This window comes from Streptomyces sp. NPDC101152 (assembly GCF_044768275.1).
GTDB lineage: Bacteria > Actinomycetota > Actinomycetes > Streptomycetales > Streptomycetaceae > Streptomyces.
The window spans coordinates 1-55,196 of record NZ_JBIWPO010000048.1 but is presented as its reverse complement, the minus strand read 5'-3'; the positions used below and the strand labels follow the sequence as shown (position 1 = coordinate 55,196).

The window sequence follows — 55,196 nt, the reverse complement described above, 5'->3', positions numbered from 1 at the left end:
ATCAACGGGGCATTCCGTCCGGCACGCCGAGAGGACGCCCCGGACGCCGCTCCTTACCGGGCAGACGTCGCCTGCCGCGGCACCAGATCGCCTCGGTCCGCCTCAGGTCGACTCGCGGACCACCAGCCGGCACGGCACCGTGTGCACCCCCGGCACCCGACGCGCGTCGATGGCCTCCAGAAGCTTCAGTGCGGCGATCCGGCCGATCTCGGCGAGGTCCATGTCGATGGTGGTGAGCGGCGGGCGGCAGGCCAGCGCCATGGTGTCCCAGTTGTCGTAGCCGACGACGGCGATCCGCCCCGGCACGTCGATGCCGCGCTCGCGCAGCGCGTCCGCCACCCCCCGGGCGATCTGGTCGTTGCCGCAGAAGAAGGCGTCGGTGCCGGGCTCCGTGCGCAGGACCGCGTCGGCCGCGCGGCGCCCCCACGCCTCGCTCCACTCGCCGAAGTGGACGCGGCCGCCGGCCAGCTCGAGGGAGGAGCGTTCGAGCAGGTCCACGGCATGGCGGGCGCGATGCCGGGCCGCGGCGTGGTGCTCGGGGCCGGTGACGTGCGCGATCCGGGTGCGGCCGGTGGCGATGAGGTGCTCGACGGCGAGGTGGGCGCCGCCCCGGTCGTCGGAGGCGACCGAGGTGTCTGCGGGGTCGGTGGACGGGGAGAGCGCGTAGACGATCGGGATGCCGTCGACACCCTGGAGGGGCGGGCGCGGGTCCGTGCGGCGGCCGGTGACGATGATGCCGTCCACCCGCCGGTCCATGAGGTTGCGCAGATGGTGCTGCTCACGGATGGTGTCGCCGCGGGTGTCGCACAGCAGCACGGAGATCTTCCCGGCACCCAGCGCGTCCTCGGCGCCCAGCAGGACGGGGGTGCTGAAGCGGCCGATGCCGTCCGTGGTCATCAGGCCGACGGTCCAGCTGCGCCCGGTGTGCAGGCTCTGCGCGTGCTGGTTGGGCCGGAAGCCGAGTTCCTCCACGGCGTCCAGCACCCGCTGCCGGGTCTCCGGACGCATCCGGCCGCTGCCGCTGAGCGCCTTGGACGCCGTTCCCACGCTGACGCCGGCGAGCGCGGCGACATCGGCGAGCCTGGCCCGGCCCGCGGAGGGGGATCGTGGAGCGGCTTCGGTCACGAGCAATCCTTTTCCCAGTTGGTTCCACGGATGATCTCCGGCGGACTGAGCCCCATCATCGTAGTGGGGCGCGTCGAGTGCCAGTCCTTGAGCAACAAGAGAAATCCTACGCAGCACTCTTGACCGCGAAACCTCCCCTCCCCTCTACTTCTCGACTAGGAAAACGGTTGCTCAAACCGTTGCCCCCATCGTCGTCACGCTCCCTCGCCATCCCTCCCGGAGAGCCATGCCCCGCACCCCCTCCGCCCAGCCCTCCCCCACCGGCCCGGTCCGCCTCGGCCCCGACGCCCGCGCCGCCCTGCGCCCCGCCCGGGCCGAGGTGGCCGACGGCTTCTGGTATGCCCGCCGCGAGGTCAACGCCCGCACCTCCCTCCCCCAGGGCCCGGACCTGCTGGAGTCCGCGGGCAACCTGCACAACCTGCGGCTGGCGGCGGGGACGGCCGAGGGCGAGTTCCAGGGCGCCTACCCCTTCGTGGACACGGACGTCTACAAGTGGCTGGAGGCCGCCGCCTGGCAACTGGCCGGGCAGCCGGCGGCGGAGCTGGAGTCGGACGTCGACCGGATCGTGGCCCTGGTGGCCGCCGCCCAGCAGTCCGACGGCTATCTCAACACCTGGTTCCAGTTGGTGAAGAACGGCGAGCGCTACCAGGACCTGCGCTGGGGCCACGAGTTGTACTGCGCCGGGCACCTCATCCAGGCGGCCGTCGCCCACCACCGGGCCACCGGCCGCACCGAACTCCTCGACGTGGCCCGCAGGTTCGCCGACCACGTCGACTCGGTCTTCGGTCCGCCCGGCAGCGGCAAGGAGATCGACGGCATCGACGGCCACCCCGAGGTGGAGACCGCCCTGGTCGAGCTGTACCGGGAGACCGGCGAACGCCGCTACCTCGAGCTCGCCGGCTACTTCGTCGATCGGCACGGCCACGGCCTGCTCGGCGGCGAGGCCTACTGCCAGGACCGGGTGCCGGTGCGGGAGGCGACCAACGTCGAGGGCCACGCCGTACGGCAGTTGTACCTGCTGGCGGCGGTCGCCGACCTGGCCACCGAGACCGGGGAGGCCGAACTCCGGTCCGCCGCCGAGCGGTTGTGGCAGGCCATGACGACCACCAAGACCCACCTCACCGGCGGGCTCGGCGCCCACCACGACTGGGAGGACTTCGGCGACCCGTACGAACTGCCCAACGAGCGCGCCTACTGCGAGACCTGCGCCGCCATCGCATCCGTCCATTGGAGCTGGCGCATGGCCCTGCTCACCGGCGAGGCCCGCTACAGCGACCTGATCGAACGCACCCTGTTCAACGGGTTCCTGGCCGGCGTCTCCCTCGACGGCGAGCGCTGGCTGTACGTCAACCCGCTGCAGGTCCGCGACGGCCACACCGACCCCGGGGGTGACCAGTCGGCGCGCCGCACCCGCTGGTTCCGCTGCGCCTGCTGCCCGCCGAACGTGATGCGGCTGCTGGCCGGCCTCGAGCACTACCTCGCCACGGGCGACGACGACGGCCTGCAGATCCACCAGTACGCCACCGGCCGCTACACCACCGGCCCGATCGCCGTAAGCGCCGAGACCGACTACCCCTGGCACGGCAGCATCGCCCTGACCGTCGAGGACACCCCGACCGACCGCCCCTGGACGCTCTCCCTGCGCATCCCGCAGTGGTGCCGCGACGTCCGGGTGCGCTGCGGCGAGGAGACGTACGACTCCGCAGCGGTCGACGGCTGGCTCAGGCTGGAGCGGACCTGGGCGCCGGGCGACCGGGTCGTGCTGGAGCTGGGCATGGAACCCCGGCTCACCGCGGCCGACCCGCGCGTGGACGCCGTACGCGGCTGCGTGGCCATCGAACGCGGGCCGCTCGTGTACTGCCTGGAGCAGGTCGACCACCCCGGCGGCGGCCTGGACGACATCGTCATCGACACCACACGCCCGCTCGCCGTGAAGCACCGCCCCGACCTGCTGGGCGGCGTCACGACGGTCGTGGCGGCCGGCCGGCGCCGGCACCTCCCGGACGCGGGCTGGTGGCCGTACACCGCCGCCGACGAACCCGAGCGGCCCGGCGGCGACCCCGTCGAGCTCACCGCTGTTCCCTACTACGCCTGGGCCAACCGCCAGGACGGCGCCATGCGCGTCTGGCTGCCCACCTCCTGAGCCCCTCCTTCACGACAACGAGGTCAACCGTGACATCCACCCGCCGCACCCTCCTGGCCGCCATAGCCGCCGTCGGCACGCTCGCCTCCCTCACCGCCTGCGGAGGAGGAAGCTCCGGTTCGTCCAACTCCTCCTCCGGCTCGACCGGCGGGACGTACGCCTTCTGGGACCCCTACCCGCAGTTCGACGCCTCCTCGGCCTGGGCCAAGCTCGTCACCTCGTGCGGCACCAAGGCCGGGGTGAAGCTGAAGCGGACCGCCTACGACACCACGGACCTGGGCAACAAGGCGCTGCTCGCCGCCCAGCAGGGCAACGCTCCCGACGTCATGCTCGTCGACAACCCCGTCGTCTCCACGCTGGTCGAGGCGGGGATCCTCAACAAGACGAGCGACCTGGGCCTGGACACGGCGTCGATCCAGAAGAACATCATCGGTGCGGGCACCCTCGGCGGGGCCTCGTACGGGGTACCGATCGGCGCCAACACCCTCGCCCTCTACTACAACAAGAAGATCCTTTCCGCGGCGGGCGTCGACCCGGCGTCCGTCAAGGACTGGAACTCCCTGACGGCCGCACTGAAGAAGGTCAAGGGGGCAGGCAAGAAGGGCATCACCTTCTCCGCGATCAACACGGAAGAGGGCAGCTTCCAGTTCCTGCCCTGGTTCTGGGGCGCGGGCGGCGACCTGACAAAGCTGAACTCCGACAAGGGAGTTGCCGCCCTGACACTGTGGAAGCAGTGGGTGGACGCCGGCTACGCGCCCAAGGACGTGCTGCAGAACACCCAGACCACCAGCTGGCAGGAGTTCGCCACCGGTGACTACGCGTTCAGCGAGAACGGCACCTGGCAGCTCGGCAACGCGGCCAAGGCCGGCTTCGACTACGGCATCATCAACATCCCCGGCCAGAACGGCGGTTCGGCGCCGGTGCCGACGGGTGGCGAGTTCGTCACCGTGCCCGTACAGAAGGACACCGGGCGCTACGCCGTCAGCAAGAAGATCGTCGCGTGTCTGACCAGCAACACGAACCTGCTGCCCACCGACACGACCCTGCAGTACGTCGCCCCCACGGCGAGTGTCCAGGCCGAGCAGGTGAAGCAGAACCCGAAGCTCAGGCCGTGGGTGGACGCGGTGGCGGCCGCTCGTGGCCGTACCAGCGGGGGGCTCGGCACCAAGTACCCGACCATCTCTCAGCCGATGTGGACCGCTGTCCAGGCCGCGCTGTCGGGCAGCAAGAGCCCGCAGGACGCGCTGAACACGGCGCAGTCGAGCGCACAGAAGGGCTAGGACCCGCATGACCATCGCCCGGGTCGACCGTCCGCGGCGGGCCCCGGCCGCCGCGGCGGGGGCGAGCGACGCCGACATGCTGTCCCTGCGCCGCCGGCAGCGGCGCAGGAGCCGCCTGACGGCGCTGGCCTTCGTCCTCCCCCTCCTCGTCTACCTCGCCGCCTTCTACGTCTATCCGCTCTACCGCAACCTCGACCTGAGCCTGCGGGACTACACCGTCCGGTCCTTCGTGGCCGGGGACGCGCCGTTCTCCGGGTGGGCCAACTTCCGGAAGGTGCTGGACGATCCGACGTTCGGTCCGGCGATGCGGCACACGATGGTCTTCACCTTCGTGTCCATCGCCTTCCAGTACGTCATCGGACTCGCCCTCGCGGTCTTCTTCAACCGGCACTTCCGGCTCGCGCCCACCCTGCGCGCGCTGTTCCTCATCCCGTGGCTGCTGCCGCTGATCGTGTCGGCGTCGACCTGGTCCTGGATGTTCAACAGCGAGTCGGGGGTGGTCAACTACTTCCTGCACTTCTTCGGCGTCTCCCCGGTCGGCTGGCTCACCTCGCCCGACTGGGCGCTGGCCTCGGTGATCGTCGCGAACATCTGGATCGGCATCCCGTTCAACCTGGTCATCATCTACAGCGGGCTGCAGAACATCCCCGGCGAGCTGTACGAGGCGGCGTCGCTGGACGGGGCGAGCACGTGGCAGCAGTTCCGCCGGATCACCTTCCCGTTGCTGCGTCCGGTGTCCGCGATCACCCTGCTGCTCGGTCTCGTCTACACCCTCAAGGTGTTCGACCTGATCTGGATCATGACGAAGGGCGGCCCGGGCGACGCCTCGTCGACCCTGGCGACCTGGTCGTACCAGCTCGGCTTCGGCACGCTGCTGCCGAAGTTCGGCCCCGGGGCAGCGGTCGGCAACATCCTCATCCTCATCGCGCTCGTCTTCGGATTGCTCCACATCCGTGTCCAGAGGAGGCAGGAAGCGTGAAGTCCCTGTCGAAGGGCCGCCGTTACACTGTGATCGGCGTCGTCCTCACCGCGCTGATGCTGTTCCCGGTGTACTGGATGCTGAACGTGTCCCTCACCCCGCAGCAGGACATGCGCAAGGACCCGCCCGACCTGTTCCCGCTGCACCCCACCTTCGAGGGCTACCGGGCCGTGCTGGACGACCAGTTGCCCTACCTCGGCACCAGCCTGCTCATCGGCCTCGGCACGGTCGCGCTCACGCTGCTGCTTGCGGCCCCGGCCGGCTACTCGCTGGCGAAACTCCGCCCGCGCGGGGGCGGGGCGCTCGGCCTCGGTCTGCTGGTCGCGCAGATGATCCCCGGGATCGTCATGGCGATGGGCTTCTACGGCATCTTCCTGGACCTCGGTCTGCTGAACTCCTGGTGGGGCCTCATCATCGCGGACTCCACGATCGCCGTCCCGTTCGGCGTCATGATCTTCACGGCGTTCATGTCGGGCATCCCCGGTGAGCTGATCGCCGCGTCCCGCATCGACGGCGCCGGGACCTTCCGCACCTTCTGGTCGGTCGTGCTGCCGGTGAGCCGCAACGCCCTGGTCACCGTCTCGCTGTTCAGCTTCCTGTGGGCCTGGTCCGACTTCGTCTTCGCCAACACCCTTGACGGCGGCGGCGATCTGCGGCCGATCACCCTCGGCATCTACAAGTACATCGGCAACAACAACCAGGAGTGGAACGCGATCATGGCCACCGCCGTGGTCGCCTCCGTCCCCGCAGCGGTTCTGCTGGTCCTCGCCCAGCGCTATGTCGCCGCGGGCGTCACCGCGGGAGCCGTGAAGGACTGAGCCGAGTCGAGATCCGGCACCCCCATCCCCCTTTTCCTCCGTGAGGAGAACTCTGTCATGAGCCGCACAAGACCGCCCGCCCCCGTCCGGCTGACGGCCGTCCTGGGCGCCGCCGCCCTCACCGCGGCCGCGCTCGCCGCCTCCGTCGGCACCGCCCAGGCGGCGCCCTCAGCCTCCACCACGCTGGTCGTGAGCGCCGACCAGACCCTGCGTCCGGTCACCCATGTGGCGACCGGCAGCCTCTACGGGCTCGCCGACGCGAACACTCCCGCCGACAGCCTGGTCACCCCGCTCAAGCCGAACACCTTCGTCCAGATGGCCCCGGGCGGCTCCCAACTGCCCAACGGGGAGCCCAAGCCGGCCGGCGACGCGCTGGTCGTGGCGCCCAAGGCGGCCCGGGCCGGCGCCAAGGTCGTCGTCCGCATGCCGGACTGGTACCCGAACTTCCCCTACAAGTGGGTGAGCTGGTCCGACTGGCTGTCCGCCGTGGACAAGCAGGTGGCCTCCGTCCAGTCCTCCGGCGCCACCAACATCGCCGCCTTCGAGCTGTGGAACGAGCCCGAGGGGACGTGGAACACCTCGGCGGCGGGCGCCTTCGACGACGGCTGGTCGAGGACGTACAAAGAGGTCCGCTCCAAGGACACCACAACCCCCATCCAGGGGCCCAGCTTCGCGACGTACACCGACAGCAAGATGAAGGCGTTCCTCCAGGACGCCATCGCGAACAACGCGGTGCCCGACATCGTCTCGTGGCATGAACTCCAGACCAGCGCCGACATCGCCGCACACGTGGCCGACTACCGGGCGCTGGAGACGAGTCTCGGCCTCAGCCATCGCCCCGTCGCCATCGAGGAGTACGGCACCCCGAGCGAGGTAGGCGTCCCCGGGCCGCTGGTGAGCTACGCCGCCAAGTTCGAGCGGGCCGGCGTGCACGACGCCGAGCTGGCCTTCTGGAACCACTACGGCACCCTCGGCGACACGCTGACCGACACGGGCGGCTCACCGAACGGCTCGTACTGGCTCTACAAATGGTACGGCGACATGTCGGGGAACATGCTCGTCACCACTCCCCCGGCCCAGACCGGCATCGACGGCGCCGCCTCGCTCACCGCTGACGGCAAGCAGATCAGCGTGATCTTCGGTGGTGGTGCGGGGTCGAGTGCCGTACAGGTGAAGGGACTCGGGGCGCTGTCCGGGTTCGGATCGACGGTGCACGCGAAGCTGGAGTACACGCCCTCCAAGGGGCGTCTGACCGCCGTGTCCGGGCCGATCACCATCTCCGACGCCGACTACACCGTCTCGAACGGCTCGATCACCGTTCCCGTGACGACCAACGCCTCCGACGCCTACCACCTGGTGATCACCCCCAGCGGCACCTCCACCTCGCTGGCCGGGCGCTACCAGATCACCAACAAGAACAGCGGTCTCGCCCTGGACACCAGTGGCGCGGGCACCGCGCAGGGGACCGCCGCGGTGCAGGCCGCCTCGACGACCGGCACCGACCAGAACTGGACCCTGGTCTCCGCCGGAAACGGTCTCTACAAGATCCGGCAGCAGTCCAGCGGTCTGCTGCTCGGCATCAACAACATGAGCACCAGCGACGGCGGAACCGCGCTGATCTGGGGCGACAACGGCACCGCCGACCACCTGTGGCAGCTCATCCCGTCCGGCGACGGCTACTACAAGATCGCCAACTACAACAGCGGGCTGCTGCTCGGTGTGGACAGCATGAGCACGTCCTCCGGCGCCCAGGTGCTGCAGTGGGACGACAACGGCACGGCGGACCACCTGTGGAAGCTCACTTCGCGGTGAGCGAGTGGCGAGCACCGAACGCTCCAGGTGCATGTTCAGGACGCGTTCGGTGCTCTCCGCTGCCTGGTCAGGGCGTCTCGGGGGCGAGGATGAAGATCCCGGCGACCTTCTCGTCCGTGTCGAAGGCGACCCGGGCCTTCATGTCGCCGGCCTCGTAGTGCAGCGGGACGTCGACCACCGTGTGGTCACCGACGCGCCGGACGAACGGCTCGGCCTCGGCGAAGCCCTCGAACGCGCCGACCAGACCGGCGACCGTGGCCAGGCCGTCGCCCCGCACCTCGTCGGTGAACGCCGCCAGTACCTGGTCGTTGAAGGATCGCCGGGCCTCGTCCATCCGGCCTTCCAGGACGTCCGTGACGATGCCGCGAGCGCGCTCGGCGGCGTCGGCCATGGTCACTGTCTTGTCCATGGGTTCTCCCGTCCGGGGATCGATGGGCTTGCCGAACCGCTGGAAGGCGGCCTGGCGGGTGACACCGAGCAGGTCCCCGATCTCCTGCCAGGTGTGGCCGGCGTCCCGGGCCTGCTGCACGCACAGCTTGAGCACCTGTTCCGCCATGCCGTCGACGCCCTGGGAACGCCGGACCAACTCGAGGTAGGCCGGCGGCGAGAGCGGACTGTCCACCGCCTCGGCCAGCACCGCGGCCTGTTCCGCCAGCAGCGCGCTGAGGGCGGCGAGACTCATCGAGGAATCGACCACGCGTAAAGGATCCCTTTACACACTCCCCCTGTCAAGGTTTCCTTTACGACTTCTCGCCTCCGAGACCGCCTCCGAGCGCGTCTCAGAGCGTCGCCTCCAACTCGGCGACGGGGAACGGCGTTCGCTTGCTCCGCGTCACCAGCCGGTGAAAGAAGTCGTCCACCACGACGGCCGTCCGAGCGTGCCGGTCGAGGACGGCGCCGACGTCGGCCGGCACACCGGGCGCGCGGCGGCCCTCGCTCCATTCGCGGAGGAACGTCTCACGGTCCGTCCCCCCGCGGACGCGGTCGAGCAGGTGGAACTTCAGCAGGTGCGCGGGGACGTAGCAGCGGTCGTAGATGCGATGGTCGGCCAGGAACTCGGCCTCGTCCGGGGCGAGTTCGAAGGCGGTACTCGAAGCGAGGCCGAGGTCCGCGAAGTAGACCCGGTGGCCGTCCGTCAGGACGTTGTGGAAGTGGGCGTCGAAATGGACCAGCCCGCGCGAGCTCATGAACTCCGTTCCCCGGGACAGCTCCTCGGTGACCCATGGCAGGGTGTCCGGGTGCTCCTCCAGCCAGGCGGCCAGCGTCCACGGCACGTGTTCGAGGAAGAGCACCAGGCTCGCGGACGACTCTCCGATGGCCTCCAACCGATGCCGCACGGCGGGCGATCCGTCCCAGTGCGCGACGGCCTCGTCGACACCCCCGAAGTCACCGGTGAACCCCGTCGGGGGCCGGTCGGGCAGGATCCGCCAGTGGTAGAGCAGCGGAAAGCCCCCGTACTCGCCCCGCAGCACCCACCCGTTCGCCATCAGGTGCGCGGCCAGCTCCCGCCAGGCGCCGAACCCGGCGGAGCCGATCCCGTACTGGTAGAACGACGGCAGGCCGAACAGGTTCGCCGTCGACCGCGCGTTCTCCGGCCGCAGTTCGAGGTCCGTCAGCGGTACACGCTTCACGAAGACGCGTACGCCGTCCACGTCCAGCTCGGCCGAGCGGCCGCCGATGCCGGAGCCCAGCTCGGGTGCCGCGGCCACCGCGTCGGCGAGCCGCCGGTCACTGAGCAGACCGAGCGCCGTGCTCACGGTCGCGTAGGCGGACGGACGGGCGGACATCTGCGGCTCGTCGAAGCGGTCCGTCGGCGAGGTCAGCCGAGCTTCTTCAGCAGTTCGACGGCGAGCGGGGCGGAGGAGGCGGGGTTCTGACCGGTGACGAGGTTACGGTCGACGACGACGTGCGGCGCCCACGGCGCGGCGACCTCGACCTGCACCCCGGCCTCGGTCAGCCGGTCCTGCAGCAGCCACTTGGCCCTGTCGGCGAACCCGGCCTGGGTCTCCTCGGCGTTGGTGAAGGCGGCCACCCGGTAACCGGCGAAGGCGTTGGTGCCGTCGACCCGGGTGGCGGCCAGCAACGCGGCCGGGGCGTGGCAGACGACGCCGAGCGGCCTGCCGGAGTCCAGGGCGCCGGTGAGCAGGGCGCCGGACAGGGAGTCGACGGCGAGGTCCTCCATGGGCCCGTGACCGCCGGGGTAGAAGACGGCCGCGTACTCGTCGAGGTCGACGTCCTCCAGGCTGATCGGGTGCTGCAGCTCGGTCGCTCCGGCGAGCACGCCCGCGATCCGGTCGGCGTTCTCCTGTCCCCCGTTGACCTCGGCGGCGAGGCTGCCCTTGTCCACGGTCGGGACGACGCCGCCCGGGGTGGCGACGACGACCTCGTGACCGGCGGCCCTGAAGGCCTCGTACGGGGCGACGGCCTCCTCGGCCCAGAAGCCGGTGGGGTGCTGGGTGCCGTCGGCCAGGGTCCAGTGGTCGGCGCCGGTCATCACAAAAAGGATCTTCGACATGGTGTCTCTTTCGCACGCTGATCGTCAGGAGGTGATGCCCTCGACCGTAGCCCGGTCCCCGCGTGAGATTCCAACAGGAGGTTCCGGGCGAGGAACACTGGAATCCGATGGCCCGCCCTCGCCGCCGCCCCGAACCCCGCGTCAGCCTCGCGGCACCGAGCCCTCCGTGCTCCTGCCGGGAGAACCGGTGGGGTCCATCTGCCTCCAGGCCGGAAGGACCACCGGGCACAACGTGGCGAGCAGATACGTACCGCCAACCGCCAGCAGCGCGAAGGCCGGGCCGGCCGAGTCCACGAGGGCGCCCGCGGCCAGTCCGCCCAGCGGAGTGACCAACTGCACCGAGGCTGCCGTCGCGCTCAGCACGCGACTGCGCAGCTCCTCCGGGACCGTCTCATACGTCACGGTGGCCATGACGGGGCTGAGCACACCGAAGGCGAGACCCTCCACCGCCATGGTCAGGGCCAACGGCGCGAAGGTGTGGGTGAAGGCGGCTACCACGAAGCGCGGCAGGCCTCCGACGAGGAACGCGATCGTGAACACGGGCCACCGCCGAAAGCGGCTGCCCGCCGCCCCGTAGACCAGCGCCCCCGTGAGTGCGCAGATCCCGAACGCCGCGTTCAGCAGACCGAGATCGACGGCACCGTCAAGTTCCTCACGGGCATGCACTGGTAGGAGCACGGCGCTCCATCCCTGGTCGAGCCCCCTGGTGACGAGCGTCATCAGGCACAGGCCGAGCAGCAACGGCGTGGCCGCCACGAAGCGATACCCTTCCGCGAGGTCACGACGGTAGGCACGCAACGACGGCGGCCCAGCGCGTCGTCGGGCCCGCGCCTGCGGAAGGCCGCGCACCCCGAACGCGAACAGTGGCGCGGACACGGCGAACGTCGCGGCGTCCACCAGAAGGACGTTCTCCGCGCCGAGTCCCGCGATCAGCACACCTCCGAGAGCGGATCCCGTCAGTGCCGCACAGCGTGCCGCACCGTCGTACCACCCGGCAGCCCTGGTCAGCGACACTCGGGCGCGTTCGGCGAGCGTGGGCAACAGCACGCCGCGAGCGGTTTCCCCCGGCGAACGCAGCAGCCCGGTCAGCGCCATCAGCACGCACAGCATCCAGAGCCGCAGGACGCCGGCGAACTGCAACAGTGGGATCGCCGCGACGGTGGCTCCGCTGGCAAGATCCGAGACGACGCCCACCCGCCGTCGCCCGATCCGGTCGATGACCGGGCCGGTGACGAGCGCGGCGAGCACCACGGGCAGCAGTGAGCAGAACGCGACGATCCCGACCTTGGTGGCACTGCCCGTGCTCTGCAGGACGAACCACGGGACGCCCAGGTAGGTGAGGCAGTTACCCGCGATCGAAACGAGGTTGGCGGCAAGAACCATTGCCAGGGGACGGCGATCGACCGCCCCGAACTCTTCGGACACCACGGTGGTCTCCCATGAGGGAAGCGCCCACCGTGAACGGAGCAGGTCAGCCGGCGGGCGAAGCGAAGTGGTCAGCGTCTGGCGCGCATGGCGAGGCGCACCGCGGTGCGGTGTTCACGAGCAGCGCCTCCATCACTTCGCCGGGATGACCACCCGGCACCTGTACGCATTATGACCTCCTCGCTGTCGACGACGAGCGTGCGCCACAGGTCGAGGAAGGCCCGGGGCCAGTTGCTGCTTCCCCTCGGGGAAGTAGTGGTACGTCGAGCGGAGCGCCGGCGTGCTCGGCCGACTCCCGGATGCTCGTGGCGCTCAGCCCGCGCCGACTGATCATGTCGGCGGCACCGGCCACGATCCTCCCGCGACGGCGTACCGCTCCGGGCCACCTGCGCCACTCACGCCGGCGGAGCCTCCGCCATCGTGCGGGCCTGGGTGACGGCGGCTGCCAGTTGCTGCTGGACCTTCTCGGGCAGTGGCTCCCCCTGCACCGTGCCCACCAGGTCCCGCGCGAGCAGGTGCAGCTTGGTGTTGGTGTTCTGGGACGCCGTGACGAGCACGGTCCAGGCCGCTTCCGGGCTCAGGCCGAAACTGGCCATCAGGATGCCGCGGGCCAGGTCGATGGCGGGGCGGGTACGCATGGCCCGCCGCAGTTCGTCGACCTCCTTGCGCAGTTCCCGGTCGATGTTCCCGGTCGGTATGCCGAGGTCGGGGGCGTTCGGGAGGTCGGCTGACAGGAACAGCTCGCGCGCGCCCGTGAGCTCCAGGAGCCGGTCGACCGAGGGGCAGCCGACCCGGATGGTCAGGGTCTTGCCCTGCTCCAGGGACCGTCGGCGCAGGTCAAGGAGCAGGTTCAGCCCCGAGCAGTCGCAGAAGCCGACGCCGCTCAGATCCAGGTCGATCCCGCGGGCCGAGCGGTCGAGCGCCTTCGTCAGGGCCTGTTCCAGTTGTCGGCCGCCGAAGTCGAGTTCGCCGTGGATGCGCACCACGACACGGTCACCGTCCGGTGCGACTTGCAAGGCCGCAAGGCAGGGCAGCGCCGCCGAGGAGGCGCCCGCGCCCTCGGCGGGTCCGGCGTCCCGCGTCGTGAGGGGCTGCGCCGAGTGCACAGGCTCCGGCATGGCCTCTCTCTCCCTCATGTGCTCGCCTGCCTTCACCCCCAAGGTTCCCCCTTTCGGCCCACACACGTCAACTAATGCAGGAAATACAGTACGTGTTTTTGAATGCGTGAACCTTGAGTCGCTACAGTAGGGCTATGGATGGAGTGCCCGAGCCACACACCGGATGGACGTTCATCACGAACCACGCGCGGGTCCTGGCGGCTATCGCCGACAACCACAGCGCCCGCATCCGCGACATCGCCGCGCACTGCCGGCTGACCGAACGAGCCGTGCAGAAGATCATTTCCGACCTGGAAGAGGCCGGATACCTCTCGCACACCAGGGAGGGTCGCAGCAACACCTACCGGATCGACCCCACCCAGGTCATGCGGCATCCGGCCGAGGCCGGACTGACGGTGGCATCCCTGCTGTCGCTGCTCGTCCAGGACGAGGCCGACCGTACGACGACCGGCCCCCAGCCTCAGCCCCACCCCCAGGCCACGGCCTGACCTCAGCGGTCGGCGGTCTCGCGGAGCGTCCGCAGGACGTCCTCGTCCGTGAGCTGGTCGAACTCCTCGTAGCACAGGCCGACGGCCATGAAGGAGGCCGGCCGCCGCAGGCAGAACACCGCGTCCGCCTCGCCGCGCAACTGCTCCGCCGCCTCGGGCGAGCAGACCGGCACCGCCAGGACGAGCCGCTCGGGGCCCTGGCGTCGTACGGTGCGCAGGGCGGCGCGGGCCGTCACCCCGGTGGCGAGTCCGTCGTCGACGACGATCACCGTGCGGCCGGCCAACTCGGGATCAGGACGGTCCTGCCGGTAACGGCGCTGCCGACGCCGGAGTTCCTCGCGTTCCGCCTCGACCACGGGGGCGAGTTCCCGCCGGGTGAGGCCCAGCCGATGGAGGGCGTCGTCGTCGAAGAGCGGCTCGTCGTCCCCGGCGATCGCCCCCACCCCGAGTTCCTCCTGGAAGGGCGCGCCGATCTTCCGTACGACCAGCACGTCGAGCGGGGCGTCGAGCGCCCGCGCCACCTCCCGGGCCACGTCGACACCGCCCCGGGGCAGGGCGAGGACCACGGGGTGGGGCAGAAGGCCTCTCTCCTGCTCGATCCGCAGCCGCTCGGCGAGTTCCCGCCCCGCGTGCCTGCGGTCATGGAACTGCATCGCGGTCGTCACCCCTTCTCGTTACGGCGCGCACGCTCCGCCACCCCGCGTACCCCGCCCCCCGCGGCCGATGCACGGTTCACGGGCCGCACGTCGGTGCCACTCATGGCACCTCGGTTCGCGGGTACCCGTGCCGGTGAACGACCTCTTTCGAGGAGATGACTCGGATGCTGCTCATCGGACTGCTCCTCCTCGGGGCGACGGGCGCCTTCACCGCCCTGGCGATCGCGGGCAACCTGTCCGGCGGCCCCCAGTACACGGTGTCGGTGCTGCACCACCACATCGCCACCATGAACACGCTGGCGATCTTCAGCTCCGGCCTCGCGCTGGCACTCATCTTCTGCCTGGCTCTGGCCATGGTGAGCGGTGGCACGCATCGCCGCCACCGCAGGCCGCGCTCGTACGACACGGGTACGACGACCCACCTCGACGACCTGATGGGACCGGACGCCCGGGCCTGACCGGTCCCGGCGCCGACGTCACCGGTCCCGCAGCCGTACGAGGTGGTGGAGCACCGGCATGGCCCCCGTGCGGTTGCGGCGCAGCGTCGGCTGCAGGAAGCGGTAGAAGCTCGGCCTGCCGAACTGCCGCAGGGCGACGGCGGCCAGGCTCGAGTCCCAGCGCGCGTGCGCCACGAAGGTGTAGTCCGACGTGGCGGCGTCCAGCGGCTCAAGGAGCACCGAGTTGTCGAGGCCGGTCTCGATGGCGTACCAGCCGGTGAGGTACTCCCACAGTGCGGCGGTGCGCTCGGCGTCCTCGCCGACGAAGTAGGTGAACTGGAACAGGCCCTGGTGACCGCGGTCCACGTCCGCGAGGCACTTGGCACAGCGGGCGGTCAGCTCGTGGACGTCGCCGGCCGCGTGTTCCAGGCGTAGGCGCAGGTTTCGGTAGGCGCGACTGTCCCGTACCTGGGCGATGTCGCCCGGTGTGCGGGTCTCGACCAGGACGACGACGTCGTAGGGGGCGCTGTGCGGGCCGTCCGGCGGGTCCCAGCCGACGGCGGGCGCGACGGCGGCGGCCCGGTACACGCCGGCCCGTTTCACCTCGGTCAGGCTCGCCACGTCCTCCGCCTCGGCGCGCAGCAGGTCCAGCAGGTGGGTCTTGAGGCGGCTGTGTCCTGGCCTGCCGACCCCGCCGTGCGGCGGCTCGACGGCCCCGGCGAGGTGCAGGTAACCGGTGCGCGGCGGTTCGGCGAGCGGGACGGGGCCGAACTTGGGACGCGGATGAACGAGAGTGACGCTCATGGGATGCTCCCGCCGGGCGACCTCAGTGGTCGGGGGCGGCCCTGCTGATGTCCGCCAGGGCTGAGTAGGGGGCCTCGGTGGTGGCGAGGTCGCCGATGCTGACGACGCCGACCGGGCAGCCGCCGCGTTCGACGACGGGGAGGCGGCGCACGGCGTACCGGCTCATCAGCTCGATGGCGTGGTCGGTCGTGTCGTCCGGCGTCAGGGTCACCACGGGCGGCGGGGTGCAGACGGACCCGACGGTCGTGCTCTGCGGGTCGAGGCCGGCGGCGAGCGCCCGGACGACGATGTCGCGGTCGGTGAGCACACCGAACAGATCGCAGTCGTAGGCGACCAGCACGTCACCGATGTCCTGCTCGCGCATGACGCGGGCCGCGCGCGCCACCGTGGTCATGGGTTCGAGGGAGGCCGCGCCGGGCGACATCACCTCACGTATCTTCCGGGTCACGAGGACCTCCCGGTTGCTGGACGGGCGCACGGTGCATGCCAGCCGCGTAGCCCGCACCGGGGCGGACAAACCCCTTCAGCCCCTCAGTACCTCCTCCACATGTCGCAGCATCCGCAGCCGGTCCTCGGCGAACCACCCCTGCCAGTGCTCGTCCAACGGCATCCAGGCCGCGCTCTGGCCCTGCTCGGGGGCCAACTCGACCGCCCGCTCGACAACCCCGGCGAACGTCACGCCCGCGGCCGCCGGCCAGCCCGACCGGTAGGAACGCACGGTGACGGCCACCGGCACCGGCCACAGTTCCGCCCGCACCCCGGTCTCCTCGAACAACTCCCGCCGGGCCGCCTCCCGCGGAGTCTCACCGGGGTCCACCTTGCCGCCCGGCGCCACCCAGCCCCGCCAGCGGTGCCGCACCAGCAGCACCTGCGTCAGCGTGTCGTCGAACGCCCACACCTCCGCGGCCAGCGGGCCGCTCAGCGCCGCGTCGGGGCGCAGCAGCCACTCGAGGGCGTTGTCGTAGACGGTCAGGGCCTGCCGGGCGTCCATGATCGCGGCTTGCAGGGTGCGGGCTTCGACACGGTGACGGGTCATTCGGCGGAGCCTACGGCGCGCCACTGACATCGCGGCTGGGCCGCTCCGACGAACTCGGCTACCGCCCGCGCGGCGACCAGGAACATCAGCGGCGGCGCCACGGCAGCGCCGCCGAGTCGGCACCAGTGTTCTCGGCGCGGTGCAGGGCGTCGCTGATCGCCTCGCCGATCTCCGCGAACTGCCGTACCTGCTCCGGTGTGAGTACGTCGAACACCGCGCGGCGTACGGCCTCGACGTGGCCGGGAGCGGCCCTCTCCAGCAGGGCCCGGCCCTCGTCGGTGAGGACGGCGAGCTGGCCGCGGCCGTCGGCGGGGTCCTCACGCCGGTCCACGAGACCGGCCTCGCGCAGTCGGCTCACCGCGTGGGTGAGCCGACTGCGGGTGATCTTCAGCCGTTGGGCCAGTTCGGACATGCCGAGGATGCCGTCGGGCGTCGAGGAGAGGTGGGCCAGCAGGCTGTAGTCGGCGTGCGTCATGCCGGCGTCCCGCCGCAACTGCCGGTTCAGGTGGTCGGCGAGCAGGGTGGTGAAGTCGATGTAGGCCAGCCAGGCCCGGCGCTCCTCGGCGTTGAGCCAGCGTGGCGTCGTGGACATGGGCACACCTTACGGACTCGCCCTCACGCCGCCTCCTCCAAGGCGTCCGCGGTCTCGCCGGGCCGCTGTCGCCGGCCTGCGCGGCGCGCCGGGGCACGGTGGAGCAGGACCAGCGCGGTACCCAGGGCGAGTCCCAGCGCCGGCAGGAGCGGGAAGCGACCGTCGGGCGCGAAGCCCCCGGTGGCGATGCGGATCAGGGCGGGGACGGCCGCGGCGAGGCCGGGCCACAGGAGCCAGGGGCGGTACGGCCCGACCTCCGCGAAGGTGCGCTCGTACCAGGCCACGAGGGCTTGCTCCAGCGGCCGCAGCACCCGTACGGCGAGGGCGAGCAGGACGCCGAGCAGGAGCAGCCAGGGCAGACGCAGGGCCCACCAGGTGGCCGAGCCGAGGGCGGGCTCGGGGGCCAGCCGCGTCAGGTAGAGGGCGGCCGCGGCGATCAGCACCGGCAGCATGTGCCACAGGTACAGGGTCATGCTGACGCCGCCGAGGGGACGCACCGACCGCCACACCCGCTCGCGTGCCAGCAGCCGCTGGAGGGCGGGTGCGGCGAGGAGACAGACGCCGACCTGGGTCAGGGCCCAGGCCAGCATCGCCGCCGAGGGCGGGTTGGTGTTGCTGGGCGTCTGTCCGGTCACCAGGATCAGGCTGACGGGGAAGGGGCCGAGGCCGACCAGCGCGGCGAAGGACAGCCCGCCGCCCACCGTCAGCACGGCCGGCAGCAGGCGACCGGCGAGCAGTCCGTCATGCCGGCGGAAGCCCAGCTGGTAGGCCACGCCCCAGACGAGGACGTAGTCGAGCAGGCCGGCGTAGGGGGCGTGGACGGTGAGCACGAACACGTCGGCGAGGACGGCGAGCACGGCCATGCCCACGGGGACCGCGAGCCCCCATCGCCGGTGGGCCGCGTGCAGCACCGGTGTCAGGGCGCTGAGCAGCAGATACACCGGCAGGAACCAGAACTGCATCGCCATGGCCCAGCCGACCAGCGCGAGGGTGCCCGGATCCACGCCGACGCCGTGGCAGATCCCGACGGCGAACAGGACCAGGCCGCTGTAGAGGCCGGTCGGCAGCAGCAACCGTACGGCCCGCCGCCCGACCCACGCCGTGGCGCCACCACCGGCGCTCCGCGTCCGCTCCCAGGACCCGCCCGCGGCATGCCCGCCGGCCAGGAAGAACAGCGGCATGATCTGGAAGAGCAGGGTCAGCCACTGGGTCCAGGGGACGGCGGCCAGCAGCTCCGGCGCGCCGAGCGCACCGTCGGGCCCGTGCTGCAGTGCCGTGATCAACCAGTGGCCGAGCACCACCAGGACGATCGCCCAGGCCCGCAGAAAGTCGACGTACCGGTCCCTCCCCATGCCTCGCCATGCTGCCTCGGCCCCGCAGGTGCCGTGCGGCGATTGCCGGGCCGCAACCAACCCGTGCCCGGTACGAGACCCGGTGCGAGACCCGGTGCGAGACCCGGTGCGAGATCAGAACTCGGCCATTCTGGCCCCCGTTCGGGTCTGTGCCCGGCGGTTGCCCGCCCCGCGTCCCGGCGTCGGTCGCCCGGCGCCGAAGGGCGGTGCCGTCCCGGTCCGGCACGCCGTCCGAGCTGCCCCTTCCCGCCCGGCAGTTGTCGGCCGCGGACTCTCCATCCGCCGTGCGGAATCGGGGGCACCGTCCGTCATATGTGATCCGCTGCTGGCCGGATCCCGGCGGGGCCTCGTGTGCGCTGTGACGTTGATCTGTCACTGTGCGCTTCTACGGTGGGGAGGCTTTCGGCGTTGGTCAGGGGAGGGACGCTTGTGATGAGACGTGAAGTCTTCCGGGTGCCCCGGCATCCGGCATCCGTCGGCTTCGCCCGGCATCGGGTGCGGCAGCATCTGGCCACGTGGGGACACGGCCGGGACGACGCGATCACGCAGAACGCCGTGCTGCTCGCCTCCGAGCTGGCGGCGAACGTCGTCCGCCACGGCCCCATCCTGGAGCGGGAGTTCGAGATAGCGGTGACGGCACGGGCCGACGGCTCCTGCTTCATCGCGGTGTCCGACGAGAGCCCGGCGCTGCCCGTGCTGCGGGAGGGGCCGGGCCCGGACGACGAGAGGGGCCGCGGCCTGCACCTCGTGGACCAACTGGCCCGGACCTGGGGAGTCCGGGACCGGGGACGCCACGGCAAGACCGTGTGGGCCCTGGTCGGCACGCCGGGGTGAGACGAGGCCGGTCAGCGTGCCGCGGCCCGCTGGTCGAGGCGTTTCAGCGCGGCCTCGCCCCACTGGACGTTCGCCCGCTCCAGCGCCAGGCCGCCCAGCAGGGTGAGATAGGGACCGATGCGGTCGGCGTTCGCGAAGTACTCGTCCTCGGTGCGTCCGTCGAGCAGCCGCTCCCGCAGCCGCTCGTACCGGGCGAGCTTGGCGGCGGCCCGCTCGACGCGCTCGGCGACCGCGGCCCGTACGGCGCCCAGGTCCCCGATGTCGACGCACTGGACCTTGACCATCAGCTCGTCCCGGATGGCCAGTGGCTTGGCGGGGGTGTCGAGGAGGTAGTCGCGCAGGACCTCGAGGCCGGCCTCGGTGAGGGAGAAGAGCCGCTTGTTGGGTCGGCGCTCCTGCTGCACGACCCGCGCCGAGACGAGACCTTCGCCCTCCATGCGCTCCAGCTCCCGGTAGAGCTGCTGCGGGGTGGCCATCCAGAAGTTGGCGACCGAGGCCTCGAACCCTTTCGCGAGGTCGTAGCCGGACGCCTCGCCCTCCAGAAGCGCGGCCATGACCGCGTTGCGCAACGCCATTGCCCCAAATTATCACCGTGTTGATTACTCAAGGAGATGACTAGGCGCCCTCGACGAGCGCGGTCACCGGGAGCAGGGCGGGGCGCTTGGCCTGCCGTCCGTCGCCGGAGGAGCGGCCGCGCACCCGGCGGACGATCCAGGGGCCCAGGAAGGTCCCGGCCCACCTCAGTTCGGCGCCGACGGCCCGCAGGCCCGAGCGGGTCGGCGCGCCGGGGGCCAGGGGCCGGGTCCAGCTGTCGTCGCTGCCCGGCAGGGCGAGGGCGTGGGCGACGGCCGCCGCGATGAGTGCGTGGCCGCGTGGACTGGCGTGCAGCCGGTCGGCGCTCCACAGCCGCGGGTCGGTGACCGCCGGGTGGCTCGAGGAGTCGGCCACCGCGACGCCGTGACGCCGGGCGGCCTCGCGGATGCGGGCGTTGAGGGCGAGGACCCGAGGGGCGAGCGGCCGGGCCAGCGGGACGATGCGGCGGATGTCGGGGAAGGTGACGGTGGCCACCCGGGCGCCCTGGGCGGTGAGCGCGGCGAACATCGCCTCCAGGTGGCCGGCCACCTCGTCCGCGTCGAACCGCGGGCGCAGCAGGTCGTTGACGCCGGCGACGACAGTGGCCAGGTCGGGCTCGAGCGCGAGGGCCGGTGCCAGTTGCTCGGCACGCACCTGCCCCGCGAGGCGGCCGCGCACCGCGAGGTTGGCGTAGAGCAGGCCGGGTTGGTCATGGGCGATGTGCTCGGCCAGCCGGTCCGCCCAGCCGCGCAGCCCGAGCGCCTCGTCGCCGTCGCCCAGGCCCTCGGTCTGACTGTCGCCGAGGGCGACGTACCGCCGGTACCGACCGTCGGTCATGGAAGACCTCCCCCACCCAGGTATGCCATTAGTCACTTATTCGCATTGTTGACTATAGCGTTCCGCGAGCCCCGTCGGTACGGGATTCCAGGGCCCGCAGCACGGCCACCATGTCCTCGTCGCCGTACCCCTGGGCCACGGTCTCCTCGAAGAGGGCGTGGCAGACGTCGAGGAGGGGCGAGGCGAGGCCGGCCTCGCGGGCGGCCCGGGCGATCAGACGGTTGTTCTTCAGCACGTCGGCGGCACCGGCCTGGACGTCGAAGTCACGGGCCAGCAGCTTGGGTGACTTCATCCGGGAGACGGCACTGGCCATCGGGCCGGCGTCCAGGACGTCGAGGAACAGGCGCCGGTCGAGGCCGTGCCGGTCGGCGAAGTGGAACGCCTCGGTCAAACCGGTCACCAAGGTGATCAGGAACAGGTTCACCGACAGCTTCGTCAGCAGGGCGGCCGGTACGGGACCGCAGTCGAACGTCTCGCGACACAGGGGCCCGAGCAGCGGCCGCACGTCCGCCACGACGTCGTCCTCACCGGCCAGCATCGCCACCAACTGCCCCTGTTCCGCCGGGACCCGGGAGCCGGACACCGGCGCCTCGGCATAACGCCCGCCCGCGGCCCGTACGTCGTCCTGCAGGCCCACCGAGTACTCCGGCGAAGTCGTGCCCATGTGGACGAGGGTGCGGCCTGCGACCCGCGCCGTGAAGGCGGGTGTGCCGCGGCCGAGGACGGCGTTCGTGGCGTCCTCGTCGGCGAGCATGAGGAACACGACGCCGGCCCGGACGAAGACCTCGCCGGGGTCCGCCGCGATCTCGGCCCCTGCGGCCCGCAGGCGCTCGCAGCGCTCCGAGGTGCGGTTCCATACGAGGAGGGGCGTTCCGGCGCGGGCGAGGTTGAGCGCCATGGGGCGGCCCATCACCCCCAGGCCGACGAAACCCACGTAGTCCACGACGCACCACCGCTTCCGAGCCGCGACCGATTATGACAGCGGTCATAGTAGTCGCCGCTATGACGACGGTCATAGGGTGGACGCGGAGAGACCGAGGGAGGTCGGGGATGCCGGAGTCCGAACACGGGCCGCGAGAGCGGATGGTCTTCAGCGCGGCCCAGCTCATCCGGCGCGACGGGGTCGCCGCCACCGGGATGCGTGAGGTGGCCGTACACGCCGGGGCGCCGCGCGGCTCGCTCCAGCACTACTTCCCCGGCGGCAAGGAGCAGTTGGTCAACGAGGCGGTGGGCTGGGCGGGCCGCTACGCCGGCCGGCGCGTCGCCCGGTTCCTCGACGCGCTGCCGGAACCCACGCCGAGCGGGCTGTTCGCCGAGATGGTGAGGCAGTGGACCGACGAGTACGAGAGCGCCGGCTTCGCGGGCGGCTGTCCCGTCGCCGCCGCCACCGTCGACTGGGCCGAGTCCACCGCCTCCACCCGGGACGCGGCGGCCGCCGCGTTCGCGACCTGGACCGGGCCCGTGGCCGGGGCCCTGACCGGGATGGGTGTGCCCGAGGAGAGGGCCGGTGCCCTCGCGACGCTCATGATCAGCGCCCTGGAGGGGGCGATCCTGATGGCCCGGGCCGAGCGCGACACCCGCGCCCTGACGACCGTCGCCCGGGAGCTGGGCCCGCTGCTCGACGCCGCGGTGCAGAGGACTGGCTGACGTCCCCTCTTCGGCTGACCCTCACACCTCAGGCGTTGACCGGTTTCACTCCCGACAGCAGAATGGGCCCGCAGCGTCTGAGAGCGCTCTCAGACGCCTCCGTCACATGCCCAGGGAGACCCATGACCGGCAGCCAAGGCCCCGGAATCAGCCGCCGTGCGCTCATCGGGGCCGGACTCGGCGCGGGCGCCGCCGTCCTCACCGCGCAGTCCGGCACCGCGGCGGCGGCGGACGGGTCGTCCGCCCCGCGCCGCGCCCTCGCCTTTCTCTCCGCCGCCATGGACGCCTACCCGGACCACGGCACCGTCCGCCTGGCCCAGAGCTACACCGACCAGGCAGGCCTGTTCAGCACGGCGTTCACCTACGACAACGCCCTGGTGATCCTGGCCGGCCTCGCGGCCGGCACGGCGGACGGCCGGCGACGGGCCGTGGCCCTCGGCGACGCCCTCCTCTACGCCCAGGCCCACGACCCCGGCTACGACGACGGACGACTGCGCCAGGCCTACAACGTCGGCCCCTACACCTTCTACGACGGTTCCGCGCAGCCGGACGGCTTCGTGCGCGCGGACGGGACGGCCAACGTCGGCACCCAGTTCGGCTTCACCGGAACCGCGGTGGGCGACATGGCCTGGGCCGGCATCGCGCTCGGCGCCCTGGCGGGGCGGACCGGGGAACGCCGGTTCCTGACCGGGGCCGTACGGATCGGCGAGTGGATCGAGCGCACCGCCCGCAGCGACCAGCCGCTGGGCGGCTACACGTTCGGGGTGAACGGTGCGAACGAGAAGCAGCCGTTCAGCTCCACCGAGCACAACACCGACCTGGTGGGCCTCTTCGGGCGGCTCGCCCGGCTCACGGGGGACGGCGTGTGGTCGGAGCGGCGAGCCCGGGCGAAGGCCTTCGTCGAGAAGATGTGGGAGCCGTCCGGTGGCTTCTTCTACACCGGTACCAACGACGGCGTGACGGTCAACCGGTCGCCCGTCCCCGAGGACACCCAGACCTGGACCCGCCTCGCCCTCCCCTCCCCCGCCCACACGCGCTCCCTGGACTGGGCGGCGACCCACCTGGCGGTGCTGGACACCGCCGACCGGCCAGGCAGCACGGTGCCGGCCGGGCAGTCGTACGAGGGCGTCACCTTCAGCTCGGCGAGCCTGCTGGCGAACGAGAACGCGCCGATCGCCAGTGGGCAGCCCAAGCCGGACCGCAACGGGGTGTGGTTCGAGGGCACGGCCCACCTGGCACTCGCCCTGCGCGACCGCTGCGCTCCCGGTGACGAGGCGCGCGCCCGGCGGCTGATCGCGTCCCTGGAGCGCGCCCAGGATCTGCTCGGCGTGGGCCAGACCCTCGGGTCCGCGGCGGTGGCCGAGCGGTCGGGTGTCGTGTCGGCCAGCAGTCCGCTCGACACGGGTTTCGGGTTCGGCTACTACCCGTACCGGCACACCGGCGCCACCGCCTGGTACCTGCTCGCGGTGGCACGGGCCAACCCGCTGCGGCCCTGACTCAGTTCGCCGCGACGGTCCGGGCGGAGCGGGAACGCATCAGTGGCCGGATGCGGGTACCGAAGTCCTCGATGCCCTCGAGGAAGTCGTCGAAGACCAGCATGATGCCCTTGGTGCCGGGGACTTCGGCGATCTCGTCCAGCATGCGGGCGACGCTCTCGTACGACCCGACGAGCGTGCCCATGTTGAAGTTGACGGCGCCTTCGGGAGCCACGATGGTGCGGGCGGTGGAGGAGTCGTCGGCGGTGGTGTCCGTGGCCGACTCCCCCGCCATGTAGGCGAGCGCCGCGTGGTCGGCGTGGTCGTGGTAGTCCTGCCACCTGGCCCGCGCGGCCTCGTCGGTCTCGTCCGCGATGACCATGAACAGGGACAGCGCGCCGACGTCACGGCCGCTGTCCCGGGCCGCGTCGACCAGCGCTGCCGTGGTGTCCGCGAAGGCGAGCGGGGTGTTGACCCCGCTGCCGAGGATGAAGTTGTAGTCGGCGTGCTCGGCGGCGAACCGGATCCCGGTGCCGCTCTGGCCAGCGGCGACGATGTCGATGTGCCCGTCCGCCGGGCGGGGTGAGAGCACGCAGTCGTCCATCGTGTAGAACTCGCCCTTGAAGTTGCTGACGCCCTCGCGCCACAGCTCCTTCATGACGGTGACGTACTCGACGGCCCGTGCGTAGCGGTTGCCGAAGTGGGCGTCGCCGGGCCACAGGCCCATCTGGTCGTACTCGCCGGGCGCCCAGCCGGTGACGATGTTGACGCCGAAGCGGCCGGGGGCGATGGAGTCGACCGTCACGGCCATCCGGGCGACGATGGCCGGCGGCAGGGCGAGGATCGGGGTCGAGGCGTAGAGCCTGATGCGATCCGTCACCGCCGCAAGGCCGGCCATCAGGGTGAACGACTCGAGACAGTGGTCCCAGAACTCCGTCTCGCCGCCGAAGCCCTTGAGTTTGATCATCGACAGGGCGAAGTCGAGGCCGTGCTCCTCGGCCTTCTGCACGACGGCCTTGTTCAGCTCGAAGGTCGGCAGGTACTGCGGCGAGCTCTTGGAGATGAGCCAGCCGTTGTTGCCGATGGGGATGAAGACACCGATGTCCATGCCGCTCCTCATGATCAAAAGCCTGCCCGTGGGTGGGCACGGTACACGGCCGGTATTGCGACAACTTGCCGACGCCGGTGGCTTGTTGGGAAGGAACGGTGACGGGATGCCGCCGGTCGGAATCTGTGAAGCAGGTTTCGACCGGTAACAGGAACGATAGGTTCCCACCATGAACGCGCGGCTCGCTCTCCTCGGCACGGTCTCCCCCGGTGTGACGGAGAGCGAGGTCTTCCGGCTGGCCCTCGGTCAGGCGGTGGGCGAACTGAGCGGCCTCGGCGGCACCATGCACCTGCGCGGCCCGATGTCGGCCTTGCGCCTGGTGTCTTCGGTGGGGCTGCCGCCCGCCCTCACCCGCTCCTGGGAGATCGTCGACCAGGAGGGGCCGCTGGCCCCGGCCCGCGCCCTCCAGCAGGGCGAGGGTGTCTGGGTACCGCACGCCGCCCCGGGCACCGCGGCCGAACCGGCCTGGCCCGGAACGGGTCTCGCCGCGCTGCCGGTGTTCAGCGGCAGACGCAGCATCGGCGCGCTGACCGTCCTGGCGGGCGACCGGGGCGAACCCACCCCGCAGCACTGGGACTTCCTGCGGAACGTCGTCGCGTGGGCCGAGGACCGCATGGCCCAGGCTCCGCCGGCGTCCGGGCCCGCGCAGCCGGAGCTGAACGGCGAGCGCCTGCGGCACGCCCTCAAGGAGGTCCAGGTCGGCTCCTGGGACTGGGACATCCGGGGCGGCGAGCTGATCTGGGACGAGGCGGCCCTGGAGTTGTACGGGACACGGCCCGCCGACTTCACCGGAAAGATCGAGAACTGGATGCGGATCGTCCACCCGGACGACCTGGCCCCGACCCTCGCGGCGGCCCAGCGCGCGATCCTCGACCACAGCGTCTACGAGGCCGAGTACCGGGTACGGCGGCTGGACGGCACCTGGGGCTGGACCCAGGCACGCGGCCGGGCCACGTACGACGAGAACGGCGAGCCGCTGCGGATGGTCGGGGTGGGCTGGGAGAGCAACGAGTCGCGCACCGCACGCGACGCGCTCAGCCGGGCCCTGAGACACATGAGCGACGGTTTCATCGCCGTGGACGACGAGTGGCGGATCACCTTCGCCAACCTGGAGGCGGAACGTTTTCTGGGCTTCTCCGAGGAGGAGCTGTTCGGCCGTCTGCTGTGGGACCTGCCGGCCGCGCGGGACGTCCCGGGGCTCAGGAGCGGCTGCCTGGAGGCGGCGGCCGAGGAGAAGCCGGCCGGCTTCGACGTCGTCGTGCCGGACTGCGGGCGGCGGCTGCACCTGCGGCTGGTGCCGGGGCCCGACGGGCGCACCCTGTACTTCCAGGACGTCACCGAGAAGCGGCGGCTGGCGGAGGAACGGCAGTCGGCGGAGCGGGCGGCGGCCGAACGGTCCGCCCGGCTCGCGGAGTTGACCGCGGAGCTGGCCAAGGCGACGACCTCGCGGGACGTGGTGGAGGTGGTCGCCCGGCGGGTGCTGCCGCCGTTCTCCGCCGCCGGGCTGCTGGTGCAGGTCATCGAGGACGACGGGATCCACCACGTCGGTGCCGTCGGCTACCCCGACGACTTCGCCGAAGCCCTCGACATCCGCGCCCAGGCGGGGCGCGGCGACCCGGCGTGGGAGGCGATCACCGCCGGCACACCGGTGTTCGTGTCCTCGCCGTCGGAGTTCGCCGCGCGGTACCCCGCGTTGGTCGGCCTGGCGGCCGCCGGCGGCAAGAAGTCCTGGGCGTTCCTGCCGCTGACGGCGTCCGGGCACACCTTCGGGGTCTGCGTGGTCGCCTTCGACCGGCCGCGGCTGCTCACCCACGAGGAACGCGGGCTGCTGGCCACCATCAGCGCCCTGGTCGCCCAGTCGCTGGAGCGGGCGCGCCTCTATGACGCCGAGCACACCCGGTCCCGCGAGCTCCAGCGCAGTCTGCTCCCGCAGGCCCTGCCCCAGTTGCCGGAGTGCACGGCCGCCGCCCGCTATCTGCCCGCCGGGCCGGGCACCGACGTGGGCGGTGACTGGTACGACCTCATCCCGCTGGCCGGGGGGCGGGTCGCGCTCGTCGTCGGCGACGTCATGGGGCACGGCCTGCCGGAGGCGGCGACCATGGGCCGGCTGCGCACCGCCGTGCATACCCTGGCCGACCTCGAACTGCCGCCCGACGAGATCATGGGCCACCTCAACGACATCGTGGGCGGCATGGGCGAGACCTCGTACGTCACCTGCCTCTACGCGGTCTACGACGCGACCACCCGCGTCTGTTCGATCGCCCGCGCCGGACATCCGCCGCCGGCCCTGGTCCGCCCCGACGGCACCGTGCACTTCCCGGCGCACGAGGCCGACCCGCCGCTGGGCGCGGCGGAACCGCCGTTCGAGACGGCCGAGTTGGAGGTGCCCGAGGGCAGTCTGCTGGTGCTGTACACGGACGGTCTGGTCGAGTCGGCGAAGCGGGAGATCGACGAGGGGATGGCGGAGCTGGCACGGTTGCTGGGCACGGCCCACGCGGACGGCACCGGCGCGGATCTCGAGCGGCTGTGCGACACGCTGACGGCCGGTCTGCTGCCCACCGGTCAGCAGGCGGCCGACGACGCGGCGTTCCTCGTCGCCCGCCTGCACGCCCTGGCCGAGGACCGGGTGGCGTCCTGGCCGCTGCCCCTGGACCCGAAGGCGGCCGGCCGGGCCCGCGGGCATGTGCGCGAGCAACTGGCCGCCTGGGACCTCGACGGCCTGACCGCCACCACCGAACTGCTGGCCAGCGAGCTCGTCGGCAACGTCGTGCGGCACGCCAGGGGCCCGGTCCGGTTGCGGCTGCTGTACGGCGCGGGGCTGGTGTGCGAGGTGTACGACGGCAGCCAGACGATGCCCCGGATCCGCCGCGCGACGGAGACCGACGAGGGCGGCCGGGGACTGCAGCTGATCTCGGCGCTCTCCGCGCGGTGGGGCGCCCGCTACACACCGACCGGCAAGTGCATCTGGGCCGAGCAGGCGCTGCCCGACGGCAGCGAGGAAGAAGGCGCCGACGCACTGGAGTTGATGTTCTCGGGCGGGCTCGACGAGGACTGGGAGGCCCTGATCTGAGCACGGCCGTCCCACCCTCGGCAGGGACGTGATTGACGGACAGCGGTCTGGCTCCGTATGGCCGTGACCGGCATCGAGTGTCAGCGTCAAGCCCTGGCTCGCCGACCGGCAACCCTCCCGACGCGGTGGGATGCTCCAGGTGAAAGCCCGGCAGAGTCGCCGACTCTGCAAGCGCGTCGCCCCATGACCCGGGGCCGAGAACGCAGGCCGGTGTGCGACAGAGCAGCGACCTGAGCACCTCCGTCGCGGCCGCCGTGTTCTTCTCCCGGTTCTCGCGCCGGCGCCACATCGATCTGCAGCGGTTCGCCGGCTGTCTGTGTAGCCGCTGACCCTTTTCCCGCCGTCCTGACGTCATCCGCCGTCGGCGGCAGTGCCTTCGCGCACCGGCGTCACCTCCGGCACCCTTCTTCCCCTCCTTCAACGCACGTTGTTCGCCCGCACGTCCGTGGCCCCTACTGACACGTGCCCGGGCGCTGGACGGCGAATGGGCCCGGCAGCGATGACCGACGAACAGGAAAGCGGTGCGGACGTGACCGCAGCACTGCTGGAGATCCGTGGCCTGACGGTGTCGTACGGCACCCGTGGGGGCCGCGTGCAGGCCGTGCGGGGCGTGGACCTGGACGTGTGCCCGGGTGAAGTGACCGCGGTGGTCGGCGAGTCGGGGTCCGGCAAGAGCACGACCGCGCACGCGATCACCCGGCTGCTCGCGGCCAACGGCCGGATCGACGCGGGCTCGGTGCGCTTCGGCCGGCACGAGCTGACCGAGCTGACCGAGCTGACCGAGGCGGAGCTGCGCACGGTGCGCGGGGCACGGATCGGTCTGGTCCCGCAGGAGCCGACAGTGTCGCTCAACCCGGTCAAGCGCATCGGGGAGCAGGTCGCCGAGGTGCCGCGCATCCACGGTCTGGCGAGCCGCCGTTCCGCGCCCACGGAGGCGATCGCGGTCCTCGAGCAGGCCGGGCTGCCCGATCCGGCGACCCGGGTCCGGCAGTACCCGCACGAACTGTCCGGCGGGATGCGGCAGCGCGCCCTGATCGCCATCGCGGTCGCCGCGAATCCGGAGGTGATCATCGCCGACGAGCCGACCAGCGCGCTCGACGTCACCGTGCAGCGGGTCATCCTCGACCATCTCCGGTCGCTGACCGAGGAGTTGGGCACGGCGATCCTGCTGGTCACCCATGATCTGGGGGTCGCGGCCGACCGGGCGCAGCGGCTGGTGGTCATGTCACAGGGGCAGGTCGTCGAGTCCGGTCCGACCAGGGACGTCCTGGACGACCCACAACACGCCTGCACACGGCAGCTGTTGGCCAACGCGCGGCGCACCGAGTGGACCTGCCCTGACGCCGGCGCCGAGAGTGCCGGCGGGCGGCGCGGCACAATGGCCGTATGGGCGCCGAGATCGTGGACGAGGCGGTACGGGTGGCGCCGGCGCCGCCCCTGCGGGGACTGGTGGGGTGGTACTCCGGCTACCGGCAGCGCGGCATCCCGGCCGCGACGCACCGCGGGCTGCCCTCGCCATGGCTGACGCTGATCCTGACCCTGGACGAGCCGCTGAGCATCGCCGCCCATCCCGATCCGGGAGCCGCCCCCGGCGACTACCCGACCCTGCTGGGCGGGCTGCACACCTCGCCCGCCCTCATCCGCGTCCCCGGCCGGCAGTCGGGCGTCCAGCTCGCGATCAATCCGCTCGGCGCCCGCGTCCTGCTCGGGCTGCCCGCGGGCGAGCTGGCGGGGATCGACGTCCACGCCGACGACGCCCTCGGCGCCGATGTGAGCGAGGTGCACGACAGGCTGCGCGAGGCATCCGGCTGGCCCGCCCGCTTCCGCGTCCTCGACCAGTGGCTGCTGGCCCGGATGACTGGCCACGGTCACGGCCACATGCCCGCCGCACCCCTCGCGGAGGCCTGGCGGCGGCTGCTGTCCACCGGCGGCCGGATCCGCGTGGACGAACTCGCCGCCGCGACCGGCTACAGCGACCGTCACCTGCGCAACCGTTTCCGCGCGGAGATCGGCCTCACCCCGAAGGCGGCCGCCCGGGTCGTCCGCTTCGACCTCGCCCGGCGCCGTCTGGCCCGGCTTCCCGGCCAGAGCGATCTCGCGGGTCTGGCCGCCGACTGCGGTTACGCGGACCAGTCGCACCTCGACCGGGAGTTCGCGGCGCTGGCCTCCTGCACGCCGAGCGCGTGGCTGGCGCAGGAGTTCCGAAACATCCAATCCGGGCACCATCCGCCCGCGTGACGCTGATGGGGTACGGCCGAATCCCAGCACCGAAAGGCCCGCCGTCATGACCGACACCGCCAAGCAGCCGCCCGCCCCGCAGGTGTGGCCCACCCTGCGCGCTCGCGACGCCCGCGCGCTGATCCGCTTCCTCGTCGACGCCTTCGGCTTCGAGGAGACCGTCGTCTACGGCGACGGTGACCTCGTCGAGCACGCCCAGCTCAGCTGGCCCGAGGGCGGCGGAGTGATGCTGGGGTCGGTGCGCGAGGGCCAGGAACCCGGTGAGGGTCCCACCCCTCCCGGGGCCTTCAGCGCCTACGTGGTCACCGCCGACCCGGACGCCGTGCACGCCCGCGCCAAGGCTGCCGGCGCCGAGATCACCACCGACCTCCACGTCACCGACTACGGCTCCCGAGACTTCGCCGCCCGCGACCCCGAGGGCAACCGCTGGTACTTCGGCACCTACCGGGGCGGGCCGCGCTGAGAGTCACCGCTCAGGTCGCGGTGTAGCCGAGCTGGCGGCGCATGTACGGCGTCATCAGCGTCTTCGCCTTGGCCAGCACCGAGGTCCGGCCGCCCAGGACGGCGGTCTCACCGCCCGGGATGGGCACGGCCGTGACGCCGTCGGCCGAGCCGAACGGAACGATCAGCGGAGTGCGGTGGAGGGGGCGGTACAGGCGTGGCTCCTTGCGGTGGCGGCCGGAGCTGTTGAGGTAGGTGCGGATGTTCCAGGCCGCGAGGTCGGCCTGGGCGAGTGCGGCCGGGGTGATCTTGAGCTCGGTGGCGTCGTTGACGTCGCCGACCGCGAACACGTCCAGGCGCCCGTCGACGCGCAGCGTCCGGTCGACCTTGATGTGCCCGGCCGCGTTCAGCCAGTCGCCGTGTCCGCCCAGCCGCAGCCACAGCGTGTTGGGGGTGGTGCCGGTCGCCCAGAAGGAGAGGTCTGCGGTGATGACGTTGCCGTGCGCGTCCCGGTAGGTGCCGAAGTCGTTGCCGGGGGACATGAAGGCGTCGAGGCGCACCTCCACGTCGTGTGCCTCGAGCCAGGCCTGTGCGCGGCGGCCGACGCGTTCGATGCCCGTCGAGTGCAGCAGCCGGGAGCCGGAGTGGGCGAGCGTGACGCGGGCGTCCGGGCGGGCCAGGCGTATCTCGGCGCTGAGTTCGACGCCGGACGGTCCGCCGCCGACGACCAGGATGTGCTCGGCACCGGCCACCCTGTACTGGTGGTCGGCGAAGGCCTTGACCGCCTCCTCGGCGGTGGTGCCCACGAAGCGGGCCGGTTCGGGGTAGTCGGCGCCGGTGGCGATCACCACCACGTCGTAGGGCAGCCGCTCCCCCGTGCCGAGCACCACCTGCCGCTCGGCCGTGTCGATGCGGACCGCCTTGCCGACGACCACCCGGCCGTGGTGCAGCAGCCGGTCGTAGGGGATGAACGGCGTCACCGACCATTCGGGGCGGACTCCTGCCCGTAGGGAGGCGATCCGGTGGAAGAAGACCTCCTTGCGGTCCACCAGCGTCACCCGTGCCGTCGCGTCCAGCCGTTTCGCCAGGCGTACGCCTGCGTAACCACCGCCGATCACCACTACGTCGCCGTCGTGCACGCCGCGTCTCCTGTGCAGGTGGGGGGGGAAGGGCGAGCGGCACGGCGCGCCGGCGTCCTGGGCCACTCGAAGTGGCCTCGAGCCTAGCCCTTGAAGTTTTAAGCACATGCGCGAAGTGTGTGTGCGTCCCGTGAAGCGTTGGCGAGTAGTTGACGCGCAGTCACCGCACGAGACAGGGCCGTTGGGCGTCGAGGGTCCAGTACGAGCCGCATGTGTCAGTTCTCCCTTGAACCGCCGTTCATTCGCTGAGCCCCTGCCACGTCCGGGCGGGCGTCAGGGGGACCGGTTCGGGGCGTTCGACCGTGGTCGTCAGCGGGATGCGCCTGCCTTCGGCCGAGGAGCGCAGCAGGGCCGTCATCGTCTCCAGGACGTGCAGGGCGAGGTCCCCGTCGGCGCGGGGCGGGCGCCGGTCGTCGGCCCGGACGAAGTCGAGCAGGCCGACGCCGCGGGCCGCGTCGGCGTACCCGGCCGACGGCGGGAGGGTACGCCAGTCGGCACCGCCCAGCTCGAAGAGCCGTACCTCGCCGTCGAAGCGGTTGGGGTCGGGGACGGACAGCGTCCCCCGCTCGCCGTGGACCTCGATCGGCGCGGCGGTCGTGGTGACGCCGTCGAAGCTGGTGGTGAGGGTGGACAGGGCGCCGTTCGCGTGCTCCAGGACGCCGGAGACATGGCTGTCCACCTCCACCGGGATCCGCTCCCCCTGACGCGGCCCTGACCCGATGACCCGCTCGCCGCGCAGCCTGGCGGCCGCCCCGGTCACCGCCCGTACCGGGCCGAGGAGTTGGACGAGCGCCGAGATGTAGTAGGGCCCCATGTCGAGCAACGGGCCGCCGCCCGGCGCGTAGTAGAAGTCGGGGTGGGGGTGCCAGCGCTCGTGTCCCGGGGTGACCATGACCGCCGACGCGGCGAGCGGCCGCCCGATCAGTCCGGCGTCGACGGCGGCGCGCGCCGTCTGGGTGCCGGTCCCCAGCACGGTGTCCGGCGCACACGCCACGCCGACACCGGCCGCCGCCGCGGCGGCGATCACCGCTTGGCCGTCCTCGAAGGTCGCGGCCAGCGGCTTCTCGGTGTAGACGTGTTTGCCGTGGCCGATCGCGCCGAGGGCGATCTCGGCGTGCGCGGCGGGCGTGGTCAGGTTGAGAACAGTCTGGATGTCGTCGGCCGAGAGCAGGTCCGGGACGCTCAACGCCTTGGCGCCCGGCAGTTGCCGGGCGGCTTCGGCCGCGCGGGCGGCGTCGAGGTCGGCGACGGCGGCGATCTCCACGCCGGGGTGGCGCGCGAGCGTGCCGAGGTAGGCCCCCGCTATGACCCCGAGCCCTACGATGCCGATGCGGTGCGCGTCGCCCACAGCATTCCCCTCTCGATGACGGTACGGACGGTCGGGTCTTCCAGTACGTCGAGACTGTGTCCCGGCGTGGTGACGACGATGCGGCCCTCGCCCCACCGCCGGGTCCAGATCGCCGGTGACGTCACCGGGCGGTGCCACGGCTGCCAGGGCCGTGCCGGATGAGTGGTGGTGGCCAGGACGTCGATGAGGTCGTCGTGCAGCACCCAGTACTGCTCGGTCTCCAGCTCGAAGTCCGCCAGCCCCGCGGTGACTGGGTGCTCGCGGCCGAGTTCCGTGAACTGCACGGTGTGCGGCAGGAAGTTGTCCTCGGCCCCGCCCCGCCGCAGGCAGGGCTCCTTGCCGGGGTGGGTCGCGAACTGCCCGCCGACCAGGTGCAGATAGTCGGAGGAGGCGCGGAAGGAGTCGGCGATCCCGCCGTGCCAGCCGGTGAAGCCGGTGCCGGCGGCGACCGCCGCGCCGAGGCCGGCCAGCTGCTCGTGGGTGATCTCCGACATGGTGACGCACTGCACGATCAGGTCGGTGGCCCCCAACTCGCCGGCGTCGCCGTACACCTCGGTCGACTCCTCGACGCGCACGGCGTAGCCGTTGTCCTTGAGGAAGGGGATGAACAGCTCGGTCGCCTCGACCGGACGGTGCCCCTCCCATCCACCGCGCACCACCAGGGCCCTCTTCTGCGCCACGTGCCGCTCCCTCTCCGCTTGCCGGCTTCAACCCAAGGGGGCCTGCCCAGCCGGAACAGCGGATGAACCGAAGGCGGTCGGGGTCGGCCACGTGATCGACGCCACACAGCCCTAGATGTTCAAAATTTGAAGCACGGCGGCTAAGGTCTCCCTATCCGATTCAAATTTGAAACAGTCGTCGCCCCGGGAGTTGCCATGACCGTCCACGTCCCCGACGCCTCCGTCCGCACCCGGGTCACCATCCCGCTGCGCTTCGCCGACGGCTACGAAGTGACCGCCGAGACCGTCACCTTCCACGGCCTGGTCGACGGCAAGGAACACGTGGCGCTGATCCTCGGTGATCCAGGCTCGGCCCCGGCCCCGCTGGTGCGGATGCACTCCGAGTGCCTGACCGGCGACGTCTTCGGCTCCGCCCGGTGCGACTGCGGACCCCAGCTGCGCGAGGCCGTCGAGCGCATCGCCCAGGCCGGCGGCGTGCTGCTGTACCTGCGCCAGGAGGGCCGCGGCATCGGCCTCTACAACAAGCTCGACGCCTACGCCCTGCAGGACGCCGGCCTGGACACCTACGAGGCGAACACCGCGCTCGGCCTGCCCGAGGACGGCCGGGACTACACCGCCGCCGCCCAGATGCTCGCCGCCCTCGGCATCCGCGAACTCGACCTGCTCACCAACAACCCCGACAAGGCAGGCCAGTTGCGGGACCTGGGGGTCGACGTCCGCTTCGTCCGCCCCACCGGCGTCCACTCCACCCCCAGCAACCTGCGCTACCTGAACGCCAAGGTGCGGCACACCCACCACACCATCGACCTGCCCCTGGTCGCCGGCCTCGCCGGCTGACGCCCGCCCCACCACTGCCCTCGGAGTGCCACCATGCCCACCTCCCTGGGGCGCGCCGCCACCGACGCCGCCCCGCGCTACGCCAAGCAACTCGCCTCGCACTTCGGCCGGAAGATCCCCGCCGAGGAGACCTCGGACGGGGGCTTCCGTCTCACCTTCCAGCAGACCGACGTCCTGCTCGAGCCCTCGCCGGACCATCTGCTGATCCGGGTGACCGCGTCCGACAGCTCCTCGCTCGCGGCCGTCCGGGACGTGGTGGCCGGTCACCTCGAACGCTTCGGCCGCCGCAACGAGTTGACCGTCGTCTGGGAACAGTGAGTGCCGGTCCGGCGGCACGCGGCCCGCTGTGAGGGGCGCGCTCACCTCCGCGAGGTCCCGGCGGCCTCGCCCGCGTCCGGCTTCCCATCGGGGGTGTCCTCCGGGTGTCGCCGCTGCGGGCCGGGGGCGGTGTTTCCGCGTGAGACGTAGAGGCCGCCACGAAGGCGGCGCAGGGGCGTGACACGGCTGTGGATCTGTGACGACTTACCGGCGTTCATGACCCCACCCTGCGGCACGTGACCAGACGCAGCCAGGTCCCTCCCGTTCGCAGGACCACCGGTCCCCGTAGCGACACCACCACCGTCAGCGGGAATACGCCGGCTCCGGGCGCACCACCCACCCGAACACCACGAGCGAGCACACCGCCGCGAACGCGCACCAGGTCGAGAGGAACTCCAGCCGCCACAGGGTCCAGCACACCAGCGCACCCACCCCGGCCAGCAGACCGAGCCCGCGCAGCCACCGGTCGCCCGCCAGCAGCAACGCGCCGACCGTGGCCAGGAGATAGCCCGCGACGAGAACGCCCGCATGCGTCAGCCCGAGAACATAGCCGACGGTGTGTCCCCGGATCTCGGCGCGCACCGGACGGGTGGCGACGGCGTACGACAGGACGGCGGCCGTCGCGACACCGCTCGCCAGCGGAACGGCCGACCGGGCCCTGACCGGCCCGGGATCCGCGCAGACGACGGCGATCGGCACCCACACCGCCAGCAGGGGCAGGGCGATCACGGTCCAGACGACGGTCGCCGGACCGGTGCCGCCCCCGACGTGCCAGACCCACGCCTCCACCAGTTGATGGACGCCGAGCAGCAACGGCAGCGCGGCCAGCGGCAGTTCGCTCACCCGTCGCGCCCGCGCCGCACAGGTCGCGCCGACGCCGGCGATCCCGGCGCCGGCGACGAGATCGGCCGTCGCGCTCCAGCACATGTTTCCACCATGACGTCCGGCCTGCCGCCGTGCCACCGGCGGCCCGGTCGGCCGGGGCGGTTTCAGGCCGCTCCCGCTCCGTCGGCCCGGTCCGCCGGCGGCGGCCCGCTGGTCCCCCGCACCACCAGCTCGGGGTCCACCACGGCCTCCCGGGGCTCCCGTTGGGGATCCTCCAGCCGCTCCACCGCGAACCGGACCGCGTGCTCGGCCATGAGCACCGCGTCCTGCCGTACGGTCGTCAGGCCGATCGGCATCAGATGGGAGAGGTGGCTGTCGTCGTAGCCGACGACGGACAGGTCCCGGGGCACCTCGACGCCGGCCCGGGTCAGCGGCATCAACAGGCCCATCGCGCAACGGTCGTTGCCGGCGAGCACGGCCGTCGGCAGCGGCCGGCCGCGGTCGCGCTCGGCCAGCAGCAGGCGTCCGGTCTCGATGCCCGACTCCTCGGTGTGGTCGCCGGGCAGCACCCGCTCCTCGGCCTCGAGCCCGTGCCGGCGCATCGCCGCGCGGTAGGCGCGCCGCCGCTCGGCCGACCCCGGTCCCCGGCCGCCGTCGATGTGCACGATCCTGCGGTGGCCGAGCTCGACCAGGTGGTCCATCGCCTGGCGCACGCCCTTGCCCTCCGCGGAGTGCACGAAGTCGACCTGGGCGTGCGGGACCCGGCGACTGACGGAGACGGCGACCGTACGGCGCCCCAACTGGTCGAGGAAGGCGGGCTCGGCGAAGGAGCCGAGCAGGATCACCGCCTCGCAGCGGTGACTGAGCAGCGCCTCGACGGCCTTCTCCTCGCTGCGGCCACGGGTGGCGCCGGACAGCAGCACCTCGTAGCCGAGGCGTTCGGCCTCGGGATAGATGCCCTCGATCAGGTTCGTGTGGAAGGTCTGCTGCACGGTGAACATGACGCCGAGCGTGCGGCTGCGGCCGCGCGCCAGCAGCCGGGCCGCGCTGTCGGGACGGTAGCCGATCTCGTCGGCTACCCGCAGCACCCGCTCACGGGTCTCCTCGCTCGCGCCCGGCTGGTTGCGGAACACGATCGAGACGAGCGCCCGCGACACGCCGGCCTTCTCGGCGACGTCCGCCATCGTGGGCCGCTGCTTGCTCGCTGCATCCACCTGTGGACCATCCTTCGACGCCGCCACCTCAGCGACGGTCCAGCGGAACCGGGGACATCGTACTCGGGTAGCGCGCACTAGTAGAGCGCGCGAGGTACCAGTCGGGCGTCACCTGCTTGACAGGTGACGCGGCACGGTGCGAACCTGCCGTGGCAGGCGGAGAGAAGCCTCGATCCGCCAAGCAGTGAGCGGAGGTCGACCATGGAGAGCCACAGCACCCCGGACAGCGCTGCGGCCGCGCGCCATGCGCGGTTCGGCAAGCTGCCCGAGCGCGTCCGCTACGAGCAGATGGTCGAGGAGAAGCCGGCCACACCGCACGACCCGGCGAGGGAGGCGTACAACCCCGAGGGTTCGTGGATGTCCTTCTCCTGCCTGGCCGCCGACCTGGGCCTGTGACGGAAACGCCGCCGGCGGCCGAGCCATCCGTCAGTGCTGCGCCGGAGGCGGTGGCAGCCGCAGGTGTCGTACGTCCTCCGGGAGAGGACCGCCGGGCCGGAACAGCGGTGCCGCCTCGCCGTCCGCGGCTGTGGCGGGCGCGTCGGTGAGGCGCATGCGCTCGCGCAGCCTGCCGTAGAAGTCGGCGGCGGTGAGCCTGACCAGGCGCAGCGGTTCGGGGGCGGCCGTCACGCCGATCCAGTCCCCGGGGTCGAGAACGCCCCGTGGCTGTCCGTCGACGCTCACCGCGGCCCGCCCGGAGTGCGGGAGCACGCGCAGGGCGATCGGCTCGTCGGCGGCCGCGACCACCGTGCGGTTGAACGTCATGTGCGGGGCGACGGGGGTGAAGACCACCGCCCGCAGGCGGGGCGAGAGCACCGGTCCCCCGGCGGCGAAACTGTAGGCGGTCGAGCCCGTCGGGGTGGCGACGATGAGGCCGTCGGCGGAGTACGAGGCCAGCAGCCGGCCGGCGATGTAGACGCCCACGCCGACCTGGCGGTCCCGGGCCAGCTTCTCCACCACGATGTCGTTGAGCGCGGTGACGTCCAGGGCGACGCCCCACGAGTCGTCGTCGGGGCCGGCCTCCCGGGGCGGTGGCGGCGGCAGGGCCGGGCCCCGCCCGTAGCACAGGATCTGCTCCATGTCGGAGGGCATCTCGAGCGGCTTCGACGCCCGCATCGTGAGTGTCATCCGCTCCTCGCACTCCGAGCGGCCGGCGTGCACGGCGTCCAGCGCCCGCTCGACGTCGGCGACCGCGGTCTCGGTCAGGAAGCCGACCTTGCCCAGGTCGACACCGAGGACCTGGATGTTCTTCTTCGCCGCGATGCGCGCGCCGCGCAGGAAGGTGCCGTCCCCGCCGAGGGTCACGATGAGGTCGGGGCTGCCCGCGGCCCGCACCTCCTCCCGGCCGCCGCGACGGCTGCCCTGCCCCTGCCACACGTCGATGTCCACGCAGCCGATGTCCCGTCGCGCGCACCATTCGCGCACCGTCCGCGCGCCCGACACCGCCTCGGGACGGCCTCCGTGCACGACGAGTCCCAACCGGCTGATCGGCATGGCGCCTCCCGGGCTGCGCTGATGCGTCTACGGGCTCCGAGTCATGGTCACAGCTTTCCCGGGGGCCCGCCACGGTGCCCTCCTGCACGCATCACCCCACGAGGGCGGGAGCCGGATCGCGGACCATGAACACGTCCACCGGGTCCTCGCTCTCGACCCGGAAGCCGAGCCGTTCGTACAGGCGCCGGGCGGGGCTGCCCTGCAGCACGTTCAGCCGGACCGGGACCGCGTCGCGGTCGCACCGCTCGAACAGGGTGCCCAGCACGGCCGTACCGATGCCGCGGCCCTGAAGGCCGGGCTCCAGGTAGAAGTGCTCCAGCCAGTGGGCGTCGTCCGCCGGACGCAGGGCCACGCAGCCGGCGAAGGCGCCGCCGATCTCGATCACCCAGGTGTGCGCCGGGACGAACCGGTCCAGCAGCCGCTGCCGCACACGGTGCTCGTCGTAGCGCCCCAGCCGTTCCAGGTCGGCCCGCATCACCGTCGCCCGCAGTTCGGCCGCCGCCTCGGCGTCAGCCGGGAGGGCCTGCCGTATCTCCCACTCCGCCATGATCAACATGCTATCGGCCGGGCCCTGGCCGCCGTCGGGCCTAAACCTGGATCTCCTGGTCGGCCACCGACGCCGCGTGTTCCAGCACATGGTCGAAGAACCGCCCCGAACTCGGCGGCAGGGTGCGCGAGGTCAGCCAGGCGATGCCGATGTCCCGGGCCGCCTCCACGTCGGTGACCTGGAGGTACGACGGTCCGCCGGCCTGCGGGTCGGCGTGCGGGCGCGGGACGAGCGCGACCCCGAGTCCCGCGCCGACCAGGCCGCGCAGGGTCGCCACCTCGTCCCCCTCGAAGCCGACCCGGGGGCTGAAACCGGCCTGCCCGCACAGCGCTTCGGTGACGGAGCGCAGGCCCTGCTCGTGCCGCAGCAGGATGAACGGCTCCTCGGCGACCTCCGCGAGCCGCGCGCGCCGACGCTGGGCCAGCCGGTGCCCCGGGGGCACGGCCAGCCACAGCGGCTCGACCAGGAGGCGGCGCCAGGTGATCAGGGGGTGACCGGGGTCGCCGGCGGTCAGGAGCAGGTCGGCGGTCCCGTCCAGCAGGGCCTCGACGAGGACGACCTCACTCCCCTGGCGCAACTCGAACCGGGAGAGTGGGAAACGCCCGCGGAATCCGGTGATCAGCGGCGGCAGCAGCCAGGTGCCGAGGGAGTGCAGGAAGGCGAGGGGGATCAGGCCCGCTTCCGGGGCCACGGTCTCGTGGACCGCGCGCAGGCCGCGGTCGAGCCGTTCCAGTCCCGCGTCCACGTGTTCCTTGAACGCCCGCCCGGCCGGTGTCAGCCGCAGCACCCGCCCGACCTGCTGGAAGAGCTCGGCGCCGACCTCGTGTTCGAGGCGTCGCAGCGCCCGGGACAGAGCAGGCTGCGTCAGATGCGCCTCAGCTGCGGCCTGGGTCACGGTGGCTCCGTCGGCCACGGCGACGAAACAGCGCAGTACCTGCACATCCATGCGACCCATGTTACTGATGCATGGATTTCCGCACACCCAGGCATTGGACGCATGGAAGCCGGGGCGCCACCCTGGGAGAGGCAAGGCGACCGACGGTCGCGATCCCGGACACGTCACGGAGCGACGATGAGTACCCAGTGGAACGCGCACGACACCCGTTTCGAGACCTCGGCACGGGGCCGTGCCGTCCTGGCCGATCCCCGCCTGAACCGGGGTACCGCCTTCACCGCACAGGAACGCCGGGACCTGGGCCTGGACGGCCTGATCCCGCCGCGGGTGCTGACCCTGGACCAGCAGGCGAAGCGGGCCTACGACCAGTACTCGGCCCAGCCCACCGACCTCGCCAAGCACGTCAACCTGACCGCCCTGCACGACCGCAACGAGGTGCTGTTCTACCGGCTGCTGAGCGACCACCTCTCGGAGATGCTGCCCATCGTGTACACGCCGACGGTCGGCACGGCCATCGAGCGCTACAGCACCGAGTACCGGCGCCCGCGCGGCATCTATCTGTCGGTCGACGCCCCCGAGGACATGGAACGCGCCCTGCGCGCCTCGGGACTGAGCGCGGAGGACGTCGACCTGGTCGTGGCCACCGACGGCGAGGCCATCCTCGGCATCGGCGACTGGGGCGTGGGCGGCATCGACATCTCGGTCGGCAAGCTCGCCGTGTACACCGCCGCGGCCGGCATCGACCCGGCGCGCACCCTGGCCGTCGTCCTGGACGTCGGCACCAACCGCGAGCAGCTCCTCGACGACCCCCTCTACCTCGGCAACCGTCATCCCCGGGTGGACACGGAGACGTACGACGCGTTCATCGAGCGGTACCTCACCACCGCGGAGCGGCTCTTCCCGGACGCGCTGCTGCACTTCGAGGACTTCGGGACGGCCAACGCGCGCCGCATCCTCGACCGGTACCGGGGCGAGCACTACGTCTTCAACGACGACATCCAGGGCACCGGCGCGGTGAACCTCGCCGCCGTGCTGTCCGGCGTACGGGCCAGCGGGACGCCGCTGCCCGAGCACCGGGTCGTGGTCTTCGGGGCCGGTACGGCGGGTATGGGCGTCGCCGACCAGATGCGGGACGCGATGGTCGCGGAGGGCCTGAGCCGCGAAGAGGCGACCGCCCGCTTCTGGGCCGTGGACCGCTACGGCCTGATCACCCGCGACCAGGACGGGCTGCGTGACTTCCAGGCCCCCTACGCCCGGTCCGCCGAGGAGGTCACCGACTGGCAGCGGGACACGAAGGTCGAGGGCATCTCCCTGGAGGAAGTGGTCCGCCGGGTCCGCCCCACCGTGCTGATCGGCACCTCCGGACAGGGCGGCGCCTTCACCGAGAGCATCGTCCGGGAGATGGCCGCGCACACCGAACGCCCGATCATCCTGCCGATGTCCAACCCGACCCGGCTGGCGGAGGCCGTGCCCTCCGAACTGCTCGACTGGACCGACGGTCGCGCGCTGGTCGCGACGGGCAGCCCGTTCGAGCCGGTGACCAGCGGCGGGGTCACCTACGAGATCGGCCAGGCCAACAACGCGCTGGTCTTCCCCGGCCTGGGTCTCGGCGCGATCGTCGCCCGCGCCACCCGGGTCACCGACGCGATGCTCTCGGCCGCGGCGCACGCCGTCGCCGAGCAGGTCGACTCCACCGAGCAGGGCGCTTCCCTCCTCCCCCACACCAGGGACCTGCGACGTACGTCCTGTGCTGTGGCGGTCGCCGTGGCCCGGGCCGCGGCCGCGGACGGCGTCGCGCGGGAGAACGTCGACGACACCATCGAGGAGCGGGTGCGGCAGGCGATGTGGGAGCCGGTGTACCGACCCGTGGTCGCGGTCTGAGCGACGGGGAGTCCGCTCACGATGACCACCGAGACGACCGCCCCAGAGGTCCCGGCGCGCCGGGCCGGGACCCGCGACGACGACCGGCTCCTCCCGCCGCTGCTGACGCTGACCCTGCTCAGCGGTGTGATCGACGCGGTCAGCCTGCTCGGCCTCGGCCATGTGTTCGTGGCGAACATGACCGGCAACCTCGTCCTCGGCGGCCTGGCACTCGCGGGCGCACCGGGGACCTCCCCCGCCGGCCCGCTGGTGGCTCTGGGCGGCTTCGTCGTGGGCGCGCTGCTGGTCCGTACGGTGGCGCCCCGGCGGGTGAACCACCGGACGCTGCTCGGGCTGTGCGCGGCCCTGGAGGCGGCGCTGTTCGTGCCGGCGGCGCCGGCCTGGTCGTACGACAGCGTCGAGGCGCCCGCGCTGCTGCCGATCCTGCTGTGCGCGGTGGCGCTGGGCATGCAGAACGCGGCGGTCAAGCGGCTCGGGGTGTCCGGCCTGACGACGACGGTCATGACGAGCACGCTCACGGGCCTGATCGCCGGCCGCGCGGAGGAACGTGACCCGGCCACGTCCCGCCGCCAGACCCTCAGCGTCCTCACCCTGGTCGCCGGAGCCGCACTGGGCGCGCTCGCCGTGCGGCTGTACGGCACCCGGTGGACGTTGGCGGCGGTGGCGGCACTCGCCGTGGCCGTGGCGGTCACCGTGTTCGCCGGGCGGGCGCGGGGGCCGGTCGGTCGGCGAGCCTGCGGACGGCGTCGACGAGGTGGTCGACGTCATGCGCCGTGGTCGCGAACGAGGTGACGAAGCGGACGACGCCGGGCTCCCAGCGGTCGTGGTAGAAGGCGTAGCCGTCGGCGAGGAGTCCGTCGATGACAGGCTGCGGCAGCCGGCAGAAGACGATGTTGGCGTCGGCGGCGCCCAGCAGTCCCACGTCCGGTATGGCCTTCAGGCCCGCTTCGAGGCGAGCCGCCATCGCGTTCGCGCGGGCTGCGTTGCGCAGCCACAGGTCGTCGGTGAGGTAGGCGTCGAGCTGCGCCGCGTGGAACCGCATCTTGGACGCGAGCTGTCCGGCGCGCTTGGCGCGGAAGGACAGTTCGGCGGTGAGCGAGCGGTCGAAGACGACGATCGCGTCGGCGGTCATCGTGCCGTTCTTGGTGGCCCCGAAGGACAGCACGTCGACGCCGGCCCGCCAGGTCATGTCGGCGGGGGCGCAGCCGAGGGCGGCGACTGCTCCGGCGAAGCGCGCCCCGTCCATGTGCAGGCGCAGCCCGGCCTCCTTGGTGATGGCCCCCAGGGTGCGGATCTCCTCGAGGGTGTGGACGGCACCGGTCTCGGTGGCCTGGGTGACGCTCACCACGGACGGCTCCACGCTGTGCACGTCCCCGGCCTTGTGCCGCACGGCCGCGCGCAGCCGGTCGGGCTCGATCTTGGCGTCGGCGCCCTCGAGCGGGACGAGTTTCGCGCCCGCGGTGTAGAACTCCGGCGCCCCGCACTCGTCGTTGTTGATGTGGCTGTCGCGGTGGCACAGCACGCTGCCCCAGGGCGGGGTCAGCGCGGCCAGGCTCAGCGCGTTCGCGGCAGAGCCCGTGGACACCGGCAGGACGTCGACCTCGCGCTCGAAGACCTCGCTCAGGCGGCGCCGGACGGCGGCCGTGCTGTCGTCGGCGCCGTAGGGCAGGGCCTGCCCGGCGGCCACCCGGCACACGGCCTCGATGATCTCCGGGGAGGCGCCGGCGGTGTTGTCACTGCTGAAGACGTGTGCTGGGGGTGACATCGTGCTCATGGTCCTGGTCCTCGCGGCGGGGTGTCGGTGATCGCGGGTCATGCGGCGGGGTGGCGCGGGTCCGCGGCATGGATGAGCTGGCGCAGCGCGCCGTAGTAGACCTCGTGGTCGGTCAGGGCGGGCACGATCGCGGCCAGGTGGCCGGTCAGCAGCGGGAAGTCCTCCGGGTCGAGGGCGGCCAACGCCGTGCGGGTGGCGGCCTGGGCGCTCCTCGGATCGCGGTGGTCGACGAAACCGGCGCTGCCGAGGGTCAGCAGATACATCCGCCGATAGGCGGTGATCGCCGCCCGCGGGGTCATTCCGGCGGCGAGGCTGTCGGCGAGCTGCGGCTCCACCAGGCGGGCCAGCAGGTGCGGGCCGAGCCACGGCCGCGTTCCGCGCAGGGCGAGCAGTCCAGGTCGGGCCGCGAGCAGTTCGTACAGCGCGGTGAACCGGGTCTCGGTGGCGGTGGCCCAGTCGGTGCCGGGCTCGACCTCGGGCAGTCGGGCCGCCACGTGGTCGACGCACAGGTCGAGCAGTCCGGCCAGGTCCGTGCAGCGCCGCTGCAGGGAGGCGAGGGAGATCTCCAGCCGCGCTGCCAGGGCGCGGAAGGTCAGGGCCTCGGGGCCGGACTCGTCGACCAGCCCGAGGGCGGCTTCGGCGATGCGCTCGGGGGTGGCGCGGTCGAGGGACGGGGAATGGCGGGGCACGCGGGTCATCGTACGGTACGTTGTATCGAAAATGCTCCGGAGGGCTCGCCCTCGCCCGCCGCTGACCCGAATCTATGTCCGGCGTTCATGGGCGGGCAGCACCAGGCATTTCCCACCGGGCGCGGCGGTCACTAGCGTCGGTCGGGTGAGTGAGACAACCGGGACCGTCCCCCGCCAGGAAGCCGCGATCACCGTGCTGGGCGGGCCGACGGCCGTCATCGACCTCGGCGGTCTGCGCATCGTCAGCGACCCGACCTTCGACGAGCCGGGTCCCCAGGGATACCTCACCAAGACGGCCGGGCCCGCCCTCGACGAGGACGCGCTGGGGCCGGTCGACCTCGTGCTGGTGAGCCACGAGGCGCATCCCGACAACCTCGACGAGCGGGGCCGCGCGTTCGCGAAGGCCGCCCCGCTGGTGCTCACCGGGCCGGTGGCCGCAGGACGGCTCGGACCTGCCGCCGTCGGTCTCCCGCCGTGGACCGGCCACTCCGTGCCCCGTGCGGACGGCGGCGGTGAGCTGACCGTGCTGGCGGTCCCCGCGGTCCACGGCCCCGAGGACGGCGAACGCGACGCCGACGGCAACGTCAACTGCGAGGTCACCGGGTTCGTGCTGACCGGGCAGGGACTGCCCACCGTGTACGTCAGCGGCGACAACGCCTCGATCCGCACGGTCGCGGAGATCTCCCGCCGGGTGCCGGACGTCGACGTGGCCGTCCTGCACGCCGGAGCCGCCCGCGTGCCGGCGAAGTTCGACGGCCGCCCCCTGTCGCTGGACGGCCGCGCGGCTGCCGCGGCGGCGGCCGTCCTGGGCGCGGACACGGTGATCCCGGCCCACTACGACGGCTGGGCGCACTTCTCCGAAGGGCTCGCCGAGATCGAACTCGCCTTCCACGAGGCCGGACTGTCCTCACTGCTGTGCACGGCGCCCCACGGGACCTGGGTGCGACTGCCCAGCTGAACCACCGACACCGGCCGACAGGCCGGTCACCGACGATCAAGGAGAGACACGCATGCCCTTCTTACGGATCGACCTCATCCGGGGACGTCGCCCCGAGGACATCAGGGCGATCGCCGACGCGGCGCACCGCGCGCTCGTGGACGATCTGGCCCTCCCGGAGCGGGACCGGTTCCAGGTCATCACCGAGCACGAAGCGGACCACGTCATCGCCCTCGACGCCGGTCTCGGCTTCGAGCGCAGCGACCGGCTGGTGATGATCCAGATCTTCACCCGGTCGGGGCGCAGCACCGAGGTCAAGCAGAGCGTCTTCCGCGCCATCGCCAAGCAGCTGGAACCCCTCGGGATCGCCGGCGAGGACGTCTTCGTCGGCATCATGGAGAACGGCCCGCAGGACTGGTCCTTCGGCTTCGGGACCGCCCAGTACACCGAGGGCCTGCCGGCCGTGCCCGGCCGCTGACCCCACCCGTCGATGTCAGTCGTTCAGTGCCGTGCGCAGAGCGGTGGCCATCAGGTCGATGGCCTCCTTCCCGGCCGGCACCGGGCCGGTGTGGGTGAAGTAGTGGTCGACCCCTTCGAAGAGGCGCTCGGTCACCGGTACGCCGGCGGCTTCGAGGGCCTTGGCATAGCTCGCGCCCTCCTCGCGCAGACGGTCGTACTCGGCCGTGAGCACCAGGGCGGGCGGCAGTCCGGCGAGGTCGTCGGCCAGGCCGGGCGAGACGAGCGGATCAGTGAGGTCGGCCGGGTCGCGGACGTAGGCCGCGGTGAAGATCCGCATGAGCTGGGGTGTCAGCAGGGGCTTGGCGATGGGTGACTGCTTGGTCGCCGGGTCGGCGAGCTGGTCCAGCGGCGCCGAGTCGAGGATCTGCAGCCGGGGCGTGAAGGTTCCGCGGTCCCGGGCCAGCCGGCAGACGGCGGCGGTCAGGTTCCCCCCGGCGCTGTGTCCGCCCACGGCGAGCCGTGAGCCGTCCCACTGGTGGGCGGCGCCGTTCTCGACGACCCATGCGGTGACGTCGTACGCCTGGGTGACCGGTGCGGGGAACGGCCGCTGCGGGGCGACGGCGTAGTCGACGTTGATCACGACACAGCCGGCCTTGGCTGCCACATAGCGGCAGATGTGGTCGTCCTGCTCGGGACGGGCGACGACGAAACCGCCTCCGTGGAAGTTGACGTACACGGGGGCAGGCGCCTCGGCGGTCGTCGGCGGACGGTAGACGGTGCAGGTCACCGGACCGGCGCCGGTCTCCACCCGAAGGGATTCGGTGCGCTTCGGGATGTCGGTGAACCGCAGGTCCTTGTGCACGCGGCTCATCACGCGGCCGAGCAGCAACTGGATCGCTCGCGCCTGGATTCCGGGGCTGAACGGCATGACTGCACACCTGTCCCTACAACGTTGAAATAACAGGAATCCTGATAATGGCCGCTGTTCCCGCCCCACGCAATGGGCGGGCGTCCGGCGAACGGCCCGAACGCGGCAGGGGCGGTACCGGCGATCCCGGTACCGCCGCCCCTCGATGCGGTCAGAGCAACTGGAGGCCAAGCGGCCCTCGCTAGCCGGACGTCGTCGCGTCCGGGTTGCCGTAGTAGGCGTCGGGGCCGTGTTTGCGGGTGTAGTGCCGCTGGAGGAGGTGCGGGGGCGGGGGTGCCGTCGGGGACAGGGACAGGGTGTGCAGGGCCATGTCGGCTACGGCCTCGCAGATGATCGCGTGTTCCAGGGACTTGCGGGCCGTGGCGCCCCAGGTGAAGGGCCCGTGGTTGGCGACGAGGGCGGCCGGGACCTCGACGGCCTTCCGGTCGTCCTCCTTGAGCATGTCGACGATGACGCGGCCGGTGTTGTACTCGTAGTCGACCGCGCACTGCTCCGCCGTGAGGTCGGGGGTGCACGGGATCGGCCCGTTGAAGGTGTCGGCGTGGGTGGTGCCGAGCACCGGTATCTCCCGGCGGGCCTGGGCGAAGGCGACGGCGTGCGTGGAGTGGGTGTGGGTGACGCCTCCGACGGAGGGGAAGGCGAGGTAGAGACAGCGGTGGGTCTCGGTGTCGGTGGAGGGGCGCAGGTGGCCGTCCACGACCGCGCCGTCCGACAGCCGTACCGTCACCAGGTCGTCGATGGTCAGGTTCTCGTAGGCGACGCCGGAGGGCTTGATGACGAACACCCCGGCCTCCCGGTCGACGCCGCTGACGTTGCCCCAGGTCAGGGTCGCGAGACCGGCCTTGGGGATGTCCAGGTTGGCCGCCAGGACCTCTTCGTGCAGGCTCGCCATCACAGGGCCTGGGCCAGGCGGTGGTAGGCGGCGTTCCAGCGGATCTCCTTGGCGAACTGGTCGGTGGTGGTGTTCTCGTCGATGGTGAGCAGTTCGACGCCGGTCATCGCGGCGAAGTCGGTGAGGGTCTCCAGGTCGACGGCGGAGCTGAGGACGGTGTGGTGGGGGGCGCCGGCCAGCAGCCAGCTCTCCGCGGACTCGGCCAGGGAGGGACGTGGCTTCCACACCGCCCGGGCGACCGGGAGATGGGGCAGGGGCTGGCTGGGGGCGACCACGTCGACGGCGTTCGCGGTCAGCCGGAAGCGGTCACCGACGTCCGACAGGCCCACCACGACGGCGGGGCCGGGAGCGGCGTCGAAGACGAGACGGACGGGGTCCTCGCGGCCGCCGATGGACAGCGGGTGGATCTCCAGGCTGGGGCGGCCGGCCGCGATGGAGGGGCACACCTCCAGCATGTGGGCGCCCAGGATGCGGGGCTCGCCCGGGCCGAGGTGGTAGGTGTAGTCCTCCATGAAGGAGGTGCCGCCTTCCTTGCCGGCGCCCATCACCTTGAGGGTGCGCAGCAGCGCGGAGGTCTTCCAGTCGCCCTCGCCGCCGAAGCCGTACCCGTCGGCCATCAGCCGCTGCACCGCGAGACCCGGCAGCTGGCGCAGCCCGCCCAGGTCCTCGAAGTTGGTGGTGAACGCGGTGAACCCGCCCTCGGTGAGGAAGGTGCGCAGGCCCAGTTCCTGGCGGGCGGCGTACAGGAGGGAGTCGTGGCGGATGCCGCCCGGCCGCAGCGCGGGCACCACGTCGTACGACGACACGTACTCGGCGGCGAGTTCGGCCGCCGCCTTGTCCTCGACGGCGTCGACCACGGCGACCAGGTCGTTGACTCCGTAGGTGTTGACCGAGTAGCCGAAGCGCAACTGGGCCTCGACCTTGTCGCCCTCGGTGACGGCGACCTCGCGCATGTTGTCGCCGAAGCGGGCCAGGCGCAGGGAGCGGGCCGCCTGCCGCCCGGCGGCGGCCCGTGCCCAGGCCGCGACCCGGCCGACGACCCGGGGGTCCGTCGCATGGCCGGCGACCACCTTGCGGCTGACGCCGACCCGGGACTCGATGTGCCCGAACTCGCGGTCGCCGTGGGCGGCCTGGTTGAGGTTCATGAAGTCCATGTCGATGCTCGACCAGGGCAGCGACAGGTTGTACTGGGTGTGCAGGTGCAGCACCGGCCGGTCCAGGGCGCTGAGCCCGGCGATCCACATCTTGGCCGGGGAGAAGGTGTGCATCCACACCATCACCCCGGCGCAGGCGTCGGAGGAGTTGGCCTCCAGGCACAGCCGCCGGATCGACTCGGCGTCGGTGAGCACCGGCTTCCACACGATCCGCAGCGGGATCTCGGCGGCCTCGTCCAGACGCTCGGCGATCTGCCGGGACTGGTGGGCGACCTGCGCCAGCGTCTCCTCCCCGTACAGGTGCTGGCTGCCCGTGAGGAACCAGACCTCCTGGCTGTCATAGGGCTGGGCATGTGTCGTCATGGACGTTCCTTTCACAAGATCACAAGATGGCGGGATCGCGGGCTGGTCAGGCGGAGGCCTCGGCGCGCAGCCGGCGCAGCCGGTGCATGACGTCGTTGGTGCCCCGCCCGAAGTAGTCGTGCAGCTCCCGGTACTCGGCGTACAGCCGGTCGTAGGCCGCCGCGCGTTCCGCGTCCGGCTGGTACACGCCCCGGTCCGCCTTGCCCATGGACCGGGCCGCCGCCTGGATGTCGGCATAGGCTCCGGCCGCCACCGCCGCGTGCATCGCCGCGCCGAGGGCGGGCCCCTGGGCGGAGCCGATGACCCCGAGGGGGCGACGGGTCACGTCCGCGTAGATCTGCATCAGCAGGGCGTTCTTCGTCAGACCGCCGGCGATGATCAGCTCGTCGACCGGCACTCCGGACGTCTCGAACGCCTCGATGATGGTGCGGGTGCCGAACGCGGTGGCCTCCAGCAGGGCGCGGTAGACGTCCTCCGGCCGGGTCGACAGCGTCTGCCCCACGATCACACCGCTCAGATCGTGGTCGACCAGCACCGAGCGGTTGCCGCTGTGCCAGTCCAGGGCGATCAGGCCGTGCTCGCCGACCTTCTGCCCGGCCGCGAGGGCCGTCAGGTGCTCGTGGGCGTTGCGGCCGAGCGCTGCGGCCTGTTCCGCGTAGTCCGCGGGGAAGCCGGTGCGCACGAACCAGCCGAAGATGTCGCCGACGCCGCTCTGCCCGGCCTCGTAACCCCACAGGCCCGGCAGGATGCCGCCGTCCACGACCCCGCACATCCCCGGCACCACGCCCTGCTGGTCGGAGCTCATCACATGGCAGGTGGAGGTGCCCATGATGGCCACCATCTGCCCCGGGTGCACCGCCCCGGCCGCGGGAGCCGTCACATGGGCGTCCACGTTGCCCACGCACACCGCGATGCCCTCCGGCAGCCCCGTCCAAGCCGCCGCCTCGGCCGTCAGCTGCCCGGCCTTCGCGCCCAACGCGCCGATCGGGTGCTCCAGTTTCTCCGTCACGAAGTCCGCGAAGGCGGGGTTGAGTGCCTCCAGGTAGTCCCGGGACGGGTAACTGCCGTCCTGGTACTGGCCCTTGTAACCGGCGGTGCAGGCGTTGCGGACGTACGTGCCGCACAACTGCCACACGATCCAGTCCGCCGCCTCCACCCAGCGCTCGGTACGCCGGTAGACCTCCGGGTCCTCCTCCAGCAACTGCAGCGCCTTCGCGAACTCCCACTCCGAGGAGATCTTCCCGCCGTACCGCTGAAGCCACGGCTCCTTGCGCTCCGCGGCCAGCGCGTTGATCCGGTCCGCCTGCCCCTGCGCCGCGTGATGCCGCCACAGCTTCACGTACGCGTGCGGACGGTCCGTCAGATCCGGCAGCTCGCACAACGGCGTACCGTCCGCGAGCACCGGCAGCACCGTGCACGCGGTGAAGTCCGTGCCGATGCCGATGACCTGCTCCGGCGGCACACCCGCGGCCGCCAACGCCTCGGGTACGGCGGCGCGGAGCACGTCGACGTAGTCCGAGGGCACCTGCAGGGCCCAGTCGGGCGCGAGCCGCGTACCGTCCGGCAGTTCCCGGTCGAGGACCGCGTGGGTGTAGACGTGCTCCGCCGACGCCAACTCCGCGCCGTCGCGCACCCGGACCACCACGGCACGTCCGGACAGGGTCCCGAAGTCGACTCCCACGACGTAGGACTCCTGGTCACCGGCCGTCTCGTCTGCGGCGTTCACCATCAGCCTCCTCCACACAGAGGTATTCGATATGTCGTTCATTGTTCGATGTTCTGAAGACGCCGAGGCGCGGCCGCGTCCGGACCGGCGGAGCCGGGCGGCGTGCTAGCTCCGGCTTCTGCCGAAGTAGCGGGCGCGCGCCCGGTCGAGCAGGATGGCGACGCCGAGCACGGCTCCCTGCACCACCTGCTGGTCGTACGGGCTGACCTTGAGCGCGAGCAGACCGTTGGTGATGAACTCCAGCAGGATGGCGCCGGCCGCGATGCCGGCGATGCGGCCCTCGCCGCCGGACAGCGACATGCCGCCGACCACCGCGGCGGCGATCGCGGTCAGCTCCCAGCCCGCGCCGACCGAGGGGTCGGCCACGTTCATCCGGCCGATCACCAGGATGCCCACGACACCGGAGAGGGCGGCGCTGGCGATGTAGGTGGAGGTGATCCGGCGGGCGGTCGGGATGCCGGCGAGCCGGGCGGCCTCCTTGTTGCCGCCGACCGCGTAGATCTGGCGGCCCACGTAGGTGCGCTCGAGTACGAACCAGGCGACGACGGCCGCGCCGACGAAGAACAGGGCGGGGACCGGGATCTGACCGATGTAGTACTGGCTCAGGCTGCTGAACATCGGGTCGAGGTTGTTGATGGGCGAGCCGCTGGTGATGGCGAGGGCCATGCCCTGTGCGACCGTGTAGGTGACCAGGGTGATCACGAAGGGCGGCACGTTGAGGCGGGTGACCATGATGCCGTGCCAGAGGCCGACACCGGCCGTGATCAGCAGCGTGACCAGGATGGCGAGGGGTGCGGGCATACCCTCGTTCACGTTCATCCAGCCGGCCAGGATGCCGGCCAGGCCGGCCAGCGCGCCCACCGACAGGTCGATGCCGCCGGTCAGGATGACCAGGGACTCGCCGATCGCCAGGATGCCGACCTGGGCGAGGTCGCGCCCCATCACCTGGAGGTTGCCGACCGCCGTGTAGGTGTCCGCGTTGGCCGCGATGCCGACGAACACCAGCACGCACGCGATGATCACACCGGCCTCCGGGGAGGCGGCGAGCTTGCGGGCGAGGCCGGCGACGGCCGGGCGGGAACTCGGCTTCACCTCGTCGGGGGCGAGCGTGCTCTGCGCGCTCATGCTGTGGCTCCGTTCGTCAGTTGTTCCTGATCGGGCAGGTCACGGTCGGCGGTCTCCGCGTCCAGGGCGGACGTTCCGGCCGCGGCCGTCATGATCTGTTCCTTGGTGGCGTCGGCCCGGTCGATGACCGTGGCGACCCGTCCGCGGTTCATCACCGCGATGCGGTGGCAGATCCACAGCAGTTCCTCCAGCTCGGAGGAGGCGACCACCACCGCCATGCCCTGTTCGGCCGCCCGGTCGATCAGCTTGTAGATCTCCGCCTTGGCACCCACGTCCACGCCGCGGGTCGGCTCGTCGAGCAGCAGCAGGCGCGGCTCGGCGGCGAAGGCGCGGCCGAAGATGGCGCGCTGCTGGTTGCCGCCGGACAGGGAGCCGATCGGCTGCTCCACCGACTGCATCCGCACGTTGACGTTCTCGGTGATCTTCCGCGCCTCGGCGCGCTCCCGGCCCGGGCCGAGCAGACCCCGGGTGCTGATCCGCTTGAGCACCGATACGACGACGTTGGACCGGATCGAGGCGAACAGCACCAGGGACTGTTCCTTGCGGTCCTCGGGGATCAACGCGATCCCCGCCGCCACACCGTCCCCCGCGCCGCGCGGGTGGTAGGACTCGCCGCCCAGCCGCATCCGGCCGCCCGTCGAGGGCTGAGCGCCGGCGATCGTGTGGACGAGGCGGCTGCGGCCGGAGCCCATCAGCCCGGCGACGCCCAGGATCTCGCCCTCGCGCACCTCCAGGTCGACCGGTCCGAGGCCGTCCGCGGTCAGACCCTCGACCTGCAGCAGGACCGGGCTCGTCGCGGGCGGTGCCTTCGGCTCGCCCTGGGCGACCTCGCCGCCGACCATCTCCCGGATCAGCCGTTCCTCGGTGGCCTCGGCGGGCTCGAGGTCGGCGACCAGCCTGCCGTTGCGCAGCACCAGGATGCGGTCGCTGATGTCGCGCACCTCGTCGAGGCGGTGCCCGATGAACAGCACGGTGCCGCCGCGTTCGGCGAGTTGCCGGGCCAGGCCCAGCACCATCTCGGCCTCGATGGGGCCGAGCGAGGAGGTCGGCTCGTCCAGGATCAGCAGCTTGGGCTCGCGGCCCCAGGCCTTGGCGATCTCGATCATCTGCCGGGTCGGCACCGGAAGGGTGCGCACGTCCCTGGTCACCGGGATCGACGCGGCGGACAGACCGATCTCCGCCAGCATCGCCTCGGCCTCGGCCCGCTGCGCCGCACGGTCCACGAGGAACCGCCGCCTGGACTGTCGCGGACGGCGGCCCAGCAGGAGGTTCTCCGCCACGGAGAGCTGGCCGACCAGGGGGAACTCCTGGGAGACCATGGCGATGCCGAGCTGGCCCGACGCCTCGGTGGACCCCGCCACCAGGGGCTCGCCGTCGATCAGGATCTCGCCGCCGTCCCGGTGGACCGATCCGGCCAGCGTGCCCATCAGCGTCGACTTCCCGGCGCCGTTCTCGCCGACCACGCCGATCACCTGACCGGCGTACAGGTCGAGTTCCGGCAGGTCGAGGACGCGGACCGGTCCGTAGGACTTGTGGACCCCCCGCAGCCGCGCGGTGACCGCGCGGCCGGGGGCGTTCTTCGTGGCCGTCATGCTCAGCCGATCCCGAGCTGCGACTCGAGGGACTGGTAGTCGCTCAGGTCGGACTTGGTGACCAGGCCCACGCCGGAGCTCAGGGTGGAGCCGTCCTTCTCCAGGTAGGGCTTGACGAGCGCCATCGTCTTGTCCTTGCCGAGGACCTTCTCCGCGGCCAGGATGTAGGCCCCGGTGTAGCCCTGCTGGTACGGCATCTGGACGACGGTGCCGGAGATCACGCCGGACTGGATGAACTTCAGCGTCTGGGCGTCGGAGTCGTCGGAGACGATGTGCACCGAAGCGGTCTTGCCCGCCGAGGTCACCGCCTGCGCCAGCGCCGGGCCGTCGTAGGAGTAGACGCCGTACAGGCCGTTGACGTCCGGGTTGTTGGCGAGGATGGTCTCCGCGTCCGACGTCGCGGTGCTGGCCTGGAGGTTGTCGTTGACCTTCTGGGCGACGGTGATCTGGGTGCCCTTGAGGGCGTCCTCGAAGCCCTGGATGCGCTGGGTGGCGTTGGACGCGGTGAGCGAGCCGACGAGGATCGCCACCTTGCCCTTGCCGCCGAGGACCTGCTTCATCGCGGTGCCCGCCTGGAAGCCGGCGGTGTAGTTCGGGGTGCCGAGGTAGAGGGAGGCGGCGTCCGTGCCCGGCAGCGGCGAGTCGATCGCGAGGACGCTGATGCCCTTCTGGACGTCGGTGTGGATGGTGCCCGCGGCCGAGGTCGGGTCGATCGCCGAGATCGAGTAGCCGGTGACGCCCTGCGAACGCAGGGTCTCCAGCTCCGAGTTCTGCTCGGTCAGCTTGCCGTTCGGCGGGGCGAAGTAGGTGCACTTGCTCTTCGAGATGCCGAGGTCCGAGCAGCCCTTGAGGAAGCCGACCTGTCCGGCCTTCCAGTAGTCTGCGGCCACGTTGACGACCATCGCGATGTCGACCTTGGACAGGTCCTTGCCCGCCAGGGCGGACTTCAGCGCGGCGTCGAGCTTGGCGAGGTTGGCCTGGTTGAAGGTGACCGAACCGGCCAGCGTGACCGGGGCCGCCTTCGCGGGTGCCGACGAACCTCCCGAGCCGGAGGAGGAGCCACCGGCGTTCTTGGAGCAGCCGGCGGCGGCGAGGGAGATGAGCACCGCGGTCGCGGCGGCCACGGTACGGGCTCGTCTGGTACGGATCATCGTTGATCAGCGCCCTTCTAGGCGTATCGGTAAGCGGATGTCGCCCGCGGACCGGCCGGGGCACAGGGGTGCCTGGAGACCGGGGACGCTTGTGGTCCAGTCCGGAGCGGTGGATGAGAGAGGTGTGGTGGTCGCCGTGGTGATCGCGTGGGGACGGACGGCGGTGGATGGGTTCCTGACGGTGGGTCAGGAACCGGGGGCCAGCCGCTCGAGCGGTGGCCGGACCGACGCCGGTGGTGCCGGCGGGCGGTGGATCCTTTGTCGCGGAGGGTGGTGACGGGCCGTCAGGCCCGCCGGTGTCAGGCCATGGAGACTCCCTCTGTCAGGGACCGGGGACGGGTGGCGGAGGTGCGGACGACGAGGGTGGGCGGGATGACGATGTGCGGGATCTCCTCGGCCGCCGGGACTCCCGTGTCGGGGTCACCGAC

At 71.8% G+C, this 55,196-nt stretch carries 54 protein-coding genes, 1 pseudogene and 1 riboswitch; of the genes and pseudogenes, 22 read left to right on the top strand and 33 right to left on the bottom strand.

Annotated elements, in window-relative coordinates; genetic code table 11:
• Positions 1-102: 102 nt before the first annotated feature.
• Positions 103-1,125: a LacI family DNA-binding transcriptional regulator gene (locus tag ACIRVK_RS37085; protein WP_404255096.1), complete on the bottom strand. Its 1,023-nt coding sequence runs from the start codon at positions 1,123-1,125 to the stop codon at positions 103-105.
• 226 nt (positions 1,126-1,351) lie between these two features.
• On the opposite strand from ACIRVK_RS37085, the gene ACIRVK_RS37080 reads away from it, so the two are divergent.
• From ACIRVK_RS37080 to ACIRVK_RS37060, 5 genes are read left to right on the top strand one after another with little or no spacing between them, the layout of a single operon-like run.
• Positions 1,352-3,268 (top strand): glycoside hydrolase family 127 protein, encoded by a 1,917-nt coding sequence (locus ACIRVK_RS37080; RefSeq protein ID WP_404255094.1) that lies wholly within the window; start codon positions 1,352-1,354, stop codon positions 3,266-3,268.
• Between the two features lie 29 nt (positions 3,269-3,297).
• Positions 3,298-4,548 carry an extracellular solute-binding protein gene (locus tag ACIRVK_RS37075; protein WP_404255092.1) on the top strand — a complete coding sequence of 417 codons (1,251 nt, stop codon included), beginning with the start codon at positions 3,298-3,300 and terminating at the stop codon, positions 4,546-4,548.
• A gap of 7 nt (positions 4,549-4,555) precedes the next feature.
• Positions 4,556-5,527, top strand: coding sequence for a carbohydrate ABC transporter permease (locus ACIRVK_RS37070; RefSeq protein ID WP_404255090.1), 972 nt, complete (start codon positions 4,556-4,558; stop codon positions 5,525-5,527).
• 56 nt (positions 5,528-5,583) lie between these two features.
• Complete coding sequence (locus ACIRVK_RS37065; protein WP_404255110.1) at positions 5,584-6,345, top strand: carbohydrate ABC transporter permease; 762 nt, start codon at positions 5,584-5,586, stop codon at positions 6,343-6,345.
• A gap of 57 nt (positions 6,346-6,402) precedes the next feature.
• Positions 6,403-8,157 (top strand): RICIN domain-containing protein, encoded by a 1,755-nt coding sequence (locus ACIRVK_RS37060; RefSeq protein ID WP_404255088.1) that lies wholly within the window; start codon positions 6,403-6,405, stop codon positions 8,155-8,157.
• Between the two features lie 67 nt (positions 8,158-8,224).
• On the opposite strand, the gene ACIRVK_RS37055 is transcribed toward ACIRVK_RS37060, so the two are convergent.
• From ACIRVK_RS37055 to ACIRVK_RS37035, 5 genes are all read right to left on the bottom strand, one after another.
• On the bottom strand, positions 8,225-8,839 hold the full coding sequence (locus ACIRVK_RS37055; RefSeq protein ID WP_404255086.1) for a DUF3887 domain-containing protein: 615 nt from the start codon (positions 8,837-8,839) through the stop codon (positions 8,225-8,227).
• 97 nt (positions 8,840-8,936) lie between these two features.
• A complete protein-coding gene (locus ACIRVK_RS37050) occupies positions 8,937-9,944 on the bottom strand; it encodes a protein kinase family protein (RefSeq protein WP_404255084.1) in 1,008 nt (335 codons plus the stop codon).
• 32 nt (positions 9,945-9,976) lie between these two features.
• Positions 9,977-10,672, bottom strand: coding sequence for a type 1 glutamine amidotransferase domain-containing protein (locus ACIRVK_RS37045; RefSeq protein WP_404255082.1), 696 nt, complete (start codon positions 10,670-10,672; stop codon positions 9,977-9,979).
• Between the two features lie 141 nt (positions 10,673-10,813).
• A complete protein-coding gene (locus ACIRVK_RS37040; RefSeq protein ID WP_404255080.1) occupies positions 10,814-12,100 on the bottom strand; it encodes an MFS transporter in 1,287 nt (428 codons plus the stop codon).
• Positions 12,101-12,492: 392 nt separating this feature from the next.
• The gene (locus tag ACIRVK_RS37035; RefSeq protein WP_404255078.1) at positions 12,493-13,215 is read right to left on the bottom strand and encodes an ANTAR domain-containing protein; all 723 of its coding nucleotides are present in this window, start codon (positions 13,213-13,215) and stop codon (positions 12,493-12,495) included.
• 134 nt (positions 13,216-13,349) lie between these two features.
• Here ACIRVK_RS37035 and ACIRVK_RS37030 point away from each other — a divergent pair, with 134 nt between their 5' ends.
• A complete protein-coding gene (locus ACIRVK_RS37030) occupies positions 13,350-13,703 on the top strand; it encodes a helix-turn-helix transcriptional regulator (RefSeq protein ID WP_404255076.1) in 354 nt (117 codons plus the stop codon).
• Between the two features lie 2 nt (positions 13,704-13,705).
• On the opposite strand, the gene ACIRVK_RS37025 is transcribed toward ACIRVK_RS37030, so the two are convergent.
• Positions 13,706-14,356: a phosphoribosyltransferase gene (locus ACIRVK_RS37025; RefSeq protein ID WP_404255074.1), complete on the bottom strand. Its 651-nt coding sequence runs from the start codon at positions 14,354-14,356 to the stop codon at positions 13,706-13,708.
• Between the two features lie 167 nt (positions 14,357-14,523).
• On the opposite strand from ACIRVK_RS37025, the gene ACIRVK_RS37020 reads away from it, so the two are divergent.
• Positions 14,524-14,817, top strand: coding sequence for a hypothetical protein (locus ACIRVK_RS37020; protein WP_404255072.1), 294 nt, complete (start codon positions 14,524-14,526; stop codon positions 14,815-14,817).
• An 18-nt stretch (positions 14,818-14,835) separates the two neighbouring features.
• Here the strand turns inward: ACIRVK_RS37020 and ACIRVK_RS37015 are convergent, their stop codons facing one another.
• The 5 genes from ACIRVK_RS37015 to ACIRVK_RS36995 all read right to left on the bottom strand — a co-directional run bounded on the left by ACIRVK_RS37015 (position 14,836) and on the right by ACIRVK_RS36995 (position 18,580).
• Positions 14,836-15,600 carry a hypothetical protein gene (locus ACIRVK_RS37015; RefSeq protein ID WP_404255070.1) on the bottom strand — a complete coding sequence of 255 codons (765 nt, stop codon included), beginning with the start codon at positions 15,598-15,600 and terminating at the stop codon, positions 14,836-14,838.
• A gap of 22 nt (positions 15,601-15,622) precedes the next feature.
• Positions 15,623-16,048 carry a CBS domain-containing protein gene (locus ACIRVK_RS37010; RefSeq protein WP_404255068.1) on the bottom strand — a complete coding sequence of 142 codons (426 nt, stop codon included), beginning with the start codon at positions 16,046-16,048 and terminating at the stop codon, positions 15,623-15,625.
• Positions 16,049-16,123: 75 nt separating this feature from the next.
• Positions 16,124-16,636: an NUDIX hydrolase gene (locus tag ACIRVK_RS37005; RefSeq protein WP_404255066.1), complete on the bottom strand. Its 513-nt coding sequence runs from the start codon at positions 16,634-16,636 to the stop codon at positions 16,124-16,126.
• Between the two features lie 85 nt (positions 16,637-16,721).
• Positions 16,722-17,228, bottom strand: a complete 507-nt coding sequence (locus ACIRVK_RS37000; RefSeq protein ID WP_404255064.1) for a MarR family winged helix-turn-helix transcriptional regulator — start codon at positions 17,226-17,228, stop codon at positions 16,722-16,724.
• A gap of 23 nt (positions 17,229-17,251) precedes the next feature.
• The gene (locus tag ACIRVK_RS36995; RefSeq protein WP_404255062.1) at positions 17,252-18,580 is read right to left on the bottom strand and encodes an acyltransferase; all 1,329 of its coding nucleotides are present in this window, start codon (positions 18,578-18,580) and stop codon (positions 17,252-17,254) included.
• A 429-nt stretch (positions 18,581-19,009) separates the two neighbouring features.
• On the opposite strand from ACIRVK_RS36995, the gene ACIRVK_RS36990 reads away from it, so the two are divergent.
• Positions 19,010-19,414 carry an ATP-binding protein gene (locus ACIRVK_RS36990; RefSeq protein WP_404255060.1) on the top strand — a complete coding sequence of 135 codons (405 nt, stop codon included), beginning with the start codon at positions 19,010-19,012 and terminating at the stop codon, positions 19,412-19,414.
• Between the two features lie 11 nt (positions 19,415-19,425).
• Here ACIRVK_RS36990 and ACIRVK_RS36985 read toward each other — a convergent pair whose 3' ends face one another.
• From ACIRVK_RS36985 to ACIRVK_RS36975, 3 genes are read right to left on the bottom strand one after another with little or no spacing between them, the layout of a single operon-like run.
• The gene (locus tag ACIRVK_RS36985) at positions 19,426-19,989 is read right to left on the bottom strand and encodes a PadR family transcriptional regulator (RefSeq protein ID WP_404255058.1); all 564 of its coding nucleotides are present in this window, start codon (positions 19,987-19,989) and stop codon (positions 19,426-19,428) included.
• Positions 19,990-20,029: 40 nt separating this feature from the next.
• Entirely contained in the window at positions 20,030-20,824 is a 795-nt protein-coding gene (locus tag ACIRVK_RS36980; protein ID WP_404255056.1) for an SGNH/GDSL hydrolase family protein, read from the bottom strand.
• 52 nt (positions 20,825-20,876) lie between these two features.
• The gene (locus ACIRVK_RS36975; protein ID WP_404255054.1) at positions 20,877-21,767 is read right to left on the bottom strand and encodes an NAD(P)-dependent oxidoreductase; all 891 of its coding nucleotides are present in this window, start codon (positions 21,765-21,767) and stop codon (positions 20,877-20,879) included.
• A gap of 107 nt (positions 21,768-21,874) precedes the next feature.
• On the opposite strand from ACIRVK_RS36975, the gene ACIRVK_RS36970 reads away from it, so the two are divergent.
• A complete protein-coding gene (locus tag ACIRVK_RS36970) occupies positions 21,875-22,471 on the top strand; it encodes a TetR/AcrR family transcriptional regulator (protein ID WP_404255052.1) in 597 nt (198 codons plus the stop codon).
• A gap of 122 nt (positions 22,472-22,593) precedes the next feature.
• Positions 22,594-23,967, top strand: coding sequence for a Tat pathway signal sequence domain protein (locus ACIRVK_RS36965; RefSeq protein ID WP_404255050.1), 1,374 nt, complete (start codon positions 22,594-22,596; stop codon positions 23,965-23,967).
• 1 nt (position 23,968) lies between these two features.
• On the opposite strand, the gene rutA is transcribed toward ACIRVK_RS36965, so the two are convergent.
• Positions 23,969-25,054, bottom strand: a complete 1,086-nt coding sequence (rutA, locus tag ACIRVK_RS36960) for a pyrimidine utilization protein A (RefSeq protein WP_404255108.1) — start codon at positions 25,052-25,054, stop codon at positions 23,969-23,971.
• 169 nt (positions 25,055-25,223) lie between these two features.
• On the opposite strand from rutA, the gene ACIRVK_RS36955 reads away from it, so the two are divergent.
• The 5 genes and pseudogenes from ACIRVK_RS36955 (at position 25,224) to ACIRVK_RS36935 (ending at position 30,825) form a co-directional block, all read left to right on the top strand.
• Positions 25,224-28,124 carry a SpoIIE family protein phosphatase gene (locus ACIRVK_RS36955; RefSeq protein ID WP_404255048.1) on the top strand — a complete coding sequence of 967 codons (2,901 nt, stop codon included), beginning with the start codon at positions 25,224-25,226 and terminating at the stop codon, positions 28,122-28,124.
• 69 nt (positions 28,125-28,193) lie between these two features.
• Positions 28,194-28,304, top strand: a riboswitch (SAM riboswitch).
• A 32-nt stretch (positions 28,305-28,336) separates the two neighbouring features.
• Positions 28,337-28,453: a putative leader peptide gene (locus tag ACIRVK_RS36950; RefSeq protein WP_404255046.1), complete on the top strand. Its 117-nt coding sequence runs from the start codon at positions 28,337-28,339 to the stop codon at positions 28,451-28,453.
• 155 nt (positions 28,454-28,608) lie between these two features.
• Positions 28,609-29,439 (top strand): annotated as a pseudogene (locus ACIRVK_RS36945) (ABC transporter ATP-binding protein); the annotation flags it as partial.
• A 71-nt stretch (positions 29,440-29,510) separates the two neighbouring features.
• Positions 29,511-30,362: a helix-turn-helix domain-containing protein gene (locus tag ACIRVK_RS36940; RefSeq protein ID WP_404255044.1), complete on the top strand. Its 852-nt coding sequence runs from the start codon at positions 29,511-29,513 to the stop codon at positions 30,360-30,362.
• 46 nt (positions 30,363-30,408) lie between these two features.
• Positions 30,409-30,825: a VOC family protein gene (locus ACIRVK_RS36935; RefSeq protein WP_404255042.1), complete on the top strand. Its 417-nt coding sequence runs from the start codon at positions 30,409-30,411 to the stop codon at positions 30,823-30,825.
• Between the two features lie 10 nt (positions 30,826-30,835).
• Here ACIRVK_RS36935 and ACIRVK_RS36930 read toward each other — a convergent pair whose 3' ends face one another.
• The 3 genes from ACIRVK_RS36930 to ACIRVK_RS36920 form a co-directional block, all read right to left on the bottom strand.
• Entirely contained in the window at positions 30,836-31,942 is a 1,107-nt protein-coding gene (locus tag ACIRVK_RS36930) for an NAD(P)/FAD-dependent oxidoreductase (protein WP_404255040.1), read from the bottom strand.
• 238 nt (positions 31,943-32,180) lie between these two features.
• Positions 32,181-33,290, bottom strand: a complete 1,110-nt coding sequence (locus tag ACIRVK_RS36925; protein WP_404255038.1) for a Gfo/Idh/MocA family protein — start codon at positions 33,288-33,290, stop codon at positions 32,181-32,183.
• A complete protein-coding gene (locus ACIRVK_RS36920) occupies positions 33,260-33,970 on the bottom strand; it encodes a ThuA domain-containing protein (RefSeq protein ID WP_404255036.1) in 711 nt (236 codons plus the stop codon). The genes ACIRVK_RS36925 and ACIRVK_RS36920 overlap by 31 nt, the downstream gene beginning before the upstream one ends.
• A gap of 195 nt (positions 33,971-34,165) precedes the next feature.
• Here ACIRVK_RS36920 and ribA point away from each other — a divergent pair, with 195 nt between their 5' ends.
• Together ribA and ACIRVK_RS36910 are read left to right on the top strand one after the other, a co-directional pair.
• Entirely contained in the window at positions 34,166-34,807 is a 642-nt protein-coding gene (gene ribA / locus ACIRVK_RS36915) for a GTP cyclohydrolase II (RefSeq protein ID WP_404255034.1), read from the top strand.
• 33 nt (positions 34,808-34,840) lie between these two features.
• Positions 34,841-35,125 carry a DUF2218 domain-containing protein gene (locus ACIRVK_RS36910; RefSeq protein ID WP_404255032.1) on the top strand — a complete coding sequence of 95 codons (285 nt, stop codon included), beginning with the start codon at positions 34,841-34,843 and terminating at the stop codon, positions 35,123-35,125.
• Positions 35,126-35,428: 303 nt separating this feature from the next.
• Here ACIRVK_RS36910 and ACIRVK_RS36905 read toward each other — a convergent pair whose 3' ends face one another.
• Together ACIRVK_RS36905 and ACIRVK_RS36900 are read right to left on the bottom strand one after the other, a co-directional pair.
• On the bottom strand, positions 35,429-36,052 hold the full coding sequence (locus ACIRVK_RS36905) for a DUF6629 family protein (RefSeq protein ID WP_404255030.1): 624 nt from the start codon (positions 36,050-36,052) through the stop codon (positions 35,429-35,431).
• A gap of 62 nt (positions 36,053-36,114) precedes the next feature.
• On the bottom strand, positions 36,115-37,134 hold the full coding sequence (locus ACIRVK_RS36900) for a LacI family DNA-binding transcriptional regulator (protein ID WP_404255106.1): 1,020 nt from the start codon (positions 37,132-37,134) through the stop codon (positions 36,115-36,117).
• A gap of 231 nt (positions 37,135-37,365) precedes the next feature.
• On the opposite strand from ACIRVK_RS36900, the gene ACIRVK_RS36895 reads away from it, so the two are divergent.
• Positions 37,366-37,560 carry a hypothetical protein gene (locus ACIRVK_RS36895; RefSeq protein WP_404255028.1) on the top strand — a complete coding sequence of 65 codons (195 nt, stop codon included), beginning with the start codon at positions 37,366-37,368 and terminating at the stop codon, positions 37,558-37,560.
• Positions 37,561-37,590: 30 nt separating this feature from the next.
• On the opposite strand, the gene ACIRVK_RS36890 is transcribed toward ACIRVK_RS36895, so the two are convergent.
• From ACIRVK_RS36890 to ACIRVK_RS36880, 3 genes are all read right to left on the bottom strand, one after another.
• Entirely contained in the window at positions 37,591-38,655 is a 1,065-nt protein-coding gene (locus tag ACIRVK_RS36890) for an NAD(+)/NADH kinase (protein ID WP_404255026.1), read from the bottom strand.
• A gap of 91 nt (positions 38,656-38,746) precedes the next feature.
• A complete protein-coding gene (locus ACIRVK_RS36885; RefSeq protein ID WP_404255024.1) occupies positions 38,747-39,202 on the bottom strand; it encodes a GNAT family N-acetyltransferase in 456 nt (151 codons plus the stop codon).
• 40 nt (positions 39,203-39,242) lie between these two features.
• Positions 39,243-40,148 carry a LysR family transcriptional regulator gene (locus ACIRVK_RS36880; protein WP_404255022.1) on the bottom strand — a complete coding sequence of 302 codons (906 nt, stop codon included), beginning with the start codon at positions 40,146-40,148 and terminating at the stop codon, positions 39,243-39,245.
• A gap of 126 nt (positions 40,149-40,274) precedes the next feature.
• Between ACIRVK_RS36880 and ACIRVK_RS36875 the strand changes: the two genes are divergently transcribed.
• Both ACIRVK_RS36875 and ACIRVK_RS36870 read left to right on the top strand, forming a co-directional pair.
• Positions 40,275-41,978, top strand: coding sequence for an NAD-dependent malic enzyme (locus ACIRVK_RS36875; RefSeq protein WP_404255020.1), 1,704 nt, complete (start codon positions 40,275-40,277; stop codon positions 41,976-41,978).
• Positions 41,979-41,999: 21 nt separating this feature from the next.
• Positions 42,000-42,770: a YoaK family protein gene (locus ACIRVK_RS36870; RefSeq protein ID WP_404255018.1), complete on the top strand. Its 771-nt coding sequence runs from the start codon at positions 42,000-42,002 to the stop codon at positions 42,768-42,770.
• Here ACIRVK_RS36870 and ACIRVK_RS36865 read toward each other — a convergent pair.
• Positions 42,667-43,752 carry a threonine aldolase family protein gene (locus tag ACIRVK_RS36865; protein WP_404255016.1) on the bottom strand — a complete coding sequence of 362 codons (1,086 nt, stop codon included), beginning with the start codon at positions 43,750-43,752 and terminating at the stop codon, positions 42,667-42,669. The genes ACIRVK_RS36870 and ACIRVK_RS36865 overlap by 104 nt on opposite strands.
• Positions 43,753-43,790: 38 nt before the next feature.
• Positions 43,791-44,450, bottom strand: a complete 660-nt coding sequence (locus ACIRVK_RS36860; RefSeq protein WP_404255014.1) for a TetR/AcrR family transcriptional regulator — start codon at positions 44,448-44,450, stop codon at positions 43,791-43,793.
• Positions 44,451-44,586: 136 nt separating this feature from the next.
• On the opposite strand from ACIRVK_RS36860, the gene ACIRVK_RS36855 reads away from it, so the two are divergent.
• The gene (locus tag ACIRVK_RS36855; protein WP_404255012.1) at positions 44,587-45,399 is read left to right on the top strand and encodes an MBL fold metallo-hydrolase; all 813 of its coding nucleotides are present in this window, start codon (positions 44,587-44,589) and stop codon (positions 45,397-45,399) included.
• Between the two features lie 52 nt (positions 45,400-45,451).
• Positions 45,452-45,856: a tautomerase family protein gene (locus tag ACIRVK_RS36850; protein WP_404255010.1), complete on the top strand. Its 405-nt coding sequence runs from the start codon at positions 45,452-45,454 to the stop codon at positions 45,854-45,856.
• 15 nt (positions 45,857-45,871) lie between these two features.
• On the opposite strand, the gene ACIRVK_RS36845 is transcribed toward ACIRVK_RS36850, so the two are convergent.
• From ACIRVK_RS36845 to ACIRVK_RS36815, 7 genes are all read right to left on the bottom strand, one after another.
• Positions 45,872-46,765: an alpha/beta hydrolase gene (locus ACIRVK_RS36845; protein WP_404255008.1), complete on the bottom strand. Its 894-nt coding sequence runs from the start codon at positions 46,763-46,765 to the stop codon at positions 45,872-45,874.
• Between the two features lie 181 nt (positions 46,766-46,946).
• On the bottom strand, positions 46,947-47,657 hold the full coding sequence (gene araD / locus ACIRVK_RS36840) for an L-ribulose-5-phosphate 4-epimerase AraD (RefSeq protein WP_404255006.1): 711 nt from the start codon (positions 47,655-47,657) through the stop codon (positions 46,947-46,949).
• Positions 47,657-49,174: an L-arabinose isomerase gene (gene araA, locus ACIRVK_RS36835; RefSeq protein ID WP_404255004.1), complete on the bottom strand. Its 1,518-nt coding sequence runs from the start codon at positions 49,172-49,174 to the stop codon at positions 47,657-47,659. Before araA ends, araD begins: the two co-directional genes overlap by 1 nt.
• A 46-nt stretch (positions 49,175-49,220) precedes the next feature.
• Complete coding sequence (gene araB / locus ACIRVK_RS36830) at positions 49,221-50,903, bottom strand: ribulokinase (RefSeq protein WP_404255002.1); 1,683 nt, start codon at positions 50,901-50,903, stop codon at positions 49,221-49,223.
• A 102-nt stretch (positions 50,904-51,005) separates the two neighbouring features.
• Complete coding sequence (locus ACIRVK_RS36825; RefSeq protein ID WP_404255000.1) at positions 51,006-52,025, bottom strand: ABC transporter permease; 1,020 nt, start codon at positions 52,023-52,025, stop codon at positions 51,006-51,008.
• Positions 52,022-53,617, bottom strand: a complete 1,596-nt coding sequence (locus tag ACIRVK_RS36820) for a sugar ABC transporter ATP-binding protein (RefSeq protein WP_404254998.1) — start codon at positions 53,615-53,617, stop codon at positions 52,022-52,024. The genes ACIRVK_RS36825 and ACIRVK_RS36820 overlap by 4 nt, the downstream gene beginning before the upstream one ends.
• A gap of 2 nt (positions 53,618-53,619) precedes the next feature.
• A complete protein-coding gene (locus tag ACIRVK_RS36815; RefSeq protein WP_404254996.1) occupies positions 53,620-54,768 on the bottom strand; it encodes a substrate-binding domain-containing protein in 1,149 nt (382 codons plus the stop codon).
• Positions 54,769-55,196: the final 428 nt, after the last annotated feature.

Bases quoted from the DNA above. Each gene is read 5' to 3' on its own strand.
- ACIRVK_RS37080 (WP_404255094.1), top strand. From the start codon at position 1,352: ATGCCCCGCACCCCCTCCGCCCAGCCCTCCCCCACCGGCCCGGTCCGC.
- ACIRVK_RS37070 (WP_404255090.1), top strand. From the start codon at position 4,556: ATGACCATCGCCCGGGTCGACCGTCCGCGGCGGGCCCCGGCCGCCGCG.
- ACIRVK_RS37065 (WP_404255110.1), top strand. From the start codon at position 5,584: ATGCTGTTCCCGGTGTACTGGATGCTGAACGTGTCCCTCACCCCGCAG.
- ACIRVK_RS37060 (WP_404255088.1), top strand. From the start codon at position 6,403: ATGAGCCGCACAAGACCGCCCGCCCCCGTCCGGCTGACGGCCGTCCTG.
- ACIRVK_RS37055 (WP_404255086.1), bottom strand. From the start codon at position 8,839: ATGAGTCTCGCCGCCCTCAGCGCGCTGCTGGCGGAACAGGCCGCGGTG.
- ACIRVK_RS37050 (WP_404255084.1), bottom strand. From the start codon at position 9,944: ATGTCCGCCCGTCCGTCCGCCTACGCGACCGTGAGCACGGCGCTCGGT.
- ACIRVK_RS37045 (WP_404255082.1), bottom strand. From the start codon at position 10,672: ATGTCGAAGATCCTTTTTGTGATGACCGGCGCCGACCACTGGACCCTG.
- ACIRVK_RS37035 (WP_404255078.1), bottom strand. From the start codon at position 13,215: ATGCCGGAGCCTGTGCACTCGGCGCAGCCCCTCACGACGCGGGACGCC.
- ACIRVK_RS37030 (WP_404255076.1), top strand. From the start codon at position 13,350: ATGGATGGAGTGCCCGAGCCACACACCGGATGGACGTTCATCACGAAC.
- ACIRVK_RS37025 (WP_404255074.1), bottom strand. From the start codon at position 14,356: ATGCAGTTCCATGACCGCAGGCACGCGGGGCGGGAACTCGCCGAGCGG.
- ACIRVK_RS37020 (WP_404255072.1), top strand. From the start codon at position 14,524: ATGCTGCTCATCGGACTGCTCCTCCTCGGGGCGACGGGCGCCTTCACC.
- ACIRVK_RS37015 (WP_404255070.1), bottom strand. From the start codon at position 15,600: ATGAGCGTCACTCTCGTTCATCCGCGTCCCAAGTTCGGCCCCGTCCCG.
- ACIRVK_RS37005 (WP_404255066.1), bottom strand. From the start codon at position 16,636: ATGACCCGTCACCGTGTCGAAGCCCGCACCCTGCAAGCCGCGATCATG.
- ACIRVK_RS37000 (WP_404255064.1), bottom strand. From the start codon at position 17,228: ATGTCCACGACGCCACGCTGGCTCAACGCCGAGGAGCGCCGGGCCTGG.
- ACIRVK_RS36995 (WP_404255062.1), bottom strand. From the start codon at position 18,580: ATGGGGAGGGACCGGTACGTCGACTTTCTGCGGGCCTGGGCGATCGTC.
- ACIRVK_RS36985 (WP_404255058.1), bottom strand. From the start codon at position 19,989: ATGGCGTTGCGCAACGCGGTCATGGCCGCGCTTCTGGAGGGCGAGGCG.
- ACIRVK_RS36980 (WP_404255056.1), bottom strand. From the start codon at position 20,824: ATGACCGACGGTCGGTACCGGCGGTACGTCGCCCTCGGCGACAGTCAG.
- ACIRVK_RS36970 (WP_404255052.1), top strand. From the start codon at position 21,875: ATGCCGGAGTCCGAACACGGGCCGCGAGAGCGGATGGTCTTCAGCGCG.
- ACIRVK_RS36965 (WP_404255050.1), top strand. From the start codon at position 22,594: ATGACCGGCAGCCAAGGCCCCGGAATCAGCCGCCGTGCGCTCATCGGG.
- rutA (WP_404255108.1), bottom strand. From the start codon at position 25,054: ATGGACATCGGTGTCTTCATCCCCATCGGCAACAACGGCTGGCTCATC.
- ACIRVK_RS36955 (WP_404255048.1), top strand. From the start codon at position 25,224: ATGAACGCGCGGCTCGCTCTCCTCGGCACGGTCTCCCCCGGTGTGACG.
- ACIRVK_RS36940 (WP_404255044.1), top strand. From the start codon at position 29,511: ATGGGCGCCGAGATCGTGGACGAGGCGGTACGGGTGGCGCCGGCGCCG.
- ACIRVK_RS36935 (WP_404255042.1), top strand. From the start codon at position 30,409: ATGACCGACACCGCCAAGCAGCCGCCCGCCCCGCAGGTGTGGCCCACC.
- ribA (WP_404255034.1), top strand. From the start codon at position 34,166: ATGACCGTCCACGTCCCCGACGCCTCCGTCCGCACCCGGGTCACCATC.
- ACIRVK_RS36910 (WP_404255032.1), top strand. From the start codon at position 34,841: ATGCCCACCTCCCTGGGGCGCGCCGCCACCGACGCCGCCCCGCGCTAC.
- ACIRVK_RS36905 (WP_404255030.1), bottom strand. From the start codon at position 36,052: ATGTGCTGGAGCGCGACGGCCGATCTCGTCGCCGGCGCCGGGATCGCC.
- ACIRVK_RS36900 (WP_404255106.1), bottom strand. From the start codon at position 37,134: ATGGCGGACGTCGCCGAGAAGGCCGGCGTGTCGCGGGCGCTCGTCTCG.
- ACIRVK_RS36895 (WP_404255028.1), top strand. From the start codon at position 37,366: ATGGAGAGCCACAGCACCCCGGACAGCGCTGCGGCCGCGCGCCATGCG.
- ACIRVK_RS36890 (WP_404255026.1), bottom strand. From the start codon at position 38,655: ATGCCGATCAGCCGGTTGGGACTCGTCGTGCACGGAGGCCGTCCCGAG.
- ACIRVK_RS36885 (WP_404255024.1), bottom strand. From the start codon at position 39,202: ATGGCGGAGTGGGAGATACGGCAGGCCCTCCCGGCTGACGCCGAGGCG.
- ACIRVK_RS36880 (WP_404255022.1), bottom strand. From the start codon at position 40,148: ATGGATGTGCAGGTACTGCGCTGTTTCGTCGCCGTGGCCGACGGAGCC.
- ACIRVK_RS36875 (WP_404255020.1), top strand. From the start codon at position 40,275: ATGAGTACCCAGTGGAACGCGCACGACACCCGTTTCGAGACCTCGGCA.
- ACIRVK_RS36870 (WP_404255018.1), top strand. From the start codon at position 42,000: ATGACCACCGAGACGACCGCCCCAGAGGTCCCGGCGCGCCGGGCCGGG.
- ACIRVK_RS36865 (WP_404255016.1), bottom strand. From the start codon at position 43,752: ATGAGCACGATGTCACCCCCAGCACACGTCTTCAGCAGTGACAACACC.
- ACIRVK_RS36860 (WP_404255014.1), bottom strand. From the start codon at position 44,450: ATGACCCGCGTGCCCCGCCATTCCCCGTCCCTCGACCGCGCCACCCCC.
- ACIRVK_RS36850 (WP_404255010.1), top strand. From the start codon at position 45,452: ATGCCCTTCTTACGGATCGACCTCATCCGGGGACGTCGCCCCGAGGAC.
- ACIRVK_RS36845 (WP_404255008.1), bottom strand. From the start codon at position 46,765: ATGCCGTTCAGCCCCGGAATCCAGGCGCGAGCGATCCAGTTGCTGCTC.
- araD (WP_404255006.1), bottom strand. From the start codon at position 47,657: ATGGCGAGCCTGCACGAAGAGGTCCTGGCGGCCAACCTGGACATCCCC.
- araA (WP_404255004.1), bottom strand. From the start codon at position 49,174: ATGACGACACATGCCCAGCCCTATGACAGCCAGGAGGTCTGGTTCCTC.
- araB (WP_404255002.1), bottom strand. From the start codon at position 50,903: ATGGTGAACGCCGCAGACGAGACGGCCGGTGACCAGGAGTCCTACGTC.
- ACIRVK_RS36825 (WP_404255000.1), bottom strand. From the start codon at position 52,025: ATGAGCGCGCAGAGCACGCTCGCCCCCGACGAGGTGAAGCCGAGTTCC.
- ACIRVK_RS36820 (WP_404254998.1), bottom strand. From the start codon at position 53,617: ATGACGGCCACGAAGAACGCCCCCGGCCGCGCGGTCACCGCGCGGCTG.
- ACIRVK_RS36815 (WP_404254996.1), bottom strand. From the start codon at position 54,768: ATGATCCGTACCAGACGAGCCCGTACCGTGGCCGCCGCGACCGCGGTG.